Source organism: Streptococcus sp. A34, assembly GCF_043674115.1.
GTDB lineage: Bacteria > Bacillota > Bacilli > Lactobacillales > Streptococcaceae > Streptococcus > Streptococcus suis_V.
Window position 1 is genome coordinate 57,672 of sequence record NZ_JBIMJM010000004.1, and the last position, 43,849, is coordinate 101,520.

Here is a 43,849-nt window from a genome sequence, read left to right on the forward strand (position 1 = left end):
AAACTGTGGGCTAGGTTAGCAGAAACAGTTGATTTACCTTCACCTGGTATGGACGAAGTAACTCCAATGGAAGTAATTTTGCCACTTAACTGAGCATATTGCAAGTTGGTACGTAGCACACGGATTTGTTCCGCATTTAAGCTAGTTGGCTGGGTTGCAGAATACAGTGGCGACCCTTGTAATTGTTGTTTATTTAGTTCTCTTTGTCTTCTTTTTCTTCCAAAAAACATCAGCATACTCACTTTCTAAGATGCTATTTATCTAATTTATAATGGGCATTACTGATTTCACTAGCAGTCATATCATATAATTCCGTCAGTAATGTTAAGTTCTGCGCCTGAAGGTAGGCATCATTCTTCACTGTTTGATCAAATAGATTTCTAGAAATGATGAAGCCAAATGATAGGAAGATTCCTGCCAGAATACCCGTCACGACATTTTTGATAATACTAGGTGAAACTTTATTGGCATTGTAAGAAGCAGGTGAGAGGACGACCACCTTGCCAAATCCTTCACTGTAAATATCTTGCAAGGTGTCACTAAAGACCGTTGTAATTTCCTCAAGTACAGCCTGGGCTTCCTGAGCATCATCCATACGCAAATTGACTACAAAGGCTTGAGAATCTTCTGTCTGAGTGAAGGTCAAGCGCTCTTTCAAGTAATAAGCCGGATATTTACCACCAAATGAATCTGCAACCTTACCCAAGACAGGCACACCAAAAAGAATATCTCGATAGGTCGGAATCATTTCAAGGTTTGTTCGGATTGAGTTAGCCGCACTGACATAAGCATTCTGATTGCCAACATCAATAGGATCCTGAGCAACCAGCAACTGAGCGCTAGATGCATACTGGGGAGCAACAGCCAAACTAGCGTATAATCCCATAAATGCTCCCCCAATGAGAGAACCAATGGCAATGATCACGATATTTTTCTTAAAAAGTGCTATCAACTCAAAAATATCTATGAAATCATCTCTCTGTTTATTCATTAACTTGTTTACCTTTCATACGGTGAGATTTTTTCCAAACAACATTATATCAGAAAGTTTCTAAATGATGTATTTCTAGGACTGCTTTCTATTTGACAACGATCGAATAAGCTTCCAATTGCTTCAAGCTCGTGATTTTGTTGTCAGTATTTTCATCTACACCCTTCGCACTTAACTTATCCAATAAGATATTCAATGTACGCAATACCAGTTTGAGATCATAATAGAAAGAATAGCGTTGAATGTACAATAAATCATACTTTAATTTACTATTGAAATCTGAATTATAGGTCCCGTAAATCTGAGCATAGCCTGTCAAGCCAGCTCTTACTCTATGCCGAAGATGATAATAGGGACTCTGTTTTTCATATTGTTCGACAAAGTGAGGACGCTCGGGTCTCGGACCAACGATAGACATATCTCCCCTTAAAATATTAAACAATTGTGGCAATTCATCCAGGCGAGTCGCTCTTAAAAATTGGCCCAAGCGTGTTACCCGACTGTCATTAGATGTAGCAAGGACTGGTCCAGACTGACCTTCAGCATTATTGACCATAGAACGGAATTTTAAAACTTGAAACAGTCTGCCATTCATTGTGACACGCTGCTGGGTATAGAAGACCGGGCCTTTTGAATCCAGCTTGATTGCTAGAGCGACTAAAAGCATGATAGGCCATGTCAGCATCAATAAGACTAATGAAATAAGAATATCAAATATTCTCTTGAAAAAACGTTCCACTTTTGTAAGCTGAAAGGTCTTAAACCCTATGAAAATATCATCGCCGAATTGATAGATGGAAGACTGAATTTCCAGACCAGAACGGAAATATACAGCATTGTAAATCCCCTTATTCTCCCTTATCAGCATAGTGTAAATTACTTCTCGATCTCTTCCGACCTCACCAGCAAAATAAACTGCATCAATATCATCGAGATAGTTGCTGACATTTGTAGCAAAATCTGTCGTAAAGGCATGAGTGACAGTAAAAATCATATGTTCAAACTTCATCAGATTTACTACTGATTTGACTACTTCATCCTCATGTCCAATAACACATAATCGTTTACCACCAAAAATTTTCCGATAAACATATAAGGCCAGATAATTATATAAATGAGTACAGCTTGTGGCCAATAATAGAGCTAGTAATAAAGTAGGCCAATCTGGATACCTTATCAGGTGAAAGGCTGCTAAGATTGTCAGAATAACAAAGACAATCAGCTGAACTGAAGAGGTTACATAGGTCAGCGTTTTATAAGACTTGTTGTAAAAGTGATGATTACCAGCCATCAAAGCTACCAGAGCCTGAATACCCCCGATATAAGCATATTCCAGTGTAGACAAGGACTTGTCACAAACAATGGCAAAACTAATCGAGAAAATGATTGCGCTAATTGCAAGATAGAAGATGTGAAATAATCTTCTATATTCCATATTATTCCCTTCTTTCTGTTTATGATATGGATTGTCAAAAGAGATTTTTAGTAAATACTGAATAAACTTAATTATCCAACGAAAAAACTACTTCTCTTAAAATTACCAATGAAAAATATATTTTTGTAATTTTATACATTTGTATTCCGAGCTGTATAGTAATTATTTTCCAGATAGAATCCTTTAATACATCAAACCATTTTATCATAAAAATGATGAAATTATTACTAATTATGCTTATTGAAAATATCCTGAAAACGTTTCATATCAGTCGTTTTTAATTAATACTCAACTAAAATCAAAAATAGCCAAACTCCAATCTCTACGTACAGTTGATTTGAGTTGAGAAGGAGATAGGTTTTGAATAACCTCTTGAAGTTTATCAATAACCTCATTCAAGCTTCTAAATATCTTATTCTTGAAACCACGTTTGCGGATTTCGGCCCAGACTTGCTCAATAGGGTTCATCTCTGGTGTGTAAGGTGGAATAAAGGTAAATTCTATATTCTCAGGGATATTCAATGTCTGAGATTTATGCCAGATGGCATTGTCCATGACTAGAATAATGTAGTCATCTGGATAATCTTCTGACAATTGGTCTAGAAATTCATTCATCCAATCACTATTACAACCACCTGCTATGATGAAAAATGATTCTCCTGAGTAGGCGTCCACAGCACCATAATAATAGCGATATTCACGGATATGGTGACTTGCGACACTAGGTCTATACCCTTTTGGAGCCCAAGATTTTCCTAGTTTACTAATAGGACCAAAACCCGCCTCATCCTGATACATAAGGCGGATTTTTTGATACGATTTCCCATTAATAAAGCGCTTACTCAACCTCTCCTCGCATAAAGATTTTATTTTTAGACGCTAAAATGGCTTCCGCATCTGCTTTTTTAGGATGTTTGGGGCGTGGGCTGACTTTTGTTGCTTACTGCGTAAGCTTTAGCTCCCACCTCAAAGAATCTCTTGATTCTTTGAACCAACCATGGCGTTTTAAGAGAGCGTATAGTCCTTCTCAAGTCGTTTTTCGACCAACTTTTGCCTGATAGGCTGCCAAAAGAGAATTAATCGCACCAATTCTCCCTTAAGAGCAGAAGAAAGTTGCTCATTCAGGAATTGTTCTTCCTCTTCTTGTGTCATGTAGGCGCGACGACGTCCGCCACGATTGTCAGTAAGGAGTGCCTGTAAGCCTCCGTCAAGATAGCGATTCAAGAGGTTTCGAACTGTTTGATGGACAAAGCCCACTGATTTTGCGCTAGCTGTTAGGTTCTAGTTTTCTGAGTAAAGAATGAGAGCCTGAATTTTTCTGTGATGTGGAGCATTTGTCTTGTCTCTGAGGGCTTGTTTTAATTCGTGAACTTGAGTGGGGGTGAGTTTGTTTGTCATAATACCATTAAGCCACTATTTTTGATTTTTTGTTAAATATAACTTATTCATCACTTCATTTTACCACAGTCTTCGATTATTTATAAACCTAAATTGTCAAATTAAGCTAGACAGAAAAAGCCATCTATGTTAGGCTCAGCATTTGTCTGAAAGAAACTAGCATAAATGAACTATATCGAACTCGTAATGATAGAGGCTTACTACAAAAAAGGTATAAAAGTTACAGATATCATGATAGCTCTTGGAAGATCAAAGCAGACCGTCTATTATGTTATCAACTTTCTCAAAGACGGACATTCTACCAACGACTATTATGAACACTATAAGGCCAATAAGAAACGCTGTGGTCGGAGGAAAATAAGTCTGTCGCAAGCAGAAAAAGACTTTATTCAAACTCATTTAGATCAAAGCTAGAGTCTTGATGTCATTAAAGGAACTTATCCAGATAGGATTTCTTGTTCTATGAGAACTCTCTATCGACTGGCTGACCGTGGTGTTTTCAAGAAGGAAGACCTCCCTTGGAAAGGAAAACGAAAACTAGAAACAGAATGGTAGATATGAACCGCACCCCAAAAGTTAGATTTTTCTCTCTAACTTTTGGGGTGCGGTTCAATCCAGTAGTAAGTCTTCAGTCTTATCCTCTACTTCCGATACATTTTAAATTGTAGGAAGAGGTCATTATAGAGACCGAGCATTTCCTTGCCCAGGTTGTCATAGACTTCCATCTCTTTCATGGTTTCCTCGGAAGGATAGAAAGCCTCGTCATTTTGAGTTTCTTCATCCAACATAGCCTTGGCTGCTGGAATCGGCGTTGAGTAGCCAACATATTCCGCATTGCGAAGGGCATTTTCAGGACGAAGCATGAAGCTCATAAAGGCATGGGCCCCGTCGATGTTCTTGGCTGTCTTTGGAATAACCATATTATCAAACCAGAGGTTAGAACCTTTTGACGGTACGACATAGTGCAGGTTTTCATTGCCATCCAGCATTTCACTGGCCTCACCTGAGAAACTGACAGCAATAGCCGCCGCATCCTGAATCATGTAACCCTTGATTTCATCAGCAACAATAGCTTTGACATTCGGAGTCAAATTATAGAGATGTTCAGCAGCTTGGGCAATTTCAGCCTTATCCTGCGAATTGAGACTATAGCCGAGAGATTGCAGACCAAAGCCCATGACCTCACGGACACCGTCAATCAGCATGATATTGTCACGATATTCCTCAGACCACAAATCCTCCCATTCCTGTGGCGGATTGTCAACCATGGTTTCATTGTAAACAATTCCCAGGGTTCCCCAGAAATAAGGAATGGAATAATCATTGTTCTCATCAAAGCTGAGCCCCATAAATTGCGGGTCGATATTTTCCAATCCATCAATTTTCGACTTATCCAACTTGATCAGCATATCTTCTTCAGCCATCTTAGAAATCATGTACTCAGACGGCACAGCCAAGTCATAGGTTGTCCCACCCTGCTGAATCTTTGTGTACATAGACTCGTTGGAATCAAAGGTCTGGTAATCAACCTGGATACCGGTTTCGGCGGTAAATTCGTCCAACAATTCTGGGTCGATATAATCACCCCAGTTATAGATGACCAATTTATCAGTGGTTCCTTGGGTAGAATCATCCTCTAGTTTGCTAGAAATTCCCCAAAGTACGAGAATGATAGCAAGAATACCAACAAAAAATGATGTCAATCGTTTCATTAGTTTGCCTCCTTCTCACGCGAAATAAAGTAATAACCTACGACAAGCACAATACTGAAGAGGAAGACCAGGGTGGACAGGGCATTGATTTCCAAAGAAATCCCCTGACGAGCCCGTGAGTAAATCTCAACAGACAGGTTTGAGTAGCCATTTCCTGTGACAAAGAAGGTCACGGCAAAATCATCCAGCGAGTAAGTAAAGGCCATGAAGTAGCCTGCAATAATAGCTGGAGTCAAATAAGGCAGCATGATTTCTCGGAGCATTTGCGGTTGCGTTGCCCCCAAGTCATAGGCTGCGGAAATCATATCAGCATTCATTTCTTTGAGTCGTGGCAAGACCATGAGGACCACAATCGGAATCGAAAAGGCAATGTGGCTGAGTAAGACAGAGACAAAGCCCAGCTGGAAACCAATCATGGTAAAGAGAATCAGGAAACTCGCACCAATCATAACGTCCGGTGCTACCATGAGGATATTGTTGACCGATAAAAGGGCATTCTGAAACTTCTGCTTGGACTGGTAGATATAAATGGCACCGAAGGTCCCGATAATTGTCGCAATGAGCGAGCTGAGGAAGGCTAAAAAGAAGGTTTGAGCCAAAATCAACATCAGGCGACTATCTCCCAGCATGGCTGAGAAATGCTCTAACGTAAAACCAGTAAAGCCATTCATATCCCCACCTTCATTGAAGGCATAGAAAATCAAATAGAAAATTGGCAGATACAAGACAAGGAAGGCAATGGTTAGATAAATCTTTGCAAATTTTTTCATTTATTTCTTCCTCTCTTTCGTTAGCCACATAATGGCCAGCATGGCAAGAATCAAGACGACACCAATGGTGGAGCCCATGCCCCAGTTCTGGGTTGTCAAGAAATGCTGCTCAATGGCTGTACCCAGCGTAATCACACGGTTACCACCGATAAGGCGGGTCAACATAAACAAGCTCAAACTTGGGATAAAGACCGCCTGCACACCTGAACGAACACCATTCATGGACAGAGGAAAAATAACTTTTGTAAAGGTCTGCCAAGGAGTTGCCCCCAAATCTCGACTAGCATTGATAAGATTAGGATCTAAATCATCCAAGGCATTGAAAATCGGCAAAATCATGAAAGGAATTTCAATATAGGCCGCAACAGTGATAAATGAAAAATCTGTAAAGAGAATTTGCTGGGCACCCAGGCCAATAAATTCCAAGAACTGATTGACCGAGCCATATTGACCAAAAATCCCGATAAAGGCATAGGCCTTTAGCAAGAGGTTGACCCAAGTCGGCAGGATAATCAACATGAGCCAGAGCTGCTTGTGCTTGAGCTTGGTCAAAAAATAGGCTGTTGGATAGGATACCAGCAAAGTAACCAAGGTAATCAAACCTGCGTAAAAAATGGAGTTAAAACTCATCCGCAAGTAAGTATTATTTGGCGAGTTAAAGTAGGTTTGGTAGTTGGCTAGGGTAAAGTTGCCATGAATATCAAAGAAAGACTTAAAGACAATCAGGGCAACAGGCGCCAGTACAAAGAGGAAAACCCATAAAGCATAGGGGATGGCAAAGAGCTTAGAGGTTTTCTTCATTGCGTTCCTCCTCAATGGCATTGATCAAGCCATCTTCCACTTCTTCGACTTCTACATATTCCTCGATACGGGCATCAAATTCTTCTTCCGTTTCGTTGAGACGCATGATATGGATGTCTTCTGGTTCAAAGTCCAGACCGATGACCTCACCGACAATAGCCTTGCGCGTCGAGTGAATCATCCACTCATTGCCCAAATCATCATAGGCGATGATTTCGTAATGAACCCCACGGAAGAGCTGGGTATCCACCTTAACCTGCAACTTGCCTTCTTCAGGCAGGGTAATCCGCAAATCTTCCGGGCGGATGACCACTTGTACATCTTCATTTGGACGCATACCACCGTCCACAGCCTCAAAACGCTTGCCGTTAAACTCAACCAGGTAGTCCTCAAGCATGCGACCAGGCAGAATATTGGACTCCCCGATAAAGGTCGCTACAAAATGGTTGATTGGCTCATCATAAATGTCAACTGGTGTCCCTGATTGAACAATTTCACCATCATTCATGACGAAAATCCAGTCAGACATAGCCAGCGCCTCTTCTTGGTCATGAGTAACAAAGACAAAGGTAATGCCCAGACGCTGCTGCAATTCACGCAATTCGTATTGCATCTCGGTCCGTAGTTTCAAGTCAAGAGCTGACAAAGGCTCATCTAGCAAGACAACGCGCGGTTGGTTGATGATTGCACGCGCAATGGCCACACGCTGACGTTGACCTCCAGACAATTTCTGGATGGCACGGTTCTCATAACCAGATAAACGAACCATCTGCAGAGCCTCTTTGACACGGCGATCAATTTCAGCCTTATCAACCTTGCGTAATTTTAGTGGAAAAGCCACATTTTCAAAGACGGTCATATGCGGGAAAAGGGCATATGATTGAAAGACAGTATGGACATCCCGCTTGTTGGTCGGAACATCATTGATCCGCTGTCCATCCAGATAAATGTCACCAGACGTCGCATCCAGGAGACCTGCGATAATATTCAAAATCGTTGATTTACCGGAACCAGAAGCACCAAGCAAAGTGTAAAACTTGCCTTCTTCCAGTTCAAAACTAATGTTTTTCAAGACAGTTGTTCCACTGTCCTCGAAGACCTTAGAAACGTCTTTAAATTCAATAATTGGCTTTTTCAATTCTCATAAATTCCTTCTTTAGGTAAACTAACAGATTCCAGGCTCTGTTGGGCCTATACCACCTCGTGGGCAAGAAAACAGCTCGTCATACTACCTGCTACGATAAGCCTCACCCCTCAACTGTACCGATGATTACAAACTATCACCGATAATCCGAACCTCTCTCTCCAAGGTTACTCCTGAAAATTCTTTGACTGTTTCAATGACATGAGCAATCAAGTTCTCATAATCCTGAGCTGACCCATCCGCTACATTGACCATAAAGCCTGCATGCTTTTCCGAAACTTCCACACCGCCAATACGATGCCCCATGAGACCGGCCTCCATGATGAGCTGGCCAGCAAACATTCCTGGTGGACGCTTAAAGACAGATCCACAAGAAGGGTACTCCAGTGGTTGCTTAAGCTCGCGCAAATGTGTCAATCGGTCCATTTCATATTTGATAACTGGATGATTACCAGGCTTCAAAGCAAATTTGGCAGATAGGACAATTGCCCCATTTTCCTGCAGGATGGATGACCGATAACCAAAGCGCAAATCACGATTATCCAAGGTTTCGACATAACCAGCAGGAGTTAAAATTTGTGCAGATACCAAGATATGGGCCACTTCACCACCATAAGCACCGGCATTCATATAAACAGCACCGCCGACACTACCAGGAATGCCGCAGGCAAATTCAAAGCCAGTCAAGGAATGAAAGAGGGCAACCTTGGTCGTCTCAATCAGGTTGGCACCTGCCTCAGCCTCAATCGTATAGCCAGAAACCGTCACTGAGTTGAGCTTATCCATCCTGATAACAAAGCCCCTGATGCCACCATCACGGACGATAATATTACTAGAATTTCCTAAAACCTGCCAGGGAATACCTTCACGATTGGCAAATTCTACGATGCGTACGATCTCATAGCGATTACGTGGAAAAGCCAGGTAGTCTACTGCACCCCCGACTTTTGTATACGTATATTCCTTTAAGGGCTCATCAAATCGAATATCGATTCCCTCAAGCTCCTGTCTAATCTTATCCTTCATTATCATTCTCATTTCAAAAATAGATATACGGTTCATATTATACCAAAAATTTAACTAGATTACGATTATTTTTGGACAATTGCATCAAAAACAAAAAATACAGTTCCCTCAAGAACCGTATTTTGTTTAGGATACCTTAATCCCGTCTTTATCTACCTGTAGGATATGCACACTGCCGTCCAATTCAAGCTTTTCTATGGCAATTTTAATGGCCTCTTCCTTATCCTTAGAGGCTAGTACCATAACGGTTGGACCTGCTCCAGAAAGGTAGGTTGCATAAGCACCTAACTCCTGAGCTGTTTGCTTGATAGGACAAAATTCCTTGACCAAGAGTTGGCGATGAGGCTCGTGGAACATATCTGATTGGATAAGTTGACCAGCTTTTTCCAAATCACCGGCCATAAGACTGGCAATAGCGACGTTGGCAATACTGCTTGCTGCTACGGCCTTCTTATAGCCCATCTGCGATGGCAGAACTCCACGGCTTTCACTGGTCCGCAGAGGATAGTTGGGAATAAAAGCGATAAAGCTGGCCTCTGGGAAGTCCGTCACAACAGCATGGACTTTCTTATTGACATAGCTGGCAATAACTAGATTTCCATAAATGGCTGGCGCTACATTATCAGGATGACCTTCTATCTTAGTTGCCAATTGCAACTTTTCTTCCTGGCTGAGGTTCAATTGCCCCAATAAATTGGCCAACTCAATCCCTGCTACAATGACAGAGCTGGACGAACCCAAGCCACGGGCCAAAGGAACATCGCTTGTCATTTTCAAGCGGTGAGGTGGCAGGTTTTTGGAAACTTTCAAAGCAGTCTTAATCAGCAGATTACTCTTATCAGATGGAACATGCTCTAGGTCATGCTCAATAAACCATTCATTCGCAGGCGCTAGAATTTCAATGGTCAGGTATTTTGAGAGGGCAACACCGACCGAGTCAAAACCTGGTCCTATATTGGCTGAAGTAGCTGGAACTGTAATTTTCATGCTTATTCTCCCAAGACCTTGAAGGTATTTAAGACAGTGAAGTCCTCAGCCTGGGCAAGCTTTTCAGTCACATTTTCTAGCTGGGTCCTGCTCATCTCATGGGTCACGATAACCAGATGAGCTGTCTCACCGTTTGCCTCCTTCTGCAGAATTTGCTTGAAGGAGATTTCTTCAGAGTTGAAAATTTCTGCTAAACGGAGCATTTTTCCGTTCTGGTCAGATGCTACGATAGAGAAATAATATTCGCTCATCACATCAGACGGAGCTGCCAACTGGAGCGGACGGCTGTACTCATTAAATGCTTTGCCAATCGTACCGTCTTTCAGGCGACGAACAATGCGAATCAGGTCGGCAGTCACGCTAGTAGCTGTTGGTTTTTGTCCAGCACCTGGTCCGTAGTACATAGACTGGCCGATACCAATGGACTCGACAAAGACCGCATTCATAACGCCATTGACACTAGCAAGCGGGTGATTTTTTGGCAGGAAGGTTGGTGACACTTCTGCTGCAATTCCCGAAGCTGTTTCACGAATATCCCCTACCAACTTGATGACATAGCCAAGATCTTGTGCTACTGCTACATCTTCAGGTGTGATATTGGAGATTCCCTTGTGGGCAACGTGGTCAAAATCAACAGTCATACCAAAGGCAAATTGGCTGAGGATAACGGCCTTATAGGCTGCATCAATTCCTTCAACGTCGTTGGTCGGATCTGACTCTGCGTAACCTAGTTCCTGGGCTGTCTGCAGGGCTGTTTCATAAGTCCATCCTTCGTCTAGCATCTTGGTCAGCATGAAGTTAGATGTCCCATTCAAGACACCCAAAACACGGGTAATATTATCCGCAGCAAGAGAATTGACTAAGGTACGCAAGACTGGAATACCGCCTGCAACCGCTGCTTCGTAGTAAAGGGCCAGTCCTTTTTCCTGAGCCAGAGTACGCAATTCACTGCCATGCACAGCCAACAGGTCTTTGTTAGCTGTCACGATATGCTTGCCTGCCTCCAAAGCGCGTGTGATGAAAGTTTTTGCTGGCTCGATACGTCCCATAAGCTCAACGACAATAGCAATGTCGTCATCTGCCAAAATCTCGTCAATGTTGGTCACGAAATCATAGTCATGGCCTGCAGCCAATAAACGCTCTTTTTCCGCATCGTCCTTTACAAGAACCTTTGAAATCTCTATGCTGTCTTGGGCTGCCAATTCAATCTTTTCCTTATTTTCTGTCAGAAGGAATGGCACACCACTCGCTACCGTACCAAACCCCAATAATCCAATCTTAACTACCATATTATCTCCTTAAAACTATTTTTCCTATTATACCAAATATTCTGACTATTTGGCAAAAATTTTGGTATAATTAAAGTAGTAAGAAGAATTACATATATTGAGGTAGTGAATATGGCGAAGAGGAAGCATGGGCGGCACAAGCATCAAAAAGTGAAAAGATTTCCAGTAATATTTACTCTGCTGAGTGTTCTGCTGATTGGAACCCTTGTTTTTTGCCTCGTCTACTTCTATCAAGACCCAGGATCCAGAACAGACTTGGTCCAGCAAACTCCAGAAACCCCTAAAGAAGAGATTGATACGACTCCTTCACAGAAAACTGGTCCTGAAGAAGTAACTTGGGTTAAGCAAAAAAGTCCGGTCCGTCTGCCCATTCTGATGTACCATGCTATCCATGTCATGGCTCCTGAAGAGACTGCCAACGCCAATTTAATTGTGGATCCTTCTACGTTTGAAAGTCATCTCAAGGCCCTCCAGGAAGCTGGCTATTACACCCTTTCACCTGAAGAAGCTCTGCGGGTTCTAAGGGACAATGTAGTTCCTGACGGCAAAAAAGTCGTCTGGCTAACTTTCGATGATAGTCTCTGGGATTTCCATAGCCATGCCTATCCTTTACTTAAGCAGTACCAGATGAAGGCTACCAACTTTGTTATCACTGGTTTTACGGAAAATGGCACAGCGGGCTACCTGACTGTCGATCAGATGCAGGAGATGAAAGAGCACGATATGTCTTTCCAAGGTCATACGGTCAATCATCCCGACCTGGCACAAAGCAGCCTTGAAAGCCAATCCATTGAGCTATCCTACTCCAAACAATTCCTAAACCAGCAACTTAGTCAGGAAACCATTGCTCTTGCCTATCCTGCTGGTCGCTATTCAGCCGATACCCTGGCTGTGGCAGAAAATACCGGCTACCAATTGGGATTGACCACCAACCATGACCTGGCAACTGTTGATAACGGAATGCTTAGTTTAAATCGTCTGAGGGTATTGCCAACGACCACTGCCGACATCTTGCTAGAGATGATTCAAGCCGACTGACATAGAGATACAAGAAAAGATGACCTCATACGAAATCATCTTTTTCTTTTTATATTCCCTTGGACTGCAGCAGCTGCGCATCAAAGTCTGTTGCTGGGCGCCAACCCTTGGCTAATAAGTCTCTGATATGGAGTTTATTGTAGAATGCCGCCATGACAATATTGACGATAAAGACAAGATAGCCCTTTTCTATTGAGTAGGCGTAGTTACCAAGAGCTGCATTGGCCAATAGCATAATAGCCGCCCATTTCCAATCCCGTCTAAAGACAGCAACCCACATGGTAAAAAACAGGGTCGTCCAAGAAAAACCAAGGGGAGCCTGTTTAAATTGTCCCCGATGATTGGTCAGATTTACTTTCATTTCTATCTCCTCTTCTAATGGATAACCCTATTATACACTAAATAGCCTGGGTCATGAAACTTCTGCTTTCCAAGACTTTGACCATAGCCGCAGCTGTATCAATGGCTGTAAAGAGTGGGATACCACCTTCAATTGCTGAGCTACGAATGATTTGACCATCCGAGTCTGCCACACGCTTTTTACCAACTGTATTGACAATGGCTTGAATTTTTCCAGCTCGAACCAGACTTGGAATATCGAAACCACCTGCATCACCAACTTTATTGACCAAGGTAACAGGAAGTTGGTGGTCCGTCAGATAGGCTGCCGTTCCGCTAGTCGCAAAAATACCATAGCCCAAATCGTGGAAACGACGCGCCAGCTCCAAGGTTTCTTCCTTATCTTCATCCGCAATGGTAAAGACGACATTGCCAAATTCTTCCAAGTGCTGGTAGCTAGCTTCAAATGCCTTGTAAAGTGCTTTTTCAAGCGTCACATCTGAACCCATAATTTCGCCCGTTGACTTCATTTCAGGTCCCAAAAGACTGTCAACCTTCGCCAATTTTGTGAATGAGAAGACTGGAGCTTTGACGTGGACCTGCTTGCTTTCTGGATAGAGACCGTCTGCATAGCCAAGTTCTGCCAAGGATTGACCCAAAATCAATTTGGTCGCGACTTGAGCCATCGGAATGTTTGTCACTTTTGATAGGAAGGGAACGGTTCGGCTGGCACGTGGATTGACCTCAATGACATAGACCTTTTCGTCCTTGATAACAAACTGAATGTTCATCATACCGATACAGTTGAGACCAATAGCCAATCTCTTGGTGTAATCAGCAATGGTTGCTTGTACCGCTGGCGACAGGGTTTGCGGTGGGTAAACTGCCATCGAGTCACCCGAATGGACACCTGCCCGCTCAATGTGTTCCATAATTCCCGGAATGAGAACATCCTTGCCATCAGAAATCGCATCTACTTCACACTCTTGACCAACGATATAACTGTCAACGAGAACAGGGTGCTCAGGACTAGCCTTGACCGCCGTCCGCATGTAGGAACGTAGGTCATTTTCATTTTCAACAATCTCCATGGCACGCCCACCCAAGACATAAGATGGACGGACAAGGACTGGAAAACCAATTTTGCGGGCCGCCTCAAGAGCCTCTTCTTCATTGGTTGCGGTTTGACCTGGTGGCTGCGGGATGTCCAAGTCTTTCAAAGCTTTTTCAAACAAATCGCGGTCCTCAGCCAGGTCTAAATCTGCTACCTGAGTTCCCAATATCGGAATACCAGCCTTGGCAAGAGGTTCAGCCAAGTTAATGGCTGTCTGCCCACCGAATTGCACAATGACACCTTTGGGCTGCTCCAAATCAATCACATTGATTACATCTTCCAAGGTCAAAGGTTCAAAATAGAGCTTGTCCGAAACCGAGAAATCTGTCGAAACAGTTTCAGGGTTGGAGTTCATGATAATAGCCTCGTAACCTGCTGCCTGAATGGCTTTGACAGAGTGAACCGTCGCATAGTCAAATTCAACCCCTTGACCGATGCGGATTGGCCCAGAACCTAACACAAGGACCGATTCCTTGTCTGATTTGATGGATTCATTTTCCCAAGCATAGGTTGAATAGAAATAAGGCGTCGCGCTCTCAAATTCTGCTGCACAGGTATCCACCATTTTGTAAACTGGGACAATGCCATTTTCAGTCCGGAGCTGGCGAATGTAGCATTCTGTCCGCCCCCACAGCTCTGCTATTTTACGATCTGCAAAGCCGTATTTTTTCGCTTTTTTGAGGACATCTAGGTTATCAAAATGAGTCGCCAATTCCTGCTCAAGCTCTATAATATGCAACAACTTATCAAGGAAGAACAGGTCGATCTTGGTTAATTGGGCTAGTTCCTCAATCGTATAGCCACGACGAATGGCCTCAGAAAGGTAAAAGAGTCGGTCGTCCTGCGCTTTGACAATCTTTTCCACTAAGTGATCGTCTGTCACTTGGCTGAGTTCTGTCATTTCATTGTGATAAACACCGATTTCCAAGGAACGGCAGGCTTTCAAAAGGCTTTCTTCAATGTTCCGTCCGATGGCCATGACTTCCCCTGTCGCCTTCATCTGTGTTCCCAGACGGCGCTCCCCTTTTTCAAATTTATCAAATGGGAAACGGGGGATTTTAGCAACTACGTAGTCCAAAGCAGGCTCAAACATGGCATAGGTTGTCCCAGTTACTGGGTTAATCATTTCATCCAGGGTCAAACCAACCGCAATTTTTGCCGCTAATTTGGCAATAGGATAGCCAGTTGCTTTTGAAGCCAAGGCTGACGAGCGTGACACGCGCGGATTAACTTCGATGACATAGTATTTGAAACTATGGGGATCCAAGGCCAACTGGACATTACAGCCACCTTCGATTTTCAAGGCGCGAATAATGCTGAGGCTGGCATCGCGGAGCATCTGGTTTTCAATGTCTGACAGGGTTTGAGTCGGCGCAAATACGATAGAATCTCCTGTATGAATTCCCACAGGGTCAAAGTTTTCCATGTTACATACGACCAAGGCATTGTCTGCCGCATCGCGCATCACTTCGTACTCGATTTCCTTGAAACCTGCAATTGAGCGCTCAATCAAACATTGAGTTACTGGCGACAATTTCAAGCCATTTCCTGCGATTTCGCGGAGTTCTTCCTCGTTGGCACACATACCGCCACCTGTACCGCCCAGCGTGAAGGCCGGACGCACAATGACAGGGTAGCCGATAGAATTGGCAAAGTTCAGCGCCTCATCAACGGTCGTCACAATTTCAGACTCAGGAATGGGCTGATTGAGATCCTCCATCAATTGTTTGAACAAATCGCGGTCCTCAGCTTGGTCAATGGCCGACAGTTTTGTTCCCAAGAGCTCAACACCCAGCTCTTCCAAAATTCCAGCCTTGGACAATTCCATAGCCATGTTGAGACCCGTTTGTCCACCAAGGGTTGGCAAGAGAGCATCAGGACGCTCTTTTCGCAAAATACGACTGACAAATTCCAGCGTAATCGGCTCGATATACACCTTATCCGCAATTTCCTTGTCGGTCATAATTGTTGCGGGGTTGGAATTGACCAGTACAACGCTGTAGCCTTCTTCTTTCAAGGCCAAACACGCCTGCGTCCCCGCATAATCAAACTCCGCAGCCTGACCAATAATAATCGGACCAGATCCAATCACCATAATTTTTTTAATATCGTTTCTTTTTGGCATAATGTATGATACAAAGCCCGTTAAGAGGACAAAGCGAAAATAGGAAACGCGCCGCTGATGCTTCAAGCAGCCAAACGACATTTATCTTTTTCACACAGTCCTTAGAGCATGTTCGAATTTTAAAATCAAATCATACTCGAACCTGTATCTTCTCCTTTCTATTTGTCAACTCACAGGTTGACATTAAATAAGATCAGTCCGACGTTAGGAAAGTCAATTCGATACTAATTGGCTTTCCTAACTAGTGCAAGGGATAGCCTGACCTCCATAGAGGCAGGCGTAGGGAAATGAGTTGCGTGCAACCATTGACCTGTCCCTTGCCTTTCTATTTTCTATCTCTCTGGATAGAATTAAATAACTTTCTGACGCTTAGCAACCATTCAACTAGCGTTCTTGCTTAAATGAATCCATCAAGTCCATAAATTCGTCAAATAAATAGCTGGCATCATGCGGACCGGGTGCTGCATCAGGGTGGAATTGCACTGAAAATCCGGGAAGGTATTTGTGACGGACGCCTTCGACAGACTTGTCGTTGATTTCCTCGTGGGTAATCATCAAGCAATCCGGCAGTTCCTCGCGTGACACTGCATAACCGTGGTTTTGACTGGTAAAATCAACACGTCCTGTCGCAATTTCGCGCACGGCATGGTTAAATCCACGGTGACCGAATTTCATCTTGTAGGTCTGGGCACCATTTGCCTTCGCATACAATTGATGGCCCATACAAATACCGAAAATCGGAATCTTCCCTTGAATACCACGAATCATATCAAGCGCCTCTGGAACATCATCTGGGTTCCCCGGTCCATTGGACAACATAACACCGTCTGGAGCCAGAGCCAAAATTTCCTCTGCGGTCGTGTCATAAGGAACGACAGTTACATTGCAATCACGCTTGGCCAATTCACGTAAAATCGAATGCTTGAGACCAAAATCGATCAGTACAACGCTCCGACCGACACCCGGAGCAGGATAGGCTGTCTTGGTAGACACCTGCTCAATATTATTGGTCGGCAAGACTGTCGCCCGTAGCTGATCGGTCAAATGTTCAACACTATCTCCAACATTAGCCAAGGTCGCCTTCATCGTCCCGTGCTGACGAATAATCTTGGTTAAAGCTCGCGTATCAATCCCTGAAATACCGGGAATTTTTTTAGCTTTCAAAAATTCATCCAAGGTCAATTGGTTGCGCCAATTACTAGCACGACGGGCCCACTCACTGACCACCACACCCTTACAAGTTGGCGTGATAGATTCGTAATCATCGCGATTGATGCCATAATTTCCTACCAAAGGATAAGTAAAAGTCAAAATCTGACCGTTATAAGATTGGTCGGTAATGGACTCCTGATAGCCTGTCATTCCAGTAGAAAAAACCAGCTCTCCAGTCACATCAATATCCGCTCCGAAGGCCTCGCCCTCGAAAATTGTTCCGTCTTCTAAAATTAATCTTCTTTTCGTCATATCTACCTCGTTGATTCTCTCAGGAATCCTTTAACGTTTTGAAATTGTATTCACAAAGGGGGCAGAAAACTAGCCTTAGTTAAATGTGCCGAGCTGTGAATACAGGTTCTATACCTTACCATTTACAATCGCCTCCAAAATCGCCATTCGGACAAAGACGCCGTTTTGCATCTGACGAACAATCCGTGATTTGGGAGCCTCTACCAGCTGGTCATCAATTTCAACATCACGATTGACAGGCGCAGGGTGCATAACAATCGCCTGTTCCTTCAAGCGCTTGTACCGTTCCCCCGTCAATCCATGCAGACGATTATAGGTTTCTTTTGAAAAACTTTCTGATCCATCGTGGCGCTCATGTTGGACACGCAGAAGCATCAAGACATCCACTTCCTCGACAATATCATCAATCGCGACATGTTGACCGTAGACATCAAATTCCGCCGAATACCACTCTTCTGGGCCAGTAAAGTAAATATCTGCCCCCAGTCGCTTGAGGATTTGCATGTTGGACTTGGCAACCCGCGAGTGAGTAATATCGCCTGCAATGGCAATTTTCAGATTTTCAAAGGTACCAAATTCTTCATAAATGGTCATCAAATCCAGCAAGGACTGGCTTGGGTGTTGCCCAGAACCGTCCCCACCATTGACAATGGAGGTCTGGATGCTCGGACTATCAATCAATTGTTTGTAGTAATCAACCTCGGAATGGCGGATGACACAAATATCAACGCCCAAGGCTGACATGGTTAAAATGGTATCGTACAAGGTCTCGCCCTTGTTGACCGAGCTGGTTCGAGCATCAAAGTCAATCATGCCCATATCCAAGCGCAGCTCCGCCATTTCAAATGACTTATGCGTTCGCGTCGAATCTTCAAAGAAGAGATTGGAGGCATAATACTTCCGACTTAAGGTAACGGGCTCGCCTTTCTTGAAAGCCAGTCCGCGTTGAATGAGACCCAATACTTCTTCATTCGAAAGCGTTTCCATTGTTACCAAATGTTTGAGAGAAACCTTACCATCTACAATTGTCATGATACTACCTGCCTTTTTGTGCCTGACCTATTCTGCCTCTACTAATAAAACTGCGTCATGACCGTCAATTTCAGTCATGTGAACGATAATTTCCTCAGCCCGACTGGTCGGGATATTTTTCCCAACATAGTCCGCACGAATTGGCAATTCCCGGTGGCCACGATCGACCAAGACAGCTAAACTAACACGAGCAGGTCTGCCCAACGATACGAGATTGTCAATGGCGGCACGAATGGTGCGTCCAGTGTAGAGAACGTCATCCACCAAAATCACATCACGGTCATTGACATCGGCGGTGATGCTGGTGGTATCCTCTTCTACTTTCACATCGTCGCGGAAGGGCTTGGTATCCAATTCTCCCAGAGGAACATCAATTCCTTCCAACTGTTTCAGACGTTCTTGAATCCGTCGGGCAATGAAAACACCTCGCGTCTTGATACCAGCCAAGACGATATTGTCCAAATTCTTATTGCGCTCGATAATCTCATAGGTGATACGGGTAATTGCCCGTTTCATGGTCATATCGTCTACGATTTCTTTGGTTTTCATTCTAAACCTCCATAAATATGATACAAAAAAACTCTCCCTTTCAGGAGAGTTCAGAAAATACAGGACCAGTGCATGAAAAACTCCAACAGAATTTCCCATCTTGTCTGTCCACATTTGCTCAATGCTCTCCTTGCCTGTCTCTCTGGACAGCTCTTAAAGGATTTCTAGCATCAGTATAGCACACTTTACCTACGGCGACAAATTCTTACTGTAAAAAATTTAATAATCTTCGTATTTTGCTTAGAATGGTGCTGATTTAGCCAAAAAAGACTGTGGTTTTAGGGATTTTACACCCGCCAAAACATAACCAAAGAGCAGATAGGTCACAAAGATAATGGCGCAGTAGGTCAAAACGTAGTTCCAGCCATACTTGGGAACATTGAGAAAGAAATAGGCAAATGGACTATCTTTGGCGTCAGGAATAGGAATCTTGAGGAAAAATCCATTGACCAAGCCAAAAGCCATGTAGGCAAGTGGCAGACTGGTCCACCAAACGGGGTCCAACCACTTGTACTGTCGCAGCCGATCGACAATGAGCGTATCCAGCAAGAAATAAATGGGAACGATATAGTGGCAGAGAAGATTTTCCACGCGCCAAAAATGCTCAGCCAGCGGTGCCAACATGATATGATAGACCACACAGGTTATCATGATGGACATAGTCACACCAGCCTTGATTCGCAGAAAGTTCTGGTCTTGCAAATTTTGGCCCTTGTTCATGGCATAGACCATATAAACAGCAAAAACCGCCACCAAAAGATTGGACAAAACCGTATAATACATGAGCATACCAATGCCGTACTTGGCAATTTCCAAACCAGTCCCTGTAATGGCTAAAATCGCCAGCAAACAACGACTGTAAAATACTTTGATGCTTCATAGTTTCCTTTCTTATGTTAAAACCTTTTTCAGACTTTCCTGAGGTGTTGGCGGACGGTAGTAAACTTTCTTGTTTCTAGGTTTACTCCTCAAACAGTCCCCCAGACTGTTTGAGCTACCTACGGAATTCCATACCTAGTATTTGAGACATTTGTCGCTTTTTTATTTCCAAGCAACAACCTACAAAGGTCTGGGAGACCTTTGTAGCCCGAAATACTCCGAATGCCTGAAACGATAACGTTTCAGGCATTTTCATCATAGCGGAAAGTCGTGGTTTGGGCTCGCTCCGCTCGCAAAATAAAATAATTTTTTGTTTTATTAGCAGAGCTACTCAGATTATTTGAGCCAATACATAGTTTGTCTACGTCTTGAAAAGACTGGATTTCCCAGTCTAATTGCTAAATCTTCTTCACAAATTCTGATTTGAGTTTCATGGCTCCAAATCCGTCGATTTTGCAGTCGATATTGTGGTCGCCTTCAACGATGCGGATACCTTTAACGCGCGTGCCTTGCTTGAGATCCTTCGGTGCGCCTTTGACTTTCAAATCCTTGATCAGCGTCACTGTATCTCCATCAGCCAAGCGATTGCCATTGGCATCAATAGCGACTGGACCGCTCTCTTCCTCAGCAACCTCGGCTGGGTTCCATTCGTATGCACATTCTGGACAGACCAAAAGCGCGCCGTCCTCATAGACATATTCTGAATTGCACTGTGGGCAATTTGGTAAAGTTTCCATTCTCGTTCTCCTTCTTTTTCATCTGTATCAGTCTATCATCTTTTTGGAAAATGGGCAAGATGCTCTTATTGTCACTACTGAGTAGCTTGACGTAGTTTTTCCAGTGTTTCTTGGAAAATAGCTGGCGCGTCAGCCGTAAATTCTACCAGCTCTCCCGTTCTCGGATGGGTAAATCCAAGCGTCTGAGCATGCAGAAATTGCCCCTGCCCCTTGAGCGTTTTACGTGGTCCATAGGCCTCATCGCCTGCCACAGGATGACCGATATAAGCCATGTGAACACGGATTTGGTGGGTTCGTCCCGTTTCCAAGGTCAATTCAACCAAGGTATAGTCACCGAAACGTTCCAAGACTTGAAAACGTGTGACTGCTTCCTTGCCCTTGGCTGTGACTGCCTGTTTCTTACGATCTTTCTCCGAACGACCAATCGGTGCCTCAATCATACCGCGGTCATTTGGTAGGTTTCCGTGGACAATGGCAATATATTTGCGGAGGGATTTCTTGGCTTTCAATTCCTCAGCCAACCTGGTGTGGGCCTCGTCGTTTTTAGCAATCATCAGCAAACCGGATGTGTCCTTGTCAATCCGATGGACAATGCCCGGGCGCAAAACGCCATTGATAGCCGACAAATCTTTCACATGATAAAGCAGGGCATTGACTAGCGTACCCGACGTGTGACCAACAGACGGATGCACCACCATGCCTTGTGGCTTATTGACAACCGCTACATCCGCATCCTGATAGATAATTTCGAGTGGAATATCTTCAGCTACATAATCAATTTCTTCCACTTCTGGCACCTGATAGGAAATTACATCTCCTGCTTGAACACTATATTTAGCTTTCTTGGCTTGGCCATTAACCAAAACCAGACCAGCCTTAATTTGCTCATTGGCAACCGAGCGGGACAATTCCGTCAAATCCGCCAAAGCCTTATCCAGACGAACACCACCTGTTTCAACTCTTACTTCCATTACTTTCTTCTTTCAAAATACAAATAAACAGGAGCCCAACTCCCACCGACAGACACATATCAGCCACATTAAAGACCGGGAAATTGATAAAATCAAGCTGGAACATATCCACCACGTAGCCCAGACGGGCACGGTCAATAAAATTTCCCAAAGCCCCCGCCATCATCAAGGACAAACTGAACAAGGTCAAGAGATTTCCCTTGATATTTTTGACATAATACCAGACCAAGCCAATCATGACAACCACTGTAACAATGGTGAAAAACCACTGCTGTCCTTGCAAAATAGACCAAGCCGCACCATAATTTCTCAGATAGGTCAAACTCATAAAACCTGGCAAAAATTCCCGACTGGCGTACAATTCAATATTGGCTACGGTCCAAGCCTTGACCAACTGGTCCACACCGATAAAAGCCACTGCCAAAAGTGGCAATCCAAACTTACGCATTTTCTTCCTTCTTCTTATCAAAATAAGCCTGCATGGTATCGACAAAATCAAGCGCACAATGGCTCAGTTCATCGCCAGCCCGCTTGACATAGACCATGCGGTTATCCACCTTCCCCTTAAAGGGAATGACCGTAATCCCATTGACCGACTTGTCATCCAAAAATCCCGAACCCGTCGCATAGGCATCCGTCCGCTCTAGAATCCCATTCAAGGTAGCGCGATCCGTCACATCAAAAACAACCGACGAATCCGACGTGTCAATCAAATTCTCAGAATAATAAAGATAAGCCTCTTTTTCTTGGGTAAATCGGACCGTTGGCAAACCAACCAAATCCTCAGCCTCAATCTCTGCCTTTGCAGTCAAAGGATGATCCTCCCGCAGGTAGATATGGGTCTGAAACTCCGCCAACTCAATCGCCTGCAAATGCAATTTGTCCAGCTTTTGCATAATCCCCTTGGTATTGCGATCGTTGAGATAAATAATTCCCAGCTCACTATACCCCTGCGCCACCTCATCCAAAATTTGTACCGTAGTCGACTCAAAAATCCGAAAATGTGGATATTGAGGATGCTGCCGAGAAAAATCCGTAATCAAGGGAGGCAGGAAATCATAGTGCTGACTGCTGATAGAAAAAGTTTTTTCACCTTCTTCTGATTGCAAATAAAGATGCTCAAATTGATCAAAGCCCTTGACTAAACTCTGAGCCTTCTCATAAAATTCCATTCCTTTTTGGGTCAAAAAAGTCCCTGAACTGGTCCGACTGAAAATCTGAAAACCTAGCTCTTTTTCTAAATCTTTGATGGAAATGGATAGGCTAGGCTGAGATACGTACATTTTCTCCGCTGCCTCACGAAAAGTTCCACTATTGGCGATAGCTACCACATAGCGAAGCTGTTGAATATTCATCGATCCATCCTTTCTTCATTCCATTTTTCCTATCTTTCTATTATACCACATAATAAAACCACCAGCAAAATTGCTGGCGGTAAGTGACTATAACTTTTTAATCATGATAAGACAGGGATTCCATTCGTCCCACAAGTTTGGAAAAACTTCCAACTTAGCAAAGCCACAAGAGTGATAAAAGCCAATCGTCTGATCATATTCTTTATAATGCTCTTGGTCAACCGTTTTGACTTGTAGATAGGCATAAGATTTTCTCGCCTCTCCTTCTAATGCTTGCATCAACGCTCGTCCCAGTCCTTTTCGATGATGAGATTTTTTAACACCCATACAGTGAACTTCCCCACAATCGTCGGAGGTGCTCGTTAAGGTTACGAATCCTACTGGCTCATCTTCGTCAAATGCAGCCCACAACGGCAGCAAACTCCCATCCTGGATATATTCTTTAGTGCTTTCAGGTAAGCCAAACCACTCAGGTAAATCTGTCAATACCGTTTTAATAATATCAGCTTTTACAACTGAATCCCTGATTGCTACAATCTTCATTATTTTCTCCTTTCGGAGGTTAATTTGCCCTAACCTCCTTACACTTGATTCCTTGTTTTCTAAAATATCTTACTATTCCTTTCATTTGAATCGCCTCCCTTCATTCTATTATATGGTAATTCTAGCATCTATTGCCCTTATTAGTAATCTATATTTACATGTTCATTTTCAACTGATAACTTTTTATTTAACTACCAATGCCTGACCATTTCACACCAAACCCTTGGTAAATGAAAAATGGGTATCAAAACAAAAAAACAGGCCTTCCGAAATCTCGGAAAGCCTATTGTTTGCTATTTCTAGCTCAACTCTCTCTTTTATTTCAAGGAGAGTTGCTAAAAAGGTTCCCCGAACCTTGCCTTTCATTTAATTCAAAAAGGCAAGAAAAAATGGTCCACTGGACCATTTTTTTACTTAGCGATTGGGTAAACAGATACTTGTTTCTTATCGCGACCTTTACGTTCGAAGCGTACAACGCCTTCTACTTTAGCGTAAAGAGTGTCATCTCCACCACGACCTACGTTAGCTCCTGGGTAGATTTTTGTACCACGTTGGCGGTAAAGGATTGAACCACCTGATACAGTTTGGCCGTCAGCAGCTTTCGCACCAAGGCGTTTCGCTTGTGAATCACGACCGTTTGACGTTGAACCTCCACCTTTTTTGTGGGCCATAAATTGCAAGTTAGCAAGATTCAAGTTTAACATATGTTATTCCTCCGAATTTCTGTAATGATTGCTTCAAGCTACGCCTTAAGCGTTGATAGCGTTGATAACAACTTTTGTGTAAGGTTGACGGTGACCTTGTTTGCGGTGGCTACCTTTTTTAGGTTTGTACTTGAAGGTAACAACTTTTTTCTGTTTACCTTGCTTTTCAACAGTACCAACAACAGTAGCGCCTGCTACAAGTGGAGTACCCACAACAGTTTTCTCACCACCAACAAGAACTACTTCTTCGAAAGTAACTTCTTGACCTGCTTCAACGTTCAATTTTTCAACGTAGATAGCTTGACCGACTTCAACTTTAACTTGTTTGCCGCCAGTTTTAATGATTGCATATGTGCTCATTATGCACCTCCTATGATTTTTGGGCCTTGCCCGAATTTTATGTGAAGACTCGCCTAGTACCGTGGGACGAACCACTTAAACGGTAGTCGTGCGGTTGCACAGGGTGTGCATAGTCAACACTCCAATTATAACAAAAACACCTGCAAATGCAAGTGTTTTGTATGATTTTTTTACATTTCAAAGCTTTCACTGGTCTGTTTGTTTGGCAAGAAGAGCGAGAGCAGGATGCCAACCACTGCTGGCATCAGCCATGATAAGGATTGTCCGGCAAATGGCAGAGCTCCAATCAGGTTTGAAATTCCTGACCAGCCAAATTGTCCAGCCAAGACTTCTACTAGCGACAAGACTGTTACCACACCAACTGTCAGCTGCATGCCTGGTTTTGACAGAGGCACAAATTTATTGACAATGGTAATCAGAACAAAACAAATGGTAATCGGGTAGAGAACCAAGAGAACTGGGATAGAAAAGGCAATAATCTTGCTCAAACCAAGGTTAGCAATTCCAAATCCAATCAAGGTAAAGACTGTCGCATAAACCTTATAGGAAAATTTCGGAAAACGTTCCGCGAAAAATTCGCCTGTCGAAACAATCAAACCCGCTGTCGTCGTAAAGCAAGTCACGATAACCATAGCAGCCAAGAAAATCTGAGCGCTAGGACCAAAAATAGCTTGCGTTGCTTGCGACAAGATGTAGACGCCCTTGTTTGTGTCAGAAGCTAGAACATCAGCTGGTACTGGGAAATGATTGCCCAAGAATGCTAAACCAATATAGAGAGCAGAGAAAGCCAGTGCAACGACTGCTCCAACCGACCAAATGGTTGACACATACTCTTTCTTGCTTGAAAATCCAAGCTGTTTCAAGGTATTGACCGCTACCACACTAAAAGCTACTGCTGCCAAGGCATCCAGTGTATTATAACCTTCGATAAAACCTGTTCCAAATGCACGTCCTGCCGTGTAGCTTTCTGCGGCTGGTAAAGGATTAGTTGAACCATACTTGACAATTCCCAAAACGACCAAAATGACAATCAAGATAGCAAAAACCGGAGTCAAAATCCGACCAATCGTGTCCAAAATTTTAGACGGTTTCAAGGCGATCAAATAGGCTGCCACAAAGTAAAAAGCTGTAAAACCAAACAACCATAGACCCAGATTCGCATCGCCCAACAATGGAGCAATTCCAACCTCAAATGACGTTGTAGCTGTACGTGGAATTGCAAAAAATGGTCCTATCGCCAAGTACAAGGCAACAAGATAGACCGTTGCAAAGGCCGGTGAAATCTTGCGAGAAATTTCATGTACATACCCTTTTGGATTTAAGGTACCGACAATCAAGGCAATGACGGCAATACCGACACCCGATACGACAAAGCCGAGAATGGCCGGCCAAAAATTCTCACCTGACAAGACCCCCAAAGCTGGTGGAAAAATCAAGTTTCCTGCACCAAAAAACATACCAAACAGGAGTAAACCTGTTAGAGCTCCTTTTTTCATAAAAACTCCTTCTTATCTTTTTCGAAAGTCCATTATACCACAAAAATTCGATTTTTTCCGAACGTTAGGTTATTAAGGTAACGACACCTAAGTCAAATAATTAAAAAACGCATCAAATCAAGTTAAAATTAACCTTCATTTGATGCGCGAATGAATTTCTTTCTAAAGCTGTCTATTCTTTCCCAACCGTGTCAGACATTAAACTTCATCAACAGTTTACAGTAAATCTTCGATTAAATTGTCAATCTCATCTTTTGCTTCCACTTTTGGTGTAATTTCAGTTACAATAATCCCTGCAACAGCTCGTTCCACCAATCCTTCTACATCCATGCGAGCTTCGTACTGCTCGACATGTTTGATTTTCGGATTGGTTTTTGGACGGTCAGGGGCAAAGATGGTACAGCAATCCTCAAATGGCTGGATGGAAATATCAAAGGTATCAATTTCTTGAGCAATATCAATGATTTCCAACTTGTCCATGGTCACAACTGGACGGATAACAGGTGTATTGGTCACTGCATTGATGGCCTGCATAGACTCCAAGGTCTGACTTGCCACTTGTCCTAGACTTTCACCATTGATAATAACCATGGCACCACGTTCTTCACGAACTCGGTCTGTAATCCGCATCATGAAACGACGGGTCAAGGTCATCAAATAAGCTTCAGGTGCTTTTTCCTTAATTTCTTCCTGAATTTCTGTAAATGGCACTTCGATAAAGGTGATATTGCCACCAAAGGCTGTCAATTTACGGGTCAAATCATGGGCTTTTTTAAGAGCACCTGGGCTAGTATAAGGAGGACTTGCAAAGTGGAGAGCTTCGATTTCTACCCCACGTTTCAGTGCTAAATAGCCCGCAACTGGCGAATCAATACCACCTGATAGCATCAGCGTACCCTTGCCAGATGTACCAACAGGAAGACCGCCTGCCCCCTTGATTTCTTCATGGGAAATATAAGCTGCGTCTGGACGGATTTCCACTCGCAAGGTAATATCTGGCGACTTCATCTGTACCTGTACATTTGGAATGGCTGTGAAGACAGCATCACCCAAAACTTGATTGAGGTCGCGGCTATCCAATTCAAAGCTGTGGTCGCTACGACGCGCAGCAATCTTGAAGGTCATCCCTTCCTTGTAAATGGACTGCATAATCTCCACAACCGCTTCTTTCAAGGCTGGAACAGACTTCTCAATCTTATAAGACGGTGCGAAATTTTGGATCCCAAAAATCTTCTTCAAAGAAGCTGAAACTTCCTGATAATCTGCCCCGTTCAAATAGACATGACCACGATCACGGTCAAAATAAACGGTCACTTCTGGGTAGACAGAAAGGACATGTTTGATATTATTGCGGAGTTTGTTGACAAACCGCATCTTGTTTTTCCCTTTGGTTGACAATTCGCCATAGCGAATCATAATTTCTGAATAGTTCATTCTACCTTACTTTCTGTGTATTGTGATAAATTTGCTTGAAAATCGTGAGGAATTGCTCGATTTGCCCCATGTCATTATCATCGTCTAAGCTGATACGGACGGCCGTTTGAGCCAGCTTCTGCGGTACTCCCATGGCAATCAAGGTTCCAGCCGGTTTTCCAGCCTTGGACGAGCAGGCTGAAGTGGTCGAAATGTAAATCTGGTGGTCTTCAAAGGCATGGACGATGACTTCACCACGGATATTTTTAATGCCAAAGGTCAAAATACTTGGTGCAAAATTATCCATGCCTGAAAAAACAGTCACATGGTCAAATGTGCTGAGTTCTTCCAAGAGGATTTGCTTCATGGCAGACAATCGTTTCTGGCTATCCTGCGCCTTGTCCAAACTGAGGCGGAGCGCTTTAGCAGTTGCTGCAATACCAGCCACATTTTCCGTTGTTGATCTCTTGTCACTCTCTTGACCACCGCCTGTCAAAAGCGGAGAAATTTTCTTACCAGATTTGACATAGATAAAGCCGACTCCACGAACTGAATGGAATTTATGACCAGAGAAGGTCGCAAAATCAACGCGTTCCGTCAAAAATCGTTCTGTCGGGATTTTAGTGATAGCCTGAACAGCATCCACGTGGAAGGAAATAGTCGGTTTGTCCATCAGCAAGTTTGAAATTTCCGCAATCGGCTGGATAGAGCCAATTTCATTGTTGACTGCCATGACGGATACCAAAATCGTATCGGGACGTAACAAGCTCTCCAATGCCGAAACGTCCACAAACCCTTGGGCATTGACCGGCGCAAAATCCACCTCAAATCCCTGCGATTGGAGCCAAAGGGCGGATTCCTTGACCGCTGGATGCTCAATGTCAGACACAATGATATGCTTGCCCAAATGCGACCGTTCAAAGGCAACCCCCTTGAGAACCCAGTTGTCCCCCTCTGTACCACCAGAGGTAAAAAAGATTTCCTTGCTATCCTTGCCTAGCAATTCTGCAATTTGCTTACGGGAGGCCTCTAAGATACGGGTCGCCTGACTGCCCAAATTGTGCAGACTAGACGGATTGCCCCAAATTTTTGTCGCTACTTCTGTATAGGTCTTGAGCGTCTCAGGATAGACCTGAGTCGTCGCTGCGTTATCAAAATAAATCATGATATCATTCCTTTGTTTGCAATAGTCCTATTTTATCACTTTTTACCAGCTTTCGCCAACCATCACTACGAAAAGACAGCCCACGGACTGTCTTGCATACCTATAAAATTTCTTTCAACCGTTCGATATCAGCCTGGCTAGTTGACCAGCTAGTTGCAAAGCGTATGATACTGTGACTATCGTCATATTTTTCCCAGAAACTGTAAGCAATGCCTGATTCAGACAATTTCGGCAACTCTTCATTTTTGACAATAATAAACTGCTGATTAGTCGGCGAATTGAGATAAAACCGATAGCCTTTTTCAACTAAAACTGCCTTGAGTTGCTCTGCCATGTCGATCGCATGCCGTCCGATGCTCATATAGAGATCATCAGTGAACAATCGATCAAACTGGACTCCAATCAATCGTCCCTTAGCTAACAAGGCACCGTGATGTTTGACAATAGATACAAAATTCTTTGGCTGATTATTCTTTGTAAATACAAGAGCTTCTCCCAACAAGGCGCCAAGTTTTGTCCCTCCGATGTAGAAGACATCTGTCAGCTCTGCTATGGCCTGCAAATCAAGATCCGTATCGCGTGCAGCAAGCCCATAACCCAAGCGAGCACCGTCTAAAAAGAGCGGAATATTGTGCTGCTGGCAAACTTTGGACAAGTCTTCTAACTCTGTTTTGCTATAAAGCGTACCATATTCAGTCGGGTGAGAAATATAAACCATTCCTGGATGAACCATATGGGCATGATTAGCATCAGCATAGAAATCTTTGATGAAATTATCAACCTCACTTGCCGTTATTTTCCCTTCATGATGCAGCAGTGTCAAAACCTTGTGTCCAGAAAATTCAATAGCACCAGCCTCATGTGTAGAAATATGCCCAGTATCTGCAGCAATCACACCCTCGTAGGATGCCAGCAAGGAATTGATAGCGATTTGGTTGGTCTGTGTTCCACCTGCTAAGAAGGTTACTTGAGCATGAGGACAATTTGTAGCTTGGCGGATTTTCTCAATTGAAGATTCTGTGTGGCTATCAAGTCCGTAGCCTGCTAATCCCTCGTCATTAGTAGTAATTAGAGCTTCCAGTAAAGCAGGATGAGCTCCCTTATTATAGTCATTTTCAAAATGTAGCATCTTTATTTCCTTTCAGGAGTTTCAAATTTTATGAACAAACTATGAACAAGTGCAACAAAAACCCTTATAGGATAAGGGTTTTCGCCGTTATATTATCCACCCTGAGGGAATCGAACCCCCATCTCAAGAACCGGAATCTTACGTGATATCCATTACACTAAGGGTGGAAAGGAAAAACTTGCGCAAGGCAAGTTTTTAATCGAATTACAATTCAATGTCACCGAAAAGGTCTGCCATTGAGAAACCAGTTTGTGTTTCTGGCAATTCGAAGTCACGTTTTTCTTCGCGTTTTTGACGACGTGGACGTGGTGCACGTTTTTCAGCTTTTTCTTCGCCTTCAGCTGCTGCTGGACGCTCTTCCAAAGCCTTAATAGAAAGTGATACACGCTCATCAGCTGCATTCACTTCAAGAACTTTAACAGTAACTTCTTGACCTACTGACAAAGCATCTTTTGGATTTTCAACACGTTTGTGTGAAATTTGTGAGATGTGTACCAAACCATCAATACCTGGCAATACTTCAACGAAAGCACCGAAGTCAGTCAAACGTTTCACTTTACCTTCAATCACATCACCAGCTGCCAATTTTTGCTCAACGCCGTCCCACGGACCAGGCTGTGTAGCTTTCAATGACAATGATACGCGACCTTCAACTTCGTCGATAGCAAGAACTTTAACTTCAACTTCTTCACCAACAGTAACTGCTGATTTAGGAGATACGTTACGCTCATGTGACAATTCAGTTAAGTGAACCAAACCATCAACACCACCAAGGTCGATGAAAGCACCGAAGCTAGTGATACGGGCAACTTTACCAGTTACAACTTCACCTACTGACAACTTACCAAATACTTCTGCACGTGCTGCTGCTGCTGATTCTTCAACAACGTCACGTCGTGACAAGATGAAGCGGTTTTCTGCTGGATCAACTTCTTTGATTTTAGCATCAAATTCTTGACCTACAAAGCGCTCAGTGTTACGAGTGAAACGGCTATCGATCATTGAAGCTGGGATAAATCCACGAAGACCTTCAAATTCAACTGCAAGACCGCCTTTAACGGCACGAGTAACTTTAACTGTAACAACTTCGTCTTCACGACCAACAAGCTTGTCCCATGCTTTACGTGCTTCCAAACGTTTCTTAGAAACAAGATATGTAACAGTGTCAGTATCTTTCCCTACTACTTGACGAAGCACAAGCAATTCAAGTGTTTCACCAACTTTAACAAGGTCGTTGATATCAGCATCACGGTCGTTTGTCAACTCACGAAGAGTCAATACGCCTTCTACACCAGTACCTGAGATAGCTACATTCGCTTGACCAGCATCAACTGTCAATACTTCAGCAGTTACGACATCACCAGGTGTAACTTCGCTTACACTGTTCAACAAATCTTCAAATTCGTTCATTATAAATAAACCTCCGACAATCGGGCCTCCCGACCCAACATAAAATATATTTTATTAAGGCACACGCAAGGACAACAACAATATGGACATCTTTGACGAATTAGGATAAACCTAATACCTTGACTGGGGTAGCTGGATTCGAACCAACGCATGAGGGAGTCAAAGTCCCTTGCCTTACCGCTTGGCGATACCCCAAAATACACCACTAAGATAACGTTCTGAAATGAACTCGGGCTAAACGCTGTGTAAAAAAGATAAGTTGCCTAGCAAATCAGGATTTGCTGTCAACTTCCTATTTTTACTGTGCGTTTGACGCCCTTAGTATCTTAGATATGGAGAGAGAGGGATTCGAACCCCCGAACCCGAAGGAGCGGATTTACAGTCCGCCGCGTTTAGCCTCTTCGCTATCTCTCCGCGCACTAACATTCACTATTCTACCATAGAATAGTGATAATTACAAGTCTTCTAATTGCTTAAATTGTAATTTTCGATAATATTTGCTACTGCTGATTCCAAAGATTTATAAAAACTATCAACAGCTCCGTTTTTTACCACTGCAAGATTTTTTTCTTCAAATTCAGCAATCTCACCGATAACTTTTTTTCCGATAACCAAACGATAGCCTGAAAATTCTTCTTTATTAACCACAACCTTGCTATCTTCTAGTTGGATTTCAATTTTTTTATCTTTTTTACTCATTTTAAAACCTCACTTTTACTATTCTACAAAAAAATAGAAGAGCATGCAAGTGCAAGCGCTCCTATTTTACTATTTGTTCGGATTTACATTTTTTACTATGATAAACAATTATTTTTTACCTTCTCGATACAATTGCTTTGTCTTGTAGCCTTGTTCTAAAATATCAACCATTTCAGCCAGACGCTTGTTCTACGTGGCCTCTGTCTTGGCTGAGTAAACATACCTGGCCCAATCTCGTTGATAGCCTGGCGTTAAACTCTGATAAAAGCTCAATTCTTTTGGATGATGTTCCAAAAACCCCTCAATGTCTGCGACCTTATCCAGATAATCGCCTACTCTGGCTGACGATCGACTGCTTGACTGGACCTTTGTTTCTGGTTGGAATTTGACTGCCACCATGGTGTAGTTGTCATCAAGCGCTACCATTCGATTGAACTTGTAGGCTGTGCCCTTGATATAGCCATCCTCATCAGTAACTTCTAGATAGGGAAAAATGTGATCTCGATGAATGGGAGCGTGCCCTAGCTTGTTCTTATTTTTGGGATAGAAGAGATAAAGCTAACCATTTTCAACTAGGAGATGTTGTGCAGATGCCTGCAAAATTATGTTCTTCATCTCCTCTAAGCTATAAACGTAGGCTAGCCCAAGCTCAAGTTTCTCCGCTACTTCTGTCGGAAAGCCATAGCCATCAAAAGCAGTTTCTTCCTCCTGCGCTGGTTTCATCATAGCCACATCTGTGAACTTATCCAACTTTAGCTTTTTCAATAAGGTTTCATCCATGATTTTACTCCCCTTTTTGACGGTGGTATTCAATAGATTTGACCAGAATTTCCTCTAGAACTTCCATATCAATGTCTGCCAATTTATTAACATAGACACAACCAACTGCTGCCTTATGCTTGCCCAAACGGTCCAATAGCTCCTGGCGTCCAGGCAGATTTTGATCAATATAAAGACTAATCTTAGCCTGTCTGGCCGCAAAAGCGAGAATGGGTGAATCTCCTTCCGTCCCAGTATCATACTTATAATGGTAGCAACCAAAGCCAATAATGCTGGGATACCAAACGACAGCTTCCTCCTGACTGATGCGCTGGTGCAATTCTAGTAATTTGTAGGCATCTTCCTGCTTACGGACTGTTTTCAATTCTGCAAACAATTCATGGACTGACTGTCCAGTAGGGGAAAATTTTGACATAGATTTCCTTTCTGATGAGTGGCTTTAATAATATTCAAAGATTGTAAAATTTAGTTACAACATTTCCCTAGTTTTATATCCAAGTGTACGTAGAATATCTTGCATCTATTTTCTCCTTAATATCTTGTTTTATTTTTGATAGTACAATTGATTTTAAAACTAAATTCCATCCAATATTTGGAATTAAAGAGATTATCAATCCCAAAATAATCAACTTCATTCCAAATTCTCCCATAGAGCTGGGTATAAAATATAGCCAAAACATTCTATTTTGATTGCTATGACCGAGGAGGGGGACAATACCAATGAACATTAAAGAAATGATTTACATAAAGGACGAACGCAATAATAAAAGTGAGAAAATTTAAATCGACATTTAAAGTGTAAACACATTTACTTCGACAATCAATCTCAGATGTTATTAAAATTGAGTATAAGTCAGATACCATTTCAACCAATATTCTTAAACTCTATAGAACCGAAATCCATTATAGTTTCGTTTATGAAGTCATTATATTTCATACTCTCTTCTCATTCTATACAATAATTTTTCTTTTATTATATCACATTCCGCTTTCGCATCCCTCTCTTTTTAACTTCGGACACCAGAAAAGACGATAGATTTTGGGGTATGATACTCCATTTCTATCGCCTTATATCTTTGAATTCAGTTTTATTCAGTTTTATTAAGTTTCGTTCACCTCGACCAATCTGAATGTCGGAGAAGCATATAAAATTGTATTCCCTTACTAGCTGAAAAACCTTTCTTTTTTCCTTAGAAGTTTAATTATTATTACAAGGGAAATAACCACCTCTAAAACATATACCCCTATCAATACTATAGGCAGAATTTGAACTTCTGCAAGGCTACCGCTGAGCAATATGTAATCCCAAAGAGAATGGAAAATTATAGGGAACAGTATTTTTCGTGTGTCCAAATACATAGCTCCTAAGAACACTCCCATAACAAAGGTTGAGCAAAGTTGTCCCATTAGCTCGGAGACTGATAGACCTCCTATAACATTTATTAAATGTAATGCACAAAATAGCACTGAAGATAGCAGTATGGCAAGAGCCGGATTCATCTTCTTCGCCATTGCACCAAGCAATATCCCTCTGTACATGCCTTCTTCAGCTATTCCAATCAAAGCAGTATCTATTATCAATATAACAAATGCTAAATCCGGACTAAATCCTCTGACAATTGAATATAGTCCAAACCCTACTACAGGGATGAACAAAAGTGCTGAAAATACATAGCTCGGCTTGCTTTCTGAGTGCAAGGTTAATTCATTTTTATTTTTTATGCCGTAGTACAAAACCAATATCGCTAATATAAACATAAACGGCAAAAACTTCCTGCTGAACTCCGTTGAATTATATGGAGTATTTAAGAAATGATTACTTATAAAAAGTCCTATTCCCATTATAATCATATACGCTGTTAATAAAATATAGTTCTTCTTCATATACAACCTCCTGCTTTCATCTATCAAAAAGTCCTCCAATTATTTGCTTGAAGTGCTTTGATTTTGCCTCTAAGTCCACTACAATATAGAGATAGCTATATGTAAGCCATTCTAATTCATCTGACTAATCAATTATTCTTTCTATGGTTCTTACCAATCAATCCAAGCAACATAAACAAAGCAACAACGCCTGTCACCAAGTAAAAACTAATGTTGGAGCTATCTCCGGTTTCCGGAGCTTTATATTTCTTAACTACCGTAGGAACATTTGCAGGAGGATTAGTTTTGTTATCCTTATCATTTTTAACAGAAAGCTTTATAACGGCTTCACCCTCATCCAAATCTTTTACATTAACTTTTACAGGTTCCTTATTTAAAACATATCCGTTAGGAGCCTTTGTTTCAACCAATATATACTCTTTGTCATAATCCAGCTCATCAATTATAGCCTTACCGTCAGCCCCTGTTGTCACAGTTTTTATAGGTTTACCTGAGCAGAGCCGACTTTTACCAAGAATAAATCAAATGTTGCATTTGCCAATCCCATATTACTTTTCAATATCTTCTTTTTGAAATTTTCTAATCATACCTTTACCATCCAATCTGTTCCATTCTATTAATAATAAATAGTTTTTGCAAGCAGTAACATTAGTCCTGTCCAATACAGAACTAAATCCTTTCAATAATTATTTGTCCAACTTTTTGGGGTCAGTACATTCTAAATCTTTTCTTTTTTATTTGTATCAGAGCGTAAAAATTCTAGCACGTCCTGATAAATAGTTTCTTTATCTCTTTCATTAAGTATTTCATGTCTCATACCTTTATAAAGCTTGCTTTTAATGTTTTTATATCCAAGACTTTTTAAGAATCCTTCTAAACCCTTAAACTTTTCGTTTCCTTGAATAACAGGATCATCTTCTCCAGCTATTAAAAATATTGGTAAAGCAGTGTTTTTTGGTCTCCAGTCTTTGCCATTGTACGCTGATTTTAATAATTTAAAAAGATTGATAAATGCATTTGTAGTAAATATAAAACCACAAAGCGGATCTGCATCGTATTCCTTGACTGTGTCTGGATTAGCGCAAATCCAATCTAGCTGGCTTTCATATCCCTTGCTATATTGACCGGCTGATAAAGAATTAAAAAATTTATTGGGCTTATATTTGCCATAAAAAACACTGCTTATTTTTGCTAAAAATACTGCAAATCCCGCTAATTTATTCTCAGTTGGTGGCCCACATAAAACTATTTTATCAAGCTCGTAATCGTATTTCTTTAAATAATTTCTAGAAACAAGAGTGCCCATGCTATGACTAAATATTGAAATACTTAACGAAGGATATCTTTCTTTTAAGTATTCTGTCACTTGATAAGCATCGTCAACAATAACAGAGCTGTCCTCTGTATAAAAATATCCTAAGTGAGATGAGTCTTTAACGCTAGCTCCGTGACCTCTATGGTCATGAATCGCACAGACATAACCGTTTTGAGCTAAGTAATTCATAAAATCGTAGTATCTTTCTTTATGTTCTGACATTCCATGAACTAACTGAACAATTCCAATAGGATTAGAGCTTGGCTCTATAATAGCAAGTTCGAGCTCCAGTCCATCTCGCTTAGATTTAATTTTTTTAGTAATCATAATTTCACCTACTATCTAATTACAATATAATTATTAATACACTTCGTTTACGCTCGTGACATCAATACTACACTCTCCACATGTGTTGTCTGGTCCTTGAGAATACATTTTTTTATCCTCGTCACTGTTTTGAGGACACAATTTATCTGTTTCTAGTTTAGCATTTTTACGTTTACTTTTAAATTGTTTACCATCCTTGTTTTGAGTTTCACCTGTTTTGAATATTATGGTTAACATTGCAGGATCAATTTCTCCGTCGCTATTAACTCCACCTACAATAATTTTCTCAACAATACTTTCAAAAACTGCACGATCAAACTCCGTAAGCATTTTCTGTGAAGATAGCAAGTGCTTAAACTCAGTTAGTCTTTTCTTTACATCTATTTCTGATTTTAAGGTTGTTTCAATATTTACCTTCTCTTCTGCTAGAAACTCTTTTTCTGAGGAAATTTCATTGTACTTTTCATTGTATATGGTATCGCTAATTTTCCCTTCGAGCCTTAGATTTACAAGATTTTCCTCTTTTTTTAGTAATGTTCGAAGTTTGTTTGTAATCCTTTTTAGTTCCTTATTAAGGCTATTGTCATTCAATTCAGATTCAATCGTTTCAAGTAAGTCTGTCATTAAGTTTTCATTTGAATGATAAAGTTGTCTGTAAGCTTCCATGAAAGCCCCCTCAATAGCGAGCTCTTCTAATCCTTTACTATGCTTACAAAATTTCTTCCCTTTCTTTATCGATGTAACACAGTGCCACACAACCTTACGATAATCTGAACGGCAGTGCCAACTTCTTCTAGATAATATTGAACCACAAAAACCACATTCTAACATGCTACTAAAAGCATACATTTTTGAATAGCGTTCACGCTTACCATTTACATTTGCAGCAGTCTTCTTATTTCCTGCTCGACGCAGTCTAATCTCCTGAGCTTTCTCAAAGTCTTCTTTAGATATTATAGGTTCATGATTATCTTTGATGTAGTACTTATCTTCTTCACCAAAATTACTTAAACGTCTCTTGCTTATTGGATCCACTGTAAAAGTTTTGCCCATTAGAATATCGCCTTTATATTTTTCATTCTTTATGATTCCTATACTTTATATTCATAAAGTGTGTGCTCTGCGAGGCTGTCGGCAGTGCCGACCAAAACCATAAAACCTTTAAGACCTTTCTTTTTTTTACGAGAAAAAAGAAACAAAAAAACCTGCCCTCTGCCACCTCAGCAAAGGGGGGTTTTGCTCTCGTGCTCGTTTAAAAATCAGCAAGGGACAGGTAGTATTTTTTGAGAAGATCACTCAAAAAATCTCCACCTTTAAACCCTTGCCAATTTTTATTTTGTCCGTTTTGTCTAGCTTACCGAAAGCCAGACTCAGCAAGAATAAAATTTTTATTGTCTTTCGGTTTTCTAGTGTAACGGACAAAACCACTCAAAATAAAAAAGATACAAGAGAGGTCTCTCGTATCTTTTATTCAGCAATCGCGCCCTTTAATGGAACAAAAAGATTTGAATTCCTGTTATAAAAAAAGGATCAATTTTGAACTCTCTCCCAAAGTTGATCCCTTAACGATTTAGAAATCCCTTTGAGAATGTTTATATACATTCAAGGTAACCAGCCAACTAATGACAATGATTCCTGAAAAAAGTAATAACAAATTACTATACAGATAAGTTGACTGATCAACTTCCATAGGTAACAACCTTTGATCAAGTAAGGGTATGGATAATAAACCACCTACAATTGCAATACCTGTTCCCTCTGATAAAAAGCTGGTAAAGTTAAGCAAACTCATTCCAGCACCAGCTTCCTGCTGTTTCAAGCTACTTGAAACAATTGTTGATATAACTGTTTTGGTGAACGAAAGCCCACCTAAAACAAATACGATTATAATTGTCATGAACCATGATGTTGTTTCTAAAAGAAAGGAAGCAGTTAAAAAGCTAACAGAAAGAAATGTAACTCCGATGTTTAACACGTATAAAGGACCTCTTCTATCAACAAGTATCCCACCAATGTAGCCGAAAATAATGACACTCATTGTTCCAGGGAAAATAATTACACTTCCGATTTCGGCAGTACTTAGCTGGTGAACATCTTTCATCATATAAGGAACCATAGAGACAAACCCTGCTACTGTTCCAAATATAATTCCCCCACAAAGAACTCCAATCATAAAAGGTATATTTTTCCCTAATCCGGGATCAACAAAAGGATCTGTTACTTTCCTGATATGTTTTACAAATATCAGGAATGACAGCACGCTAACGATAAGAAAAGAAATGCTATATGATGTTGTAAACAACATAAAAAATACAATGCCTACAGACATTAGTATAATTCCTTTGATATCAAAATGACCTTTTATCCTTACTTCTTTCTTTAATAATTTCATAAGAAACGGAACAGTGATAATTGTTATCATAGGAATGAGTAGAAGATAGGACCAATGAATATAATGGGCTATCATTCCACCAATCGCTGGACCGACTCCTTCTCCCATGGCTACTATCGATCCAATAAGACCAAATGCTTTACCCCTATTTTCCTTTGGAATATAGCGCGCAACTACAACCATTACGAGTGCTGGAAATGCAGCTGCACCAGCCCCTTGAATAAAACGAGCCATAATAAGTAAGGAAAAGAAAGAATGGCCAACAAACCCAATTACCGATCCGAAGCAATTTATTATAATCCCAAATAGGAGTAACCTTTTAATGCCTAGCTGATCAGATAGCTTTCCATATAGAGCTGTTCCAATAGAAAAGGTTAACATAAAGGCTGTGTTCACCCAGCTTGTACTCGCCGGTGATTTATTAAAATCATTTGCAATATCAGGTAATGAGACGTTCAAAACCATTTCATTTAATACGCTAAAAAAAGATAAAATGCAAAGCCAAATTAAAATTTGGTTGTGTCGTAAAAATGATACGCTTCCCTCTTTTAATTGAACCCTGTTACATTCATTACACTTCATAATTAATTCCTCCTAAACTTGATTAAAACATTTTACCACATATAAACTAAGTTTTAAATTCAGTATTTCATCACTTATACAACAATATGGCCCGTTTGTTGAACTACTCTTTAATAAAATAATTTTTCCGTTCCCAATTCCAGATTGCGACAATTTCCACGCCCATACTTACGTCCTGATTTTCATCATCGATGTGAATGAGATCACCTCTCTCAACATCATCCAACTGCAACTCTTTGCGTATCTCTTTAAACAAACCACCAAACCCAATTTGACGCTTGTTTTTCAAGGCTTTCATCAAATCATCAGTCACTTTCAGTTTTTGTTCTTCCGTTTTGCCCATTTTCTCTATCGGCTTGGTTGGATACTTCGCTGTTTCGACAATTGCACCACGCAAATCCATGTCACTCTTAGCTTTACGCTGATTTGGTTTTACTTTTCGCACGTCTACAATTGGCTTGTAATCAAGCTTTGCCGATTGTTGCCACATACTCGTCCATTCATCTTGCGAGATATAATAATCGCCACCAAAATACGACGCTTTAACCATTAACAGCACTTGTATGCTCTGCCAGCTCGACATCGCCAACGCTTCTTTGAGCAGACTGTTTTCCAGCTCTGTCCGGCTCTGTCGGTTTAACTCTTGAAGCTGCTCTCTTGGACTGCTCTGCTTCTGCTGTTCGTGCATTTCTCTCAAACTCATGCTCCATACTCTCCTTTCCAAAATCCATATTGTAGTATTTTTCCAGCTTGATATCCCTGATTTTACAAGCCTTTTCTCCTGCCTGTTCCCTGGCTAAGTCGGTATATGTGATGTACTTGTGGCTGTCCTGCCAGTCCACCCCGTACCCTCTTTCATTCATCAGCCGGATAAAGGTTTCCCGGCTGGTCGCTGTTTCCTTACAATCCAGCACCGCAAGGGCAATATCCTGCACATAGCTTTTGACCTTTCCCTGCTCTGCCTGTTTCAAAAGCTGGTAGGTGTCTTTGCTCCATGCCACCGTTTCTTCCCGGACTTCTCCAGCAAATGTCTTTCCTTTCTCCGGCACATGCAAGCCCTGTTCCCAGCTCTGCTCGTTGCACCGTTCCTTTAAGTCTTTAAGGTCGTGCTTACTCAGAGGGTAATTTAGGGTATAACAAAATAACCCACCCGAATATCGTTTTTTTTATTTGGTGAGTTTGTTCTTTCAAATACGAAACAAAAAGAGCCGATGATTCGTGAATTGTTCCACAATTTCATCGGCTCTGCGTCTTAAGCGTCTGGCTCTTTGATGACAGTTATCTTCAAGTTGTCAACTTTAATCAATCTTTCTTGTCTGCATTTTGGACAATAAAGGGGATAATTCTCCAAAACAGTGTCCTTCCTAATTTTATTACGGGTTTTGCTCCCACAAACAGGACACAATATCCATTCGCATTTCATCATAATTAGTCTCTAATCCTTTCAAATCTCATTTTATATGACTTTTGCAAGCTGTTAAGCTAACTTGTGGAACATATGCCGAACCTTATCTATACGGCTATTCGGGCGGCGGGGTTGGCAAATAAATTTACCAATAGCTGGCTGGTATCCTTTTAACTCTGTCAAGCAGACTCCCTGCCCATTTGTGAAATTAGTTAAATCGTTCCTGTATTCTTGAATACATCTAGCAGGGATTTCTCCTTTCAGAATGACCTCGTCATTCTTTATCTGAGTACTTACAATATCTGCACAATACCTTGGAGCATCATGATACGCCCGTGAGAGATATTCCTGCGGTGCATAAATTTCAAAGTGGAGATATGGCTCTAATAGTTCTGTCCCTGCTTTTTTTAAAGCCTGCTCCAATACGATAGGGGAAAGCAGCCGAAAGTCTGCGGGGGTACTTACAGGACTATAATACAATCCATATTCAAAACAGATTTTACAGTCTGTCACTTTCCATCCATACAGCCCCTGCTCGCAGCCATAAAGAACCCCCTCCATAACCGCATTTTGGAACGATTGATTTAAATATCCAAGTGAAACTCTGCTTTCATACTGCACTCCGCTTCCAATAGGGAGCGGCTCTATGGACAACCCGACAGAAGCCCAGAAAGGATTTGGCGGGACTTCTATGTGGATGGTATATTCTGCTTTTCTAAGCGGTCTTTCCAGATAAATAACCGAAGGCTCTTTCATAGCCACGCCCACATGATATTTTTCTTCTAATAGCGAACAAATAACTTCTAACTGTACTTTTCCCAAAAAAGATAACATAATCTCATGTGTAACAGTATCAATGTCAAAATGCAAAAGAGGGTCTGTATCAGCAATCTCTGTGAGGGCATTTAACAGGGCTTCCCTTTGCTCCGGCTTTTGCGGCTCTACCGTTGTCCGAAGTAATGGCATGGGATTATCAATCCGTGTTTTATGAGGCAGGAGTTTTTCATTTCCTAGAATGTCGTTCAGTTTCAAAGTATCATCAGCTAAAATAACAATTTCTCCCGGATAAGCGGTGTCTGTCCGAACAATTTCCCCTTTGGATGGAATACGCATCTCTGTGATTTTCAGCTTTTCTCTCCCGGCCAGGGCCACCGTATCCCGCAGGCGCAGCGTTCCGCTGTATAGCCGTAGATAGACACGCCGCTGGCCGCAATCTGTATACTCCACCTTGAAAACGCTGCCGCATAGGGCGGCGCTCCCCTGTTCCCCAATCGGTTGGAACAGCCCTGTCACCGCATCCATCAACGGTTGAATGCCAAGGCCCTTTTTGGCGCTGCCATAATAGACCGGGAACAGGGAGGCGTCTTGAACCCGCCGCTGTTCCTCCCGCACAAGTTTTTCCCGGCTGATTGGTTCTCCTGCGATATACTTTTCCAATAATTTATCGTTATTTTCGATGACCGCATCCCATGCTTCTATGTCGGTATTTTCCTCCAGGACTATTTCCGGGGACAGCGACACCGTCTGCTTGATGATAATATCGGCGGAGAGCTTATCCCGAACAGACTGAACCACGCTCTGCAAATCAACGCCAGCCTGGTCGATCTTGTTGATAAAGATAACGGTGGGAATGTTCATTTTCCGCAGGGCATGGAACAGAATACGGGTCTGGGCCTGCACGCCATCTTTAGCGGAGATCACCAAGATGGCCCCATCTAAAACAGCCAAAGAGCGGTACACCTCCGCCAAAAAATCCATATGGCCTGGCGTATCTATAATGTTGACTTTTACATCCTCCCACTGAAAAGATGTCACTGCTGTCTGGATAGTGATTCCCCTTTGACGCTCCAAATTCATTGTATCTGTCCTTGTTGTGCCTTCATCTACGCTCCCTAGTTCTGCAATTGCACCACTGGTATACAATAAACTTTCCGTTAATGTTGTCTTTCCTGCGTCAACGTGAGCCAGAATGCCTAAGTTAATTATTTTCATGTGATTTTCCTCCTATCAACACCCAAAAAAGGGCATAAAAATACCCAGTGATAAATACTCCTATCACTGGGTAAATAACTCCAATAGCCCCAAAACACTTATATGTTTTCGGGCATATAAAATTACATGATAAAAGTATTCTTAAACTGGGTACAAAAAACCAAGCCCCATATTAAAAGTGAAACGGGACTGCTACTTTTTGTTCCCACTATCAAATTGACAGTTTATTTAAGAATACCTTGCCGCATATTTATTAACTCCTTGTATAATACTGAATCTAATTATATTCCTTAACCCTTTATTTGTCAAGTCCTTAACCCTTTATTTGTCAAGCTGACAAACTAAAGCAGAAAAAGCGGCAGGATTTCCCCCTGCCACTAATCATCTGTTTATGCAAAAATAATTTCCTTTTCCACAATCTCCCTCGCACAAGCCCTTATGTTATTGAGGCATCCTGTCCATTCTAAGGCGTTTTCTGCCTTTAGCCGTTCCGTTATGCCCTGTGCCTGTTTCATACCCTCTATGAGCCTTTCAAAGCGTTCCTGTGCCTGTCTGTTGATGTCGGCAAGGTAGGCGTTTAGCCTGCCGCTTGTAAGAAGATTGGTGTATGTAACTTTACGGTACTGTTTTAGATAATCTAAATGCCGTTGCCCCCAGATGCCTATTGCCTGTTCTTCTTCGGCGGGTACAGTTAAGCACGGTATCAAATAATCCCCTTGCCTTTCGTATTTGCCGCCCAGTTCCTCAAATAATGATTTTGCCATTGTCTGTTACCTCAAAAGCCCTCTTTAAAGGGCTTTTATGTTTATTTTGAAAAAGAGATAAAATCAATATATCCCTTTTCCCCAATTTTTACAACGGCATTGTAGGGCTTTTTCTCTTTGTTTTTGATTCCTTTTACCAGGGTTTCTTTTCCCTCCAGTAATTCTTTTACATTCGTTTTGGTTAGTTTTTTCTTTCTAAAATGTTCAGCTAAAGTAAACTTACATTCAGGATAATTTGAACAACCATAAAACGATTTTTTTAATACAATATTGTTGCCACACTTAGGACATTTTCCTACAAGGGGTCCCGAGCGCTTAGTGGGAATTTGTACC

The 43,849-nt window shown here is 41.9% G+C and carries 44 protein-coding genes, 3 tRNA genes, 2 pseudogenes and 1 other annotated feature (1 of these 50 running past the window's edge); of the genes and pseudogenes, 2 read left to right on the forward strand and 47 right to left on the reverse strand.

Features of this window, described 5'->3' with window-relative positions:
* The 4 genes and pseudogenes from ACHBGV_RS02190 to ACHBGV_RS02205 form a co-directional block, all read right to left on the reverse strand.
* Window positions 1-236: the 5' end (the start) of a CpsD/CapB family tyrosine-protein kinase gene (locus ACHBGV_RS02190; protein WP_394735562.1), read on the reverse strand. It extends 508 nt beyond the left edge of the window; only the first 236 of its 744 coding nucleotides appear in the window; the start codon lies at window positions 234-236; its stop codon lies beyond the left edge, outside the window.
* A 17-nt stretch (window positions 237-253) separates the two neighbouring features.
* Window positions 254-991, reverse strand: coding sequence for a YveK family protein (locus tag ACHBGV_RS02195; protein WP_394731455.1), 738 nt, complete (start codon window positions 989-991; stop codon window positions 254-256).
* An 88-nt stretch (window positions 992-1,079) separates the two neighbouring features.
* Window positions 1,080-2,426: a sugar transferase gene (locus ACHBGV_RS02200; RefSeq protein ID WP_394735563.1), complete on the reverse strand. Its 1,347-nt coding sequence runs from the start codon at window positions 2,424-2,426 to the stop codon at window positions 1,080-1,082.
* Between the two features lie 288 nt (window positions 2,427-2,714).
* Window positions 2,715-3,824 (reverse strand): annotated as a pseudogene (locus ACHBGV_RS02205) (IS630 family transposase).
* A gap of 165 nt (window positions 3,825-3,989) precedes the next feature.
* Between ACHBGV_RS02205 and ACHBGV_RS02210 the strand changes: the two are divergent.
* On the forward strand, window positions 3,990-4,238 hold the full coding sequence (locus tag ACHBGV_RS02210) for a hypothetical protein (RefSeq protein ID WP_394735564.1): 249 nt from the start codon (window positions 3,990-3,992) through the stop codon (window positions 4,236-4,238).
* Between the two features lie 227 nt (window positions 4,239-4,465).
* Here the strand turns inward: ACHBGV_RS02210 and ACHBGV_RS02215 are convergent, their stop codons facing one another.
* From ACHBGV_RS02215 to ACHBGV_RS02245, 7 genes are all read right to left on the reverse strand, one after another.
* Window positions 4,466-5,536 carry an ABC transporter substrate-binding protein gene (locus ACHBGV_RS02215; protein WP_394735565.1) on the reverse strand — a complete coding sequence of 357 codons (1,071 nt, stop codon included), beginning with the start codon at window positions 5,534-5,536 and terminating at the stop codon, window positions 4,466-4,468.
* Window positions 5,536-6,306: an ABC transporter permease gene (locus ACHBGV_RS02220; RefSeq protein WP_105110146.1), complete on the reverse strand. Its 771-nt coding sequence runs from the start codon at window positions 6,304-6,306 to the stop codon at window positions 5,536-5,538. Before ACHBGV_RS02220 ends, ACHBGV_RS02215 begins: the two co-directional genes overlap by 1 nt.
* A complete protein-coding gene (locus tag ACHBGV_RS02225) occupies window positions 6,307-7,107 on the reverse strand; it encodes an ABC transporter permease (protein ID WP_105110145.1) in 801 nt (266 codons plus the stop codon).
* A complete protein-coding gene (locus tag ACHBGV_RS02230; RefSeq protein WP_257117670.1) occupies window positions 7,091-8,245 on the reverse strand; it encodes an ABC transporter ATP-binding protein in 1,155 nt (384 codons plus the stop codon). The genes ACHBGV_RS02225 and ACHBGV_RS02230 overlap by 17 nt, the downstream gene beginning before the upstream one ends.
* A gap of 132 nt (window positions 8,246-8,377) precedes the next feature.
* Window positions 8,378-9,277, reverse strand: coding sequence for a UDP-N-acetylmuramate dehydrogenase (gene murB / locus ACHBGV_RS02235; protein ID WP_105110143.1), 900 nt, complete (start codon window positions 9,275-9,277; stop codon window positions 8,378-8,380).
* Window positions 9,278-9,403: 126 nt separating this feature from the next.
* Entirely contained in the window at window positions 9,404-10,264 is an 861-nt protein-coding gene (thrB, locus tag ACHBGV_RS02240) for a homoserine kinase (protein ID WP_105160894.1), read from the reverse strand.
* A gap of 2 nt (window positions 10,265-10,266) precedes the next feature.
* Window positions 10,267-11,553 (reverse strand): homoserine dehydrogenase, encoded by a 1,287-nt coding sequence (locus ACHBGV_RS02245; protein WP_394735566.1) that lies wholly within the window; start codon window positions 11,551-11,553, stop codon window positions 10,267-10,269.
* Between the two features lie 111 nt (window positions 11,554-11,664).
* Between ACHBGV_RS02245 and ACHBGV_RS02250 the strand changes: the two genes are divergently transcribed.
* Window positions 11,665-12,591 (forward strand): polysaccharide deacetylase family protein, encoded by a 927-nt coding sequence (locus ACHBGV_RS02250; RefSeq protein WP_394735567.1) that lies wholly within the window; start codon window positions 11,665-11,667, stop codon window positions 12,589-12,591.
* 49 nt (window positions 12,592-12,640) lie between these two features.
* On the opposite strand, the gene ACHBGV_RS02255 is transcribed toward ACHBGV_RS02250, so the two are convergent.
* The 36 genes and pseudogenes from ACHBGV_RS02255 to ACHBGV_RS02430 all read right to left on the reverse strand — a co-directional run.
* On the reverse strand, window positions 12,641-12,952 hold the full coding sequence (locus tag ACHBGV_RS02255; RefSeq protein ID WP_105110139.1) for a hypothetical protein: 312 nt from the start codon (window positions 12,950-12,952) through the stop codon (window positions 12,641-12,643).
* Window positions 12,953-12,989: 37 nt separating this feature from the next.
* Window positions 12,990-16,169: a carbamoyl-phosphate synthase large subunit gene (carB, locus tag ACHBGV_RS02260; RefSeq protein WP_394735568.1), complete on the reverse strand. Its 3,180-nt coding sequence runs from the start codon at window positions 16,167-16,169 to the stop codon at window positions 12,990-12,992.
* 384 nt (window positions 16,170-16,553) lie between these two features.
* Entirely contained in the window at window positions 16,554-17,633 is a 1,080-nt protein-coding gene (locus ACHBGV_RS02265) for a carbamoyl phosphate synthase small subunit (RefSeq protein ID WP_172021480.1), read from the reverse strand.
* Between the two features lie 108 nt (window positions 17,634-17,741).
* Window positions 17,742-18,665, reverse strand: a complete 924-nt coding sequence (locus ACHBGV_RS02270; protein WP_170243073.1) for an aspartate carbamoyltransferase catalytic subunit — start codon at window positions 18,663-18,665, stop codon at window positions 17,742-17,744.
* A 27-nt stretch (window positions 18,666-18,692) separates the two neighbouring features.
* Entirely contained in the window at window positions 18,693-19,214 is a 522-nt protein-coding gene (pyrR, locus tag ACHBGV_RS02275) for a bifunctional pyr operon transcriptional regulator/uracil phosphoribosyltransferase PyrR (protein ID WP_105110136.1), read from the reverse strand.
* Window positions 19,215-19,454: 240 nt separating this feature from the next.
* The gene (locus tag ACHBGV_RS02280) at window positions 19,455-20,063 is read right to left on the reverse strand and encodes a Pr6Pr family membrane protein (RefSeq protein WP_394735569.1); all 609 of its coding nucleotides are present in this window, start codon (window positions 20,061-20,063) and stop codon (window positions 19,455-19,457) included.
* 428 nt (window positions 20,064-20,491) lie between these two features.
* The gene (locus ACHBGV_RS02285; protein ID WP_105123365.1) at window positions 20,492-20,830 is read right to left on the reverse strand and encodes a zinc ribbon domain-containing protein YjdM; all 339 of its coding nucleotides are present in this window, start codon (window positions 20,828-20,830) and stop codon (window positions 20,492-20,494) included.
* A gap of 74 nt (window positions 20,831-20,904) precedes the next feature.
* On the reverse strand, window positions 20,905-21,801 hold the full coding sequence (locus ACHBGV_RS02290) for an RluA family pseudouridine synthase (protein WP_394735570.1): 897 nt from the start codon (window positions 21,799-21,801) through the stop codon (window positions 20,905-20,907).
* Window positions 21,785-22,249, reverse strand: coding sequence for a signal peptidase II (gene lspA / locus ACHBGV_RS02295; RefSeq protein ID WP_105123367.1), 465 nt, complete (start codon window positions 22,247-22,249; stop codon window positions 21,785-21,787). The genes ACHBGV_RS02290 and lspA overlap by 17 nt, the downstream gene beginning before the upstream one ends.
* The gene (locus ACHBGV_RS02300; RefSeq protein ID WP_105110131.1) at window positions 22,242-23,156 is read right to left on the reverse strand and encodes a LysR family transcriptional regulator; all 915 of its coding nucleotides are present in this window, start codon (window positions 23,154-23,156) and stop codon (window positions 22,242-22,244) included. Before ACHBGV_RS02300 ends, lspA begins: the two co-directional genes overlap by 8 nt.
* Window positions 23,157-23,243: 87 nt before the next feature.
* On the reverse strand, window positions 23,244-23,699 hold the full coding sequence (locus tag ACHBGV_RS02305) for a GNAT family N-acetyltransferase (RefSeq protein ID WP_394735571.1): 456 nt from the start codon (window positions 23,697-23,699) through the stop codon (window positions 23,244-23,246).
* Window positions 23,700-24,109: 410 nt separating this feature from the next.
* Complete coding sequence (gene rpmA, locus ACHBGV_RS02310; protein WP_009909754.1) at window positions 24,110-24,403, reverse strand: 50S ribosomal protein L27; 294 nt, start codon at window positions 24,401-24,403, stop codon at window positions 24,110-24,112.
* Window positions 24,404-24,448: 45 nt separating this feature from the next.
* A complete protein-coding gene (rplU, locus tag ACHBGV_RS02315; protein WP_002941330.1) occupies window positions 24,449-24,763 on the reverse strand; it encodes a 50S ribosomal protein L21 in 315 nt (104 codons plus the stop codon).
* Window positions 24,764-24,798: 35 nt separating this feature from the next.
* Window positions 24,799-24,869, reverse strand: a sequence feature (ribosomal protein L21 leader region).
* A 64-nt stretch (window positions 24,870-24,933) separates the two neighbouring features.
* Window positions 24,934-26,259 (reverse strand): branched-chain amino acid transport system II carrier protein, encoded by a 1,326-nt coding sequence (brnQ, locus tag ACHBGV_RS02320; RefSeq protein WP_172059568.1) that lies wholly within the window; start codon window positions 26,257-26,259, stop codon window positions 24,934-24,936.
* Window positions 26,260-26,475: 216 nt separating this feature from the next.
* Window positions 26,476-27,693 carry a tRNA uracil 4-sulfurtransferase ThiI gene (thiI, locus tag ACHBGV_RS02325; RefSeq protein ID WP_394720442.1) on the reverse strand — a complete coding sequence of 406 codons (1,218 nt, stop codon included), beginning with the start codon at window positions 27,691-27,693 and terminating at the stop codon, window positions 26,476-26,478.
* Between the two features lies 1 nt (window position 27,694).
* Window positions 27,695-28,837 carry a cysteine desulfurase family protein gene (locus ACHBGV_RS02330; protein ID WP_105123372.1) on the reverse strand — a complete coding sequence of 381 codons (1,143 nt, stop codon included), beginning with the start codon at window positions 28,835-28,837 and terminating at the stop codon, window positions 27,695-27,697.
* A 100-nt stretch (window positions 28,838-28,937) separates the two neighbouring features.
* Window positions 28,938-29,966 (reverse strand): low specificity L-threonine aldolase, encoded by a 1,029-nt coding sequence (locus ACHBGV_RS02335; protein WP_125266378.1) that lies wholly within the window; start codon window positions 29,964-29,966, stop codon window positions 28,938-28,940.
* Between the two features lie 95 nt (window positions 29,967-30,061).
* Window positions 30,062-30,133 (reverse strand) — tRNA-Arg (locus ACHBGV_RS02340).
* Between the two features lie 37 nt (window positions 30,134-30,170).
* A complete protein-coding gene (gene rpsA / locus ACHBGV_RS02345; protein WP_105111014.1) occupies window positions 30,171-31,376 on the reverse strand; it encodes a 30S ribosomal protein S1 in 1,206 nt (401 codons plus the stop codon).
* 123 nt (window positions 31,377-31,499) lie between these two features.
* Window positions 31,500-31,571 (reverse strand) — tRNA-Gln (locus ACHBGV_RS02350).
* A 138-nt stretch (window positions 31,572-31,709) separates the two neighbouring features.
* A tRNA-Tyr gene (locus ACHBGV_RS02355) sits at window positions 31,710-31,790 on the reverse strand.
* A gap of 51 nt (window positions 31,791-31,841) precedes the next feature.
* Entirely contained in the window at window positions 31,842-32,075 is a 234-nt protein-coding gene (locus ACHBGV_RS02360) for a DUF2969 domain-containing protein (protein WP_105111013.1), read from the reverse strand.
* Window positions 32,076-32,264: 189 nt separating this feature from the next.
* A complete protein-coding gene (locus ACHBGV_RS02365; protein WP_238140782.1) occupies window positions 32,265-32,501 on the reverse strand; it encodes a YdeI/OmpD-associated family protein in 237 nt (78 codons plus the stop codon).
* A gap of 132 nt (window positions 32,502-32,633) precedes the next feature.
* Window positions 32,634-32,855 (reverse strand): hypothetical protein, encoded by a 222-nt coding sequence (locus tag ACHBGV_RS02370; RefSeq protein ID WP_238140783.1) that lies wholly within the window; start codon window positions 32,853-32,855, stop codon window positions 32,634-32,636.
* A 4-nt stretch (window positions 32,856-32,859) separates the two neighbouring features.
* Complete coding sequence (locus ACHBGV_RS02375; RefSeq protein WP_105111011.1) at window positions 32,860-33,270, reverse strand: DUF1801 domain-containing protein; 411 nt, start codon at window positions 33,268-33,270, stop codon at window positions 32,860-32,862.
* A gap of 749 nt (window positions 33,271-34,019) precedes the next feature.
* The gene (locus tag ACHBGV_RS02380; protein WP_105160880.1) at window positions 34,020-34,739 is read right to left on the reverse strand and encodes a CPBP family intramembrane glutamic endopeptidase; all 720 of its coding nucleotides are present in this window, start codon (window positions 34,737-34,739) and stop codon (window positions 34,020-34,022) included.
* 128 nt (window positions 34,740-34,867) lie between these two features.
* Window positions 34,868-35,257 carry a SpaA isopeptide-forming pilin-related protein gene (locus ACHBGV_RS02385; protein ID WP_105160879.1) on the reverse strand — a complete coding sequence of 130 codons (390 nt, stop codon included), beginning with the start codon at window positions 35,255-35,257 and terminating at the stop codon, window positions 34,868-34,870.
* A 200-nt stretch (window positions 35,258-35,457) separates the two neighbouring features.
* A complete protein-coding gene (locus ACHBGV_RS02390; protein WP_105111008.1) occupies window positions 35,458-36,381 on the reverse strand; it encodes an alpha/beta fold hydrolase in 924 nt (307 codons plus the stop codon).
* Window positions 36,382-36,414: 33 nt separating this feature from the next.
* A pseudogene (locus ACHBGV_RS02395) lies at window positions 36,415-37,476 on the reverse strand (recombinase family protein); the annotation flags it as partial.
* Between the two features lie 475 nt (window positions 37,477-37,951).
* Window positions 37,952-39,355: a tetracycline efflux MFS transporter Tet(L) gene (tet(L), locus tag ACHBGV_RS02400; RefSeq protein ID WP_394735572.1), complete on the reverse strand. Its 1,404-nt coding sequence runs from the start codon at window positions 39,353-39,355 to the stop codon at window positions 37,952-37,954.
* Window positions 39,356-39,458: 103 nt separating this feature from the next.
* Window positions 39,459-39,905 carry a protein rep gene (locus ACHBGV_RS02405; protein WP_052306454.1) on the reverse strand — a complete coding sequence of 149 codons (447 nt, stop codon included), beginning with the start codon at window positions 39,903-39,905 and terminating at the stop codon, window positions 39,459-39,461.
* Complete coding sequence (locus tag ACHBGV_RS02410) at window positions 39,898-40,356, reverse strand: hypothetical protein (protein ID WP_394735573.1); 459 nt, start codon at window positions 40,354-40,356, stop codon at window positions 39,898-39,900. Before ACHBGV_RS02410 ends, ACHBGV_RS02405 begins: the two co-directional genes overlap by 8 nt.
* A 251-nt stretch (window positions 40,357-40,607) precedes the next feature.
* Window positions 40,608-40,781: a cysteine-rich KTR domain-containing protein gene (locus tag ACHBGV_RS02415; RefSeq protein WP_002779755.1), complete on the reverse strand. Its 174-nt coding sequence runs from the start codon at window positions 40,779-40,781 to the stop codon at window positions 40,608-40,610.
* Between the two features lie 51 nt (window positions 40,782-40,832).
* On the reverse strand, window positions 40,833-42,752 hold the full coding sequence (tet(O/W/32/O), locus tag ACHBGV_RS02420) for a tetracycline resistance ribosomal protection mosaic protein Tet(O/W/32/O) (RefSeq protein WP_394735574.1): 1,920 nt from the start codon (window positions 42,750-42,752) through the stop codon (window positions 40,833-40,835).
* Window positions 42,753-43,141: 389 nt separating this feature from the next.
* Window positions 43,142-43,516: a TnpV protein gene (locus ACHBGV_RS02425; RefSeq protein ID WP_336384973.1), complete on the reverse strand. Its 375-nt coding sequence runs from the start codon at window positions 43,514-43,516 to the stop codon at window positions 43,142-43,144.
* 41 nt (window positions 43,517-43,557) lie between these two features.
* Window positions 43,558-43,849 (reverse strand): topoisomerase DNA-binding C4 zinc finger domain-containing protein (locus ACHBGV_RS02430; RefSeq protein ID WP_105101243.1); only part of this gene is annotated, 292 nt, incomplete at its 5' end.

What these genes read in the sequence shown, in the direction of transcription:
- murB (WP_105110143.1), bottom strand. Translation starts at nt 9,277, where the DNA reads ATGAAGGATAAGATTAGACAGGAGCTTGAGGGAATCGATATTCGATTT.
- ACHBGV_RS02380 (WP_105160880.1), bottom strand. Translation starts at nt 34,739, where the DNA reads ATGAAGAAGAACTATATTTTATTAACAGCGTATATGATTATAATGGGA.
- brnQ (WP_172059568.1), bottom strand. Translation starts at nt 26,259, where the DNA reads ATGAAAAAAGGAGCTCTAACAGGTTTACTCCTGTTTGGTATGTTTTTT.
- ACHBGV_RS02405 (WP_052306454.1), bottom strand. Translation starts at nt 39,905, where the DNA reads ATGGTTAAAGCGTCGTATTTTGGTGGCGATTATTATATCTCGCAAGAT.
- ACHBGV_RS02255 (WP_105110139.1), bottom strand. Translation starts at nt 12,952, where the DNA reads ATGAAAGTAAATCTGACCAATCATCGGGGACAATTTAAACAGGCTCCC.
- ACHBGV_RS02335 (WP_125266378.1), bottom strand. Translation starts at nt 29,966, where the DNA reads ATGCTACATTTTGAAAATGACTATAATAAGGGAGCTCATCCTGCTTTA.
- lspA (WP_105123367.1), bottom strand. Translation starts at nt 22,249, where the DNA reads ATGCGTAAGTTTGGATTGCCACTTTTGGCAGTGGCTTTTATCGGTGTG.
- ACHBGV_RS02195 (WP_394731455.1), bottom strand. Translation starts at nt 991, where the DNA reads ATGAATAAACAGAGAGATGATTTCATAGATATTTTTGAGTTGATAGCA.
- ACHBGV_RS02330 (WP_105123372.1), bottom strand. Translation starts at nt 28,837, where the DNA reads ATGATTTATTTTGATAACGCAGCGACGACTCAGGTCTATCCTGAGACG.
- rpsA (WP_105111014.1), bottom strand. Translation starts at nt 31,376, where the DNA reads ATGAACGAATTTGAAGATTTGTTGAACAGTGTAAGCGAAGTTACACCT.
- ACHBGV_RS02245 (WP_394735566.1), bottom strand. Translation starts at nt 11,553, where the DNA reads ATGGTAGTTAAGATTGGATTATTGGGGTTTGGTACGGTAGCGAGTGGT.
- rplU (WP_002941330.1), bottom strand. Translation starts at nt 24,763, where the DNA reads ATGAGCACATATGCAATCATTAAAACTGGCGGCAAACAAGTTAAAGTT.
- thrB (WP_105160894.1), bottom strand. Translation starts at nt 10,264, where the DNA reads ATGAAAATTACAGTTCCAGCTACTTCAGCCAATATAGGACCAGGTTTT.
- ACHBGV_RS02200 (WP_394735563.1), bottom strand. Translation starts at nt 2,426, where the DNA reads ATGGAATATAGAAGATTATTTCACATCTTCTATCTTGCAATTAGCGCA.
- pyrR (WP_105110136.1), bottom strand. Translation starts at nt 19,214, where the DNA reads ATGAAAACCAAAGAAATCGTAGACGATATGACCATGAAACGGGCAATT.
- ACHBGV_RS02415 (WP_002779755.1), bottom strand. Translation starts at nt 40,781, where the DNA reads ATGATGAAATGCGAATGGATATTGTGTCCTGTTTGTGGGAGCAAAACC.
- thiI (WP_394720442.1), bottom strand. Translation starts at nt 27,693, where the DNA reads ATGAACTATTCAGAAATTATGATTCGCTATGGCGAATTGTCAACCAAA.
- ACHBGV_RS02215 (WP_394735565.1), bottom strand. Translation starts at nt 5,536, where the DNA reads ATGAAACGATTGACATCATTTTTTGTTGGTATTCTTGCTATCATTCTC.
- ACHBGV_RS02425 (WP_336384973.1), bottom strand. Translation starts at nt 43,516, where the DNA reads ATGGCAAAATCATTATTTGAGGAACTGGGCGGCAAATACGAAAGGCAA.
- ACHBGV_RS02225 (WP_105110145.1), bottom strand. Translation starts at nt 7,107, where the DNA reads ATGAAGAAAACCTCTAAGCTCTTTGCCATCCCCTATGCTTTATGGGTT.
- ACHBGV_RS02300 (WP_105110131.1), bottom strand. Translation starts at nt 23,156, where the DNA reads ATGAATATTCAACAGCTTCGCTATGTGGTAGCTATCGCCAATAGTGGA.
- ACHBGV_RS02250 (WP_394735567.1), top strand. Translation starts at nt 11,665, where the DNA reads ATGGCGAAGAGGAAGCATGGGCGGCACAAGCATCAAAAAGTGAAAAGA.
- ACHBGV_RS02210 (WP_394735564.1), top strand. Translation starts at nt 3,990, where the DNA reads ATGAACTATATCGAACTCGTAATGATAGAGGCTTACTACAAAAAAGGT.
- rpmA (WP_009909754.1), bottom strand. Translation starts at nt 24,403, where the DNA reads ATGTTAAACTTGAATCTTGCTAACTTGCAATTTATGGCCCACAAAAAA.
- ACHBGV_RS02375 (WP_105111011.1), bottom strand. Translation starts at nt 33,270, where the DNA reads ATGTCAAAATTTTCCCCTACTGGACAGTCAGTCCATGAATTGTTTGCA.
- ACHBGV_RS02365 (WP_238140782.1), bottom strand. Translation starts at nt 32,501, where the DNA reads ATGGTAGCGCTTGATGACAACTACACCATGGTGGCAGTCAAATTCCAA.
- ACHBGV_RS02285 (WP_105123365.1), bottom strand. Translation starts at nt 20,830, where the DNA reads ATGGAAACTTTACCAAATTGCCCACAGTGCAATTCAGAATATGTCTAT.
- carB (WP_394735568.1), bottom strand. Translation starts at nt 16,169, where the DNA reads ATGCCAAAAAGAAACGATATTAAAAAAATTATGGTGATTGGATCTGGT.
- ACHBGV_RS02360 (WP_105111013.1), bottom strand. Translation starts at nt 32,075, where the DNA reads ATGAGTAAAAAAGATAAAAAAATTGAAATCCAACTAGAAGATAGCAAG.
- ACHBGV_RS02305 (WP_394735571.1), bottom strand. Translation starts at nt 23,699, where the DNA reads ATGAAGATTGTAGCAATCAGGGATTCAGTTGTAAAAGCTGATATTATT.
- ACHBGV_RS02270 (WP_170243073.1), bottom strand. Translation starts at nt 18,665, where the DNA reads ATGACAATTGTAGATGGTAAGGTTTCTCTCAAACATTTGGTAACAATG.
- ACHBGV_RS02265 (WP_172021480.1), bottom strand. Translation starts at nt 17,633, where the DNA reads ATGACGAAAAGAAGATTAATTTTAGAAGACGGAACAATTTTCGAGGGC.
- ACHBGV_RS02220 (WP_105110146.1), bottom strand. Translation starts at nt 6,306, where the DNA reads ATGAAAAAATTTGCAAAGATTTATCTAACCATTGCCTTCCTTGTCTTG.
- ACHBGV_RS02390 (WP_105111008.1), bottom strand. Translation starts at nt 36,381, where the DNA reads ATGATTACTAAAAAAATTAAATCTAAGCGAGATGGACTGGAGCTCGAA.
- ACHBGV_RS02370 (WP_238140783.1), bottom strand. Translation starts at nt 32,855, where the DNA reads ATGGATGAAACCTTATTGAAAAAGCTAAAGTTGGATAAGTTCACAGAT.
- ACHBGV_RS02290 (WP_394735570.1), bottom strand. Translation starts at nt 21,801, where the DNA reads ATGGAAGTAAGAGTTGAAACAGGTGGTGTTCGTCTGGATAAGGCTTTG.